53 protein-coding genes are annotated in these 57671 nt (G+C 75.9%); 16 read left to right on the top strand and 37 right to left on the bottom strand.

Features of this window, described 5'->3' with window-relative positions; translation table 11 throughout:
- The coding region (locus CHB98_RS17570) for a citrate/2-methylcitrate synthase (RefSeq protein ID WP_281251875.1) at positions 1–188 on the top strand (188 nt) is incomplete at its 5' end.
- Positions 189–296: 108 nt separating this feature from the next.
- Here the strand turns inward: CHB98_RS17570 and CHB98_RS17575 are convergent.
- The 3 genes from CHB98_RS17575 to CHB98_RS17585 form a co-directional block, all read right to left on the bottom strand.
- Positions 297–1085 (bottom strand): SDR family oxidoreductase, encoded by a 789-nt coding sequence (locus tag CHB98_RS17575; protein WP_089306903.1) that lies wholly within the window; start codon positions 1083–1085, stop codon positions 297–299.
- A gap of 29 nt (positions 1086–1114) precedes the next feature.
- Positions 1115–1969 carry a fumarylacetoacetate hydrolase family protein gene (locus CHB98_RS17580; protein WP_089306904.1) on the bottom strand — a complete coding sequence of 285 codons (855 nt, stop codon included), beginning with the start codon at positions 1967–1969 and terminating at the stop codon, positions 1115–1117.
- 61 nt (positions 1970–2030) lie between these two features.
- The gene (locus tag CHB98_RS17585) at positions 2031–2918 is read right to left on the bottom strand and encodes a dihydrodipicolinate synthase family protein (RefSeq protein ID WP_089306905.1); all 888 of its coding nucleotides are present in this window, start codon (positions 2916–2918) and stop codon (positions 2031–2033) included.
- A 118-nt stretch (positions 2919–3036) separates the two neighbouring features.
- On the opposite strand from CHB98_RS17585, the gene lhgO reads away from it, so the two are divergent.
- From lhgO to CHB98_RS17600, 3 genes are all read left to right on the top strand, one after another.
- Positions 3037–4248 (top strand): L-2-hydroxyglutarate oxidase, encoded by a 1212-nt coding sequence (gene lhgO, locus CHB98_RS17590; protein WP_089306906.1) that lies wholly within the window; start codon positions 3037–3039, stop codon positions 4246–4248.
- Complete coding sequence (locus CHB98_RS17595) at positions 4245–5471, top strand: MFS transporter (RefSeq protein ID WP_089306907.1); 1227 nt, start codon at positions 4245–4247, stop codon at positions 5469–5471. The genes lhgO and CHB98_RS17595 overlap by 4 nt, the downstream gene beginning before the upstream one ends.
- 275 nt (positions 5472–5746) lie before the next feature.
- Positions 5747–6997 carry a hypothetical protein gene (locus CHB98_RS17600; protein WP_089306908.1) on the top strand — a complete coding sequence of 417 codons (1251 nt, stop codon included), beginning with the start codon at positions 5747–5749 and terminating at the stop codon, positions 6995–6997.
- A 187-nt stretch (positions 6998–7184) separates the two neighbouring features.
- Here CHB98_RS17600 and CHB98_RS17605 read toward each other — a convergent pair whose 3' ends face one another.
- The 11 genes from CHB98_RS17605 to CHB98_RS17655 form a co-directional block, all read right to left on the bottom strand.
- Complete coding sequence (locus CHB98_RS17605; RefSeq protein WP_089306909.1) at positions 7185–7544, bottom strand: hypothetical protein; 360 nt, start codon at positions 7542–7544, stop codon at positions 7185–7187.
- Positions 7541–7801, bottom strand: a complete 261-nt coding sequence (locus CHB98_RS17610) for a hypothetical protein (RefSeq protein ID WP_089306910.1) — start codon at positions 7799–7801, stop codon at positions 7541–7543. The genes CHB98_RS17605 and CHB98_RS17610 overlap by 4 nt, the downstream gene beginning before the upstream one ends.
- Before the next feature lie 89 nt (positions 7802–7890).
- Positions 7891–8325, bottom strand: coding sequence for a hypothetical protein (locus CHB98_RS17615; RefSeq protein ID WP_089306911.1), 435 nt, complete (start codon positions 8323–8325; stop codon positions 7891–7893).
- Between the two features lie 68 nt (positions 8326–8393).
- Positions 8394–9275: a DUF1932 domain-containing protein gene (locus tag CHB98_RS17620; RefSeq protein ID WP_089306912.1), complete on the bottom strand. Its 882-nt coding sequence runs from the start codon at positions 9273–9275 to the stop codon at positions 8394–8396.
- Positions 9272–9943, bottom strand: a complete 672-nt coding sequence (locus CHB98_RS17625) for an RraA family protein (RefSeq protein ID WP_089306913.1) — start codon at positions 9941–9943, stop codon at positions 9272–9274. Before CHB98_RS17625 ends, CHB98_RS17620 begins: the two co-directional genes overlap by 4 nt.
- Before the next feature lie 10 nt (positions 9944–9953).
- Complete coding sequence (locus CHB98_RS17630; RefSeq protein ID WP_245821337.1) at positions 9954–11171, bottom strand: MFS transporter; 1218 nt, start codon at positions 11169–11171, stop codon at positions 9954–9956.
- Between the two features lie 57 nt (positions 11172–11228).
- Entirely contained in the window at positions 11229–13397 is a 2169-nt protein-coding gene (locus tag CHB98_RS17635) for an Ldh family oxidoreductase (protein WP_179224641.1), read from the bottom strand.
- A complete protein-coding gene (locus CHB98_RS17640) occupies positions 13394–14245 on the bottom strand; it encodes a DUF6282 family protein (RefSeq protein WP_089306916.1) in 852 nt (283 codons plus the stop codon). Before CHB98_RS17640 ends, CHB98_RS17635 begins: the two co-directional genes overlap by 4 nt.
- On the bottom strand, positions 14242–16464 hold the full coding sequence (locus CHB98_RS17645; RefSeq protein WP_089306917.1) for a TRAP transporter permease: 2223 nt from the start codon (positions 16462–16464) through the stop codon (positions 14242–14244). Before CHB98_RS17645 ends, CHB98_RS17640 begins: the two co-directional genes overlap by 4 nt.
- On the bottom strand, positions 16461–17099 hold the full coding sequence (locus CHB98_RS17650; protein WP_089306918.1) for a hypothetical protein: 639 nt from the start codon (positions 17097–17099) through the stop codon (positions 16461–16463). The genes CHB98_RS17645 and CHB98_RS17650 overlap by 4 nt, the downstream gene beginning before the upstream one ends.
- Positions 17100–17128: 29 nt before the next feature.
- A complete protein-coding gene (locus CHB98_RS17655) occupies positions 17129–18136 on the bottom strand; it encodes a TAXI family TRAP transporter solute-binding subunit (protein WP_089306919.1) in 1008 nt (335 codons plus the stop codon).
- A 178-nt stretch (positions 18137–18314) separates the two neighbouring features.
- Between CHB98_RS17655 and CHB98_RS22810 the strand changes: the two genes are divergently transcribed.
- Both CHB98_RS22810 and CHB98_RS17665 read left to right on the top strand, forming a co-directional pair.
- The gene (locus CHB98_RS22810; RefSeq protein ID WP_089306920.1) at positions 18315–19061 is read left to right on the top strand and encodes a GntR family transcriptional regulator; all 747 of its coding nucleotides are present in this window, start codon (positions 18315–18317) and stop codon (positions 19059–19061) included.
- A complete protein-coding gene (locus CHB98_RS17665; RefSeq protein ID WP_089306921.1) occupies positions 19062–19820 on the top strand; it encodes an SDR family NAD(P)-dependent oxidoreductase in 759 nt (252 codons plus the stop codon).
- Between the two features lie 15 nt (positions 19821–19835).
- Here the strand turns inward: CHB98_RS17665 and CHB98_RS17670 are convergent, their stop codons facing one another.
- Positions 19836–21023: a CaiB/BaiF CoA transferase family protein gene (locus CHB98_RS17670; protein WP_089306922.1), complete on the bottom strand. Its 1188-nt coding sequence runs from the start codon at positions 21021–21023 to the stop codon at positions 19836–19838.
- Positions 21024–21163: 140 nt separating this feature from the next.
- On the opposite strand from CHB98_RS17670, the gene CHB98_RS17675 reads away from it, so the two are divergent.
- Positions 21164–21520, top strand: coding sequence for a hypothetical protein (locus CHB98_RS17675; RefSeq protein ID WP_089306923.1), 357 nt, complete (start codon positions 21164–21166; stop codon positions 21518–21520).
- A 173-nt stretch (positions 21521–21693) separates the two neighbouring features.
- Complete coding sequence (locus CHB98_RS17680; RefSeq protein WP_089306924.1) at positions 21694–23574, top strand: S9 family peptidase; 1881 nt, start codon at positions 21694–21696, stop codon at positions 23572–23574.
- Positions 23575–23577: 3 nt separating this feature from the next.
- Here CHB98_RS17680 and CHB98_RS17685 read toward each other — a convergent pair whose 3' ends face one another.
- Positions 23578–24621: a DUF3048 domain-containing protein gene (locus CHB98_RS17685; RefSeq protein WP_089306925.1), complete on the bottom strand. Its 1044-nt coding sequence runs from the start codon at positions 24619–24621 to the stop codon at positions 23578–23580.
- 153 nt (positions 24622–24774) lie between these two features.
- Here CHB98_RS17685 and CHB98_RS17690 point away from each other — a divergent pair, with 153 nt between their 5' ends.
- Positions 24775–25197: a DUF1810 domain-containing protein gene (locus tag CHB98_RS17690; protein ID WP_089306926.1), complete on the top strand. Its 423-nt coding sequence runs from the start codon at positions 24775–24777 to the stop codon at positions 25195–25197.
- Positions 25198–25234: 37 nt separating this feature from the next.
- On the top strand, positions 25235–26272 hold the full coding sequence (locus CHB98_RS17695; RefSeq protein ID WP_089306927.1) for a glutathione S-transferase family protein: 1038 nt from the start codon (positions 25235–25237) through the stop codon (positions 26270–26272).
- A 22-nt stretch (positions 26273–26294) separates the two neighbouring features.
- Here the strand turns inward: CHB98_RS17695 and CHB98_RS22110 are convergent, their stop codons facing one another.
- Entirely contained in the window at positions 26295–26972 is a 678-nt protein-coding gene (locus CHB98_RS22110; RefSeq protein ID WP_245821338.1) for an excalibur calcium-binding domain-containing protein, read from the bottom strand.
- A gap of 192 nt (positions 26973–27164) precedes the next feature.
- Here CHB98_RS22110 and CHB98_RS17705 point away from each other — a divergent pair, with 192 nt between their 5' ends.
- Positions 27165–27914, top strand: a complete 750-nt coding sequence (locus tag CHB98_RS17705; RefSeq protein ID WP_089307035.1) for a DUF6308 family protein — start codon at positions 27165–27167, stop codon at positions 27912–27914.
- A gap of 106 nt (positions 27915–28020) precedes the next feature.
- Positions 28021–29250, top strand: coding sequence for a M20 family metallo-hydrolase (locus CHB98_RS17710; protein WP_179224643.1), 1230 nt, complete (start codon positions 28021–28023; stop codon positions 29248–29250).
- Positions 29251–29270: 20 nt separating this feature from the next.
- Here the strand turns inward: CHB98_RS17710 and CHB98_RS17715 are convergent, their stop codons facing one another.
- The 8 genes from CHB98_RS17715 to CHB98_RS17750 all read right to left on the bottom strand — a co-directional run bounded on the left by CHB98_RS17715 (position 29271) and on the right by CHB98_RS17750 (position 38321).
- Entirely contained in the window at positions 29271–30503 is a 1233-nt protein-coding gene (locus tag CHB98_RS17715; RefSeq protein ID WP_089306929.1) for a metal-dependent hydrolase family protein, read from the bottom strand.
- Positions 30500–31507 (bottom strand): pyridoxal-phosphate dependent enzyme, encoded by a 1008-nt coding sequence (locus CHB98_RS17720; protein WP_218822415.1) that lies wholly within the window; start codon positions 31505–31507, stop codon positions 30500–30502. The genes CHB98_RS17715 and CHB98_RS17720 overlap by 4 nt, the downstream gene beginning before the upstream one ends.
- The gene (locus CHB98_RS17725; protein WP_089306930.1) at positions 31504–32349 is read right to left on the bottom strand and encodes an ABC transporter permease; all 846 of its coding nucleotides are present in this window, start codon (positions 32347–32349) and stop codon (positions 31504–31506) included. The genes CHB98_RS17720 and CHB98_RS17725 overlap by 4 nt, the downstream gene beginning before the upstream one ends.
- A gap of 16 nt (positions 32350–32365) precedes the next feature.
- A complete protein-coding gene (locus CHB98_RS17730) occupies positions 32366–33292 on the bottom strand; it encodes an ABC transporter permease (RefSeq protein WP_218822416.1) in 927 nt (308 codons plus the stop codon).
- Positions 33293–33364: 72 nt separating this feature from the next.
- Complete coding sequence (locus CHB98_RS17735; RefSeq protein WP_089306931.1) at positions 33365–34963, bottom strand: ABC transporter substrate-binding protein; 1599 nt, start codon at positions 34961–34963, stop codon at positions 33365–33367.
- A 97-nt stretch (positions 34964–35060) separates the two neighbouring features.
- The gene (locus CHB98_RS17740; RefSeq protein WP_089306932.1) at positions 35061–36113 is read right to left on the bottom strand and encodes an ABC transporter ATP-binding protein; all 1053 of its coding nucleotides are present in this window, start codon (positions 36111–36113) and stop codon (positions 35061–35063) included.
- On the bottom strand, positions 36110–37153 hold the full coding sequence (locus CHB98_RS17745) for an ABC transporter ATP-binding protein (protein WP_245821339.1): 1044 nt from the start codon (positions 37151–37153) through the stop codon (positions 36110–36112). Before CHB98_RS17745 ends, CHB98_RS17740 begins: the two co-directional genes overlap by 4 nt.
- Before the next feature lie 148 nt (positions 37154–37301).
- A complete protein-coding gene (locus tag CHB98_RS17750; RefSeq protein ID WP_089306934.1) occupies positions 37302–38321 on the bottom strand; it encodes an Lrp/AsnC family transcriptional regulator in 1020 nt (339 codons plus the stop codon).
- Positions 38322–38411: 90 nt separating this feature from the next.
- Here CHB98_RS17750 and CHB98_RS17755 point away from each other — a divergent pair, with 90 nt between their 5' ends.
- A complete protein-coding gene (locus CHB98_RS17755; RefSeq protein WP_245821340.1) occupies positions 38412–39629 on the top strand; it encodes a M20 metallopeptidase family protein in 1218 nt (405 codons plus the stop codon).
- A 62-nt stretch (positions 39630–39691) separates the two neighbouring features.
- On the opposite strand, the gene CHB98_RS17760 is transcribed toward CHB98_RS17755, so the two are convergent.
- The 3 genes from CHB98_RS17760 to CHB98_RS17770 form a co-directional block, all read right to left on the bottom strand.
- Positions 39692–40432, bottom strand: a complete 741-nt coding sequence (locus CHB98_RS17760) for an alanyl-tRNA editing protein (RefSeq protein WP_218822417.1) — start codon at positions 40430–40432, stop codon at positions 39692–39694.
- 61 nt (positions 40433–40493) lie between these two features.
- Positions 40494–40976: a hypothetical protein gene (locus CHB98_RS17765; protein ID WP_089306937.1), complete on the bottom strand. Its 483-nt coding sequence runs from the start codon at positions 40974–40976 to the stop codon at positions 40494–40496.
- A gap of 126 nt (positions 40977–41102) precedes the next feature.
- Positions 41103–42440 (bottom strand): hypothetical protein, encoded by a 1338-nt coding sequence (locus CHB98_RS17770; protein WP_089306938.1) that lies wholly within the window; start codon positions 42438–42440, stop codon positions 41103–41105.
- A 209-nt stretch (positions 42441–42649) separates the two neighbouring features.
- Between CHB98_RS17770 and CHB98_RS17775 the strand changes: the two genes are divergently transcribed.
- Complete coding sequence (locus CHB98_RS17775; RefSeq protein ID WP_089306939.1) at positions 42650–43270, top strand: antibiotic biosynthesis monooxygenase; 621 nt, start codon at positions 42650–42652, stop codon at positions 43268–43270.
- Positions 43271–43315: 45 nt separating this feature from the next.
- Here the strand turns inward: CHB98_RS17775 and CHB98_RS17780 are convergent, their stop codons facing one another.
- From CHB98_RS17780 to CHB98_RS17805, 7 genes are all read right to left on the bottom strand, one after another.
- A complete protein-coding gene (locus tag CHB98_RS17780) occupies positions 43316–44389 on the bottom strand; it encodes an acyl-CoA dehydrogenase family protein (RefSeq protein ID WP_089306940.1) in 1074 nt (357 codons plus the stop codon).
- Positions 44389–45555, bottom strand: coding sequence for an acyl-CoA dehydrogenase family protein (locus CHB98_RS17785; protein WP_089306941.1), 1167 nt, complete (start codon positions 45553–45555; stop codon positions 44389–44391). The genes CHB98_RS17780 and CHB98_RS17785 overlap by 1 nt, the downstream gene beginning before the upstream one ends.
- A gap of 67 nt (positions 45556–45622) precedes the next feature.
- The gene (locus CHB98_RS17790) at positions 45623–45988 is read right to left on the bottom strand and encodes a hypothetical protein (protein WP_245821343.1); all 366 of its coding nucleotides are present in this window, start codon (positions 45986–45988) and stop codon (positions 45623–45625) included.
- Positions 45989–46057: 69 nt separating this feature from the next.
- Positions 46058–48331: a SpoIIE family protein phosphatase gene (locus CHB98_RS17795; RefSeq protein ID WP_089306942.1), complete on the bottom strand. Its 2274-nt coding sequence runs from the start codon at positions 48329–48331 to the stop codon at positions 46058–46060.
- Positions 48332–48336: 5 nt separating this feature from the next.
- The gene (locus CHB98_RS17800; protein WP_089306943.1) at positions 48337–49131 is read right to left on the bottom strand and encodes an alpha/beta fold hydrolase; all 795 of its coding nucleotides are present in this window, start codon (positions 49129–49131) and stop codon (positions 48337–48339) included.
- 70 nt (positions 49132–49201) lie between these two features.
- Entirely contained in the window at positions 49202–49369 is a 168-nt protein-coding gene (locus CHB98_RS21825) for a hypothetical protein (RefSeq protein ID WP_179224645.1), read from the bottom strand.
- A 315-nt stretch (positions 49370–49684) separates the two neighbouring features.
- Positions 49685–50053, bottom strand: a complete 369-nt coding sequence (locus CHB98_RS17805; protein ID WP_143425124.1) for a hypothetical protein — start codon at positions 50051–50053, stop codon at positions 49685–49687.
- A gap of 285 nt (positions 50054–50338) precedes the next feature.
- On the opposite strand from CHB98_RS17805, the gene CHB98_RS17810 reads away from it, so the two are divergent.
- Together CHB98_RS17810 and CHB98_RS17815 are read left to right on the top strand one after the other, a co-directional pair.
- Positions 50339–52651, top strand: coding sequence for a HelD family protein (locus CHB98_RS17810; RefSeq protein WP_089306945.1), 2313 nt, complete (start codon positions 50339–50341; stop codon positions 52649–52651).
- Between the two features lie 68 nt (positions 52652–52719).
- Positions 52720–54705, top strand: coding sequence for an APC family permease (locus CHB98_RS17815; protein WP_089306946.1), 1986 nt, complete (start codon positions 52720–52722; stop codon positions 54703–54705).
- A 15-nt stretch (positions 54706–54720) separates the two neighbouring features.
- On the opposite strand, the gene CHB98_RS17820 is transcribed toward CHB98_RS17815, so the two are convergent.
- Together CHB98_RS17820 and CHB98_RS17825 are read right to left on the bottom strand one after the other, a co-directional pair.
- Positions 54721–55959 carry a cytochrome P450 gene (locus CHB98_RS17820; RefSeq protein ID WP_089306947.1) on the bottom strand — a complete coding sequence of 413 codons (1239 nt, stop codon included), beginning with the start codon at positions 55957–55959 and terminating at the stop codon, positions 54721–54723.
- A 39-nt stretch (positions 55960–55998) separates the two neighbouring features.
- Positions 55999–57621, bottom strand: a complete 1623-nt coding sequence (locus CHB98_RS17825; RefSeq protein WP_089306948.1) for an SIR2 family NAD-dependent protein deacylase — start codon at positions 57619–57621, stop codon at positions 55999–56001.
- Positions 57622–57671 lie beyond the last annotated feature (50 nt).

Genomic DNA, 57671 nt, shown 5'->3' on the forward strand with positions numbered 1-57671 from the left:
GGCTGATCTACCGGGCGATGGGCTTCCCCACCCGCATGTTCACCGTGCTGTTCGCCCTGGGCCGGCTGCCCGGCTGGATCGCCCAGTGGCGGGAGATGATCGCCGACCCGGCCACCAAGATCGGCCGCCCCCGGCAGGTCTACACCGGCGCCACCGAACGGGCCTACACCCCCCTCGACCAGCGCTGACCGGCGGTCCCGCCGCCCCCGCCGCGAGCTGTCGACGGCGGGGGCGGCGGCGGCCCCCTGCAGGGTCCCGCCGCGAGCTGGCGAGTGGTGGGGGGCAGGGGGTCCTCTTCAGATGGCGCGGACCATGCCGCCGTCCACGAGCAGGTTCTGGCCGGTGACGTAGGTGTTGGCACCGGAGGCGAGGAACGCGACGACCCGGGCGAACTCCTCCGCGGTGCCGTAGCGGCCCAGCGGGATCGCCTTCTCCGTCTGCGCCCGCACCTCCTCGATGGTGATGCCCGCCTTCTCGGCGCGGGAGGCGTCCAGGCCGGCGACGCGGTCGGTGGCGATCCGGCCCGGGCCCACGGTGTTGAGCAGCACCCCCTCGGGCGCGAACTCGATGGCCAGGGACTTCGCCAGCCCCAGCAGGGCCACCCGGTAGGTGTTGGACAGCAGCAGGTTCTCGATCGGCTGCTTGATCGACGACGACGCGATCGTGACGATCCGGCCCCAGCCCTGCTCGCGCATGTGCGGCAGCACGCCCCGAAACAGCCGCACGGTGCTCATCAGGTTGAGGTCGTGCGCGGCGTACCACTTCGCGTCGTCGAGCGCGTCGAACCCGCCCGGCGGCGGCCCGCCGGCGTTGTTGACCAGGACGTCGACGCCGCCCAGCCGCCGTTGCGTCTCGGCCAGCAGCCGGTCGAGGTCGGCGGCGTCGGCGACGTCGGCCGGGCAGTGCTCGACCTGCGCGCCGGTGGCCTCGCCGATCTCCTCGGCGGTGCGGGCCAGCTGGTCGGCGCCACGGCTGGAGATCATCACCCGCGCCCCCTCGGCGGCCAGCCGGGTGGCGGTGGCGCGGCCCAGGCCCTTGGAGGCGGCGGTGACCAGGGCGACCCGGCCGGTGAGTTCGAGGTCCATCGCAGGTGTGCTCCGTGGGGTCGGGGCCGTCAGGCCACGGGGTTGGTGAGCTCGCGGAAGCCGGTGATCTGCACGCCGGCGGTGTCGCCGGAGCGGATGTGCACCGCGCCGGGCGTGCCGGTGGAGATGACGTCGCCGGGCAGCAGGGTCATGACCCGCGAGTGGAAGGCGACCAGCCACCACGGCCGGAAGGTCATGTTCGACACCACGTTGCGCCGGTGCACCTGCCCGTTGTGGATGGTGGCCACCTCGAGGGCGTCGACGTCGGCCACCTCGTCGGCGGTGACCAGCTCGGGGCCGAAGCTGAAGAAGGTGTCGAAGCTCTTGGACCGGGTGAGGTAGCGCGGGTTCTCCTCCAGGATGTCCTCGGCGGTCATGTCCACGATCGTGGTGAAGCCGGCGACCACCGAGGGGGCGTCGGCCTCGTCGACGTCCTTGCACTCGCGGCCGATGACCACGCCGAGCTCGCCCTCGGCGGTGGTGCGCTGCGACTGCGGCGGGATCCGGATGGCGTCGCCCGGTCCGATGATCGTGGTGTCCGGCTTGAGGAAGCTGGCCGGCTCGGTGGACGGCGCCTTCTCGGACAGGTCGGCGGCGTGCTCCACGTAGTTCAGCCCGATGCCCCAGATCTTGCGCGGGCGCCGGTACAGCGGGGCGTACGCCAGCTGTTCCTGCGGCACGACGAGCCCGTCGAGCGCGGCAGCGTCCCGGCCGGCCACCCAGTCGCGCAGCTCGCCGACCCGGCCGGTCTCCAGCAGCTCCTGCACGGTCACCGGCCAGTCGGTGCCCGCGTGCTCGTTCAGCGCGGGCAGCGGCACCGCGCCGCCGGGGCGCACCAGCGCACCGGGCTCGGCGCCGTCCAGGCGCAGGGTGGTCAGTCGCACGGGGGGTCCTCTCGCGGGCAGGCCGGGGACGCGCGTCGGTGCGCGCCCGGGGTGGGGTGGGCTACAGGCCGACGGCGGTGATGAGGTCGTCGAGCTCGGCCAGGGTCAGCTCGTCGACCGGCGGGGCCGGGAAGCGGGCGTGCGGCGAGGCGATGGCGCCGCGGCGGGCGAAGACCTGCTTGCGGATGGTCACCCCGCCGACGCCGAGCTGGGCCTCGTACCGGATGAGCGGCAGGTAGCGGAAGAAGAACTCCTGCGCGCCCGCGCGGTCGCCGGCGGCGAACCGCTCGTAGGTGCCGACGAGCACCTGCGGGAAGCCGAAGCCGGTCATGATGCCGTCGGCGCCGCGCTGCAGCTCCTCGTACAGGTACAGCCCGCCGAGGCCGCCGAAGACACCGACCGGCTCCTCCACCCGCTGCTTCACCGCGGTGATCTTCGGCAGGGTCGGGGTCTCCTCGAGCTTGAGGTAGCGGCAGCCCTCGATCTCGTCGAGCAGCCGCACGAGGAACGGCGCGGGCATGACCACCCCGGTGTTGACCGGCTCGTCCTGCACCACGACCGGCACCGACAGCGCCTCGGCGACCTGCCGGAAGTGCTCGAAGACCAGGTCCAGGTTCCGGGTGTTCTCCGGCGGGGCGAGCATGACCGCCGCGGCGCCGGCGTCCTCGGCGCGTCGGGCGTAGTCCAGCGCCATCACGGTGGCCCGCGCCGAGACGCCGGCCACGACCGGCACCCGCCCGGCGGTGGCCTGCAGGTAGCGGCGCAGCACCCGCTCGCGCTCCTCGTCGAGCAGCTTGGCGGCCTCACCCATGATTCCCAGGATGGTGAGGCCGTGCGCCCCGGCGCCGAGGTAGTCCTCGACCAGGGTGTCGATGCTGCCCTCGTCGACCGCGCCGTCGTCGGTGAACGGCGTCAGTGTGATCGGCAGCACACCCGTCAGGGCGCTCACCGGGAACTACCCTGCGGACGGGGACGACGGCCTCGGGCCGGCCATGCGACGGAGATCACGACGGTCACCGTAGCCGCTCGTCACGATCGGCTCCCAGGCCTGTCGAGAACGGAGAGCCATGTCGGTGCAGCGTTACGCCGTGGTCGGGGGCGGGATCATCGGGACGGCGGTGGCCCGCCGGCTGCTCGCCCGGCGGCCCGACGCCGTGGTGACGGTCCTGGAGAAGGAGGACCGGCTCGCCACCCACCAGACCGGCCGCAACTCCGGGGTGGTGCACGCCGGCCTGTACTACGAGCCCGGCTCGCTCAAGGCCCGGCTGTGCCGCCGCGGGGTGGGGCTGCTCAAGGAGTTCTGCGCCGAGCGGGGCCTGCCCTACGACGAGGTGGGCAAGGTGCTGGTCGCGCTCGACGGGGCCGAGGAGCAGCGGCTGGGCGCGATCGCCGAGCGGGCCCGCGCCAACGGCGTCCCCGGCATCCGGGTCATCGACCGCGCGGAGCTGCGCGAGCTGGAGCCGCACGTCGCCGGCATCGCCGCGCTGCACTCGCCGAGCACCGCGATCTGCGACTACGTGTCGGTCACCGACCGGCTCGCCGACGACGCCCGCGCGGCCGGGGCGACGATCCGCACCGGCTTCGCGGTGGCCGGGCTGCGGCACACCGGCGGGCAGGTCGTCGTGAGCAGCACGGCCGGCGAGGAGGTCGTCGTCGACCGGGTGGTGCTGTGCGCCGGGCTGCAGGTCGACCGGCTGGCGCGGCTGGCCGGGGACGACGACGCCCCGCGGATCGTGCCCTTCCGCGGGGAGTACTACGCGCTCACCCCGGACAAGCGGTCCCTGGTCAACGGCCTGGTCTACCCGGTGCCCGACCCGCGGTACCCGTTCCTCGGGGTGCACCTGACCCCGCGGTTCGACGGCGAGGTGCTGGTCGGCCCCAACGCCGTCCTGGCGCTGGCCCGCGAGGGCTACACGTGGCGGGACGTCTCCCCCGCCGAGCTGGCCGCCATCGTCCGCTTCCCCGGGTTCCGGCGGTTCGCCCGGCAGCACTGGCGCACCGGCCTGGCGGAGATGCGCGGGTCGCTGTCGAAGAAGGCGTACACGGCCGCGGCGCGGCGGTACGTGCCGGAGCTGACCGCCGACGACATGGTCCCGGCGGTGGCGGGGATCCGCGCGCAGGCGCTGGAGTCCGACGGCAGCCTGGTCGACGACTTCCGGATCACCCGGCGCGGCGCGGTGGTGGCCGTGCGCAACGCGCCCTCGCCCGCGGCGACGTCGTCGCTGGCGATCGCCGAGCACCTGGTCGAGGTGCTGCTCGACGACGACGACGCGGCATGAGCGCGCGCCGGGAGCGGTCTGCGGGCACCGCCCGCGCGGCGACCGCCGCGGTCACGGTGACCACCGCGGGCGTGCTCCCGGCGTACCTGGTCGGCGTCCTGTGGGTGCAGGTGAGCGCCGACCTGGAGGTGGGCCCGTCGCTGCTCGGTCTGCTGGTCGCGGCGTTCTTCGGCACCTCGGCGGTGGCGGCCCTGTCCGCCGGCACCCTGGTGCGGCGGCTGGGCACGGTGGTCGTCGTGCGGCTGGCCGGCCTGACCGCGGCGGCGGCGATGCTGCTGGTCGCGGTGGCCGCCCGCGACACCGCCGTCCTGGTGGCCGCGCTCGTGCTGGCCGGGTGGGGCAACGGCATCGGCCAGCCGGCCAGCAACGACCTCATCGCCTGCTCGGTCTCCTCCGGGCGGCAGGGGCTGGCCTACGGCCTCAAGCAGGCGGCCATCCCGCTGTCCACCCTGCTGGCCGGCGTGGCCGTGCCGCTGGTGGCCATCCCGCTGGGCTGGCGGACGGCGTTCGGGCTGGGCGCCGGCCTGGCGGTGCTCATCGTGCTGTCGGTGCCCAGCGCGCGGCGGCTGGGGACGGCGGGGTCGTCGTCGGCGCCGTCGGAGGCGGCCGGGCCGTTCCGCCGGGCGCCGCTGTACGTGCTCGCGGTGGGGCTGATGCTGGGCGCGGGCACCGGCAACGCCCTGGGCGCCTTCTTCGTCAGCACCGCCGTCGCCGGCGGCATCGCCCCCGCGACCGCCGGCGTGCTGGCCGCGGTGGCCAGCGGCGCCGGCGCCCTGGCCCGGGTGCTCGTCGGCTGGCTCGCCGACCGGGTGCGCACCCGGTGGCTGCTGGTCGTCGCCGCGCAGATGTCGCTGGGCGGGCTGTCCTACGCGCTGCTGGGCACCGGGGTCGAGGCGCTCATCGTCGTCGGCGCGGTGGTCGGCTACTGCACCGGGTGGGCGTGGGCCGGGCTGTCGACCTACGCCATCACCCGGATGCACCACGGCATGGCGGCCCGTGCCACGTCGATCACCCAGGGCGGGATGGGCCTGGGCGCCGCGCTGGGGCCGCTGGCCTTCGGCGCGGTGGTGTCGGCCGGCTCCTACGCGGTCGCCTGGACCGCCACGGCAGCACTGGCCGTGCTCGGCGGACTGGTCATCGTGCTGGGCCGGCGCCTGCTGCTGCGCGAGCGGCCCGCGCTGGTGGCCGCGCACCGCCAGCGCCGCGCCGCCGCCCGCGCCTGACCCACTGCGGCCGTCGGACGGTCGGCGGCTACTGGGCGCGCCGGGCGCAGATCACGCGCGTCACTCCCACGTGCCTTCGAAGGCGGCCGCAGGGACACGACCAACGCGCAGTCCGTGCCCGCGCTAGGCCGATGCCACATCCCGCCAGATTGGTAGACCTCGCCCCATCAACCTCCAGCCTGGACAGGTCGTGACGGATCCACTACAGCCAAGGGCGCAGCTGCCCTAGGGTCGGGGCCTCGTCGCCCCGACGCACGTTAATGGGGGACGGCACCGTGAAGGCTGCCCTTGACTACGGCCTCGTGGCCATGTTCGGCGTTCTTGTGGGCGCCAGTGAACTCGTGTCCCGTTACCGCGACGCACCGTGGAGCGCCATCAAGAATCCGGCCTCGGCTGCTTACGTATCGGTCAATGCCATCGCGGCAGCCGCGACGCTGGCACTTCTTCGGATATTTGACGTGACCTTCGACATCCCAGATGCCACGGGGCAGCGCGCCGTACAGGTGCTCGTGTCAGGTTTTGGCGCAATCGCGGTGCTCCGCACGTCGCTGTTCATCGTTCAGGTTGGAGGGCGCGACGTCGGGGTCGGTCCGGCTACGCTCCTTCATGTATTACTCTTCGCCACCGACCGCGATGTCGACCGTCGGCGTGCGAAACAGCGGGCGAAGGCGGTCAGTGATGCATTGAGAGGTCTTTCCTATACGGACGTCGGGGAGGCATTGCCTAATTACTACCTGACTCTGATGCAGAACGTTCCGGACAGCGAACAAGCGGAGCTACGGCAGAGACTCAAGGAAATCGCCGACTCGACGATGGAGGATGCGCTCAAGGTCAACGCTGTGGGCTTGACGCTCATGACCGTCGTCGGCCAGAGGGTACTCGAGGCGGCAGCGGACACTGCTCGAACCCGGTTGCTCGAGAGGGGGGTGCTCGGGGAGGTCTATCCACGACTGCGCGAAGCGATCGACCGAGTCACGCGGCCGGACGATCGCGTCCTTGACGTCCTCGGCCTCACCCTCTACACCGCCTGGCCCAACGTCCGAGCTTGGCTCGACGATCATACGTGTCTACTGGACGGCTGGACCATCCGAATGCGCATGGTCGATCCCGACATACTGGCTGGCCCTTTACGCCACTGGTTTGACCCTCACTGGCTCGACGAGGTCCGGGGCGTCCTTGAAGACGTCCGACGCTACGTCGTCGAGAATGAGGAGTCACTGGAGCGGCGAGGGGTCAAGCTGACCATCACGACCTATGCCCTAGTCCCAGTCGTGCACGGATTCAGGACTGGCGGCGGCACTTATTTCATCTCCTTCGGCCGCTGGGACGACAAGACCGGTGAGCTTGGCAGGCCCTACCAAAGCTACGAATACCTGCCGCCGGACGACCACAGTCCCCGCACTTGTCAGTACAAGGCGATTTTCGACAATTGGCTGCGGCGTGCGGATCAGGTTCCACCCACATCTTCCGGCTCGCTCATGGCGCGGGACAACCAGTCGGTCGCGACCGAGGCGACAGCGCACTGAGGCCGATCGCCAGAGCGGGGCCATACCCAGGGATCCCCGCAATGGAGCGTGAGGATCGAGCATCCGAGGCGGCCGAGCGGCGGCCCCATTGTGTCCCTACGTGGGCCGCTCTGGGACACCGGCCGGCTTGCCGTGGGTGCGGCAGAGACACCCGCGACCGCGTAGACAGCTGTGGTCGGCAGCCGCTTCAGCGCCGTTGGCGTCGGTGGGCCGTGCCGATGAGGGCGGCGCTCGCGCTGAGTGCCAAGATCGCCGACAGTCCGGAGGATCTGCACGCCGTTCCCTGCTGCAGAGGTCCACGCGGGACCACGAACAGCGTCCACAGGGCGATGGAGGCGGCGCTCGCCGCACGAGGTGCGGTGGAGGCCGTCGTGGTAATCAGCACGACCGCCGCCACGATGGACAGCGGCAGGGTGAGTAGGCCTAGGGTCCCGGCACGGATGTTCGCGCTGTGCTCTGGCGGGGTCGCCAGGATCGCGATGACGACCAACCGGAGGGCATCGGCCACGACCGTGAGCGCCACACCGGCCTTCTGACCCGACATCATGGCCCCGTCATCCGGCGGACGGGTGTCGGCGGCGGCACGTCGTCATGACCATCTGTGGCCGACCGCAGCACCCGTGAGGTCGCACGGACGGGAGCCCTCGCCGATTCACGTGCACGCGACGCGGCGAACGACCTGTCCCTCAGTGGGTCGCTCAGGAGCAGGCCCACCGGCAGCCGCGGCAGGTCCACCGGCCGGGCCATCGCCCAGTCCACCAGCACGCCCTCGGCGAGCGAGACCCGGCCGGTGGCCAGCGCCACGCCCCGGAACCCACGGCCGGGGTACGACAGTCCCGGGCGTCTGACCGGCGGATCCGTGACGAGCGGCGAGCTGGGTCCTGCCGGTGCCGTCAGCGGGCCGGCCAGGCGGCCAGGGGCGGCAGGTCCTCCCCGTGGCTGCCCCCGGCGTGCGCGACGGCGGCCAGGACCAGGGCCAGGTGGTCGCGGTCCAGCCCGGCGGCGAGGTCACCGAGGTCGACCGGCTGCCCGTCGGCGAGCGAGGCCGCCGCCCGGAGCACCCGCAGCTGGCTGCCGCTGCCGCCGATGGTGCCGGCGCGCAGGGCGGCGTCGACGTCCGGCCAGGCGACCTGCGCCCACATCCCCTCGCCGTCGACGTCCCCGAGCAGGGACACGAGGCCGGCCTGCTGGAGTTGGGCGGGCCAGTGCCCGGCGTTGACCAGCAGCAGGACGGCGGCCTCGGCGGCGTAGTCACCGACGGCGGCGCGCAGCAGGGCGGTCTCGACGTCGACCAGGTCCAGGTCGGTCGCCCTCGGCTCGGGGATCACCGTCGCCCCCTCCTCGAGTCGTGTGGCGGGTCACCGCCCACCCTGCCGGAGGGGTCCGACGGTTCGGCTCAGCCGGGCAGCCCGCGCAGCACCTCCAGCGCCTCGGCCAGCGTGGCCGGCACCTCGCCGGGCGCCCGGCCGCTGAGCTCCAGCCCCCGGGCGGTGCGCTCCTGGCGGGCCACCAGGGCCGCGGCCATGAGCGGCGGCACGCCGGTGGCCGCGACGGTGTCGCGCACCATCCGCGCCTCGACCTGCCGGCGGCCGGCGTGCGCGACGTGCGTGGTGACCAGCATCGTGGCGAAGTCGCGGGTGGGCCAGCGGTCCAGCGTCTCCTCCACCATCGCCAGCAGCGGCTCGACCACGTCCATCTCGTGCGCGGCCAGCAGCGCCTCGGTCCACAGCGCCTCCATCCCCTTGACCACCACGCTCCGCAGCATCTTCAGCGCCGCCGCGGCGCCCACCCGGTCGCCGACGACCGCGGCGTTGAGCCCGGCCGCGGCCAGCAGCCCGGCGGCCTCCGCGGCGTCCGGCCCGGCCAGCGAGACGGGGATGCGGCTGCCGTCGAGCCGGATGCCCCCGCCGGTCATCACCCCGTCGACGACGCGGGCGCGGGGCAGCGCGGCGACCACGGCCTCCTTGACCTGCGGCGCGGTCGAGTTGAGGTCGACGTAGAGCACGCCGTCACCGGCCGCCGGGGCGAACGCCTCGGCCGCGGCCAGCGCGGTGGCCGGGGTGACCAGGGAGAGGACGACGTCCCGCCCGGCCAGGCCGGCGAGGTCACCGACCGGCTGCGCGCCCGCCGCGCGCACCGCCTCGGCGACGCCGGGGCCGCGCGACGGGTCTCGCAGCAGCCGGTCGTGCACCGCCAGGTCGGCGCCGGAGGCGGCCAGCGCGCCGCCGATGACCCGGCCGGCCTCGCCGAAGCCGACCAGCCCCCACCGGGTGGTCACGGCGCCACCCGCACCTCGGTGAGCGCCGCGGTCACCCACGAGCGGTCCAGCGTGCCGGCCGCGATGTCGGCGAACACCGCCTCCTCGGCCCGCAGCAGCCCCTCGCCGTCCGCGAGCACCTCCGCGGCGCGCTCGTGCGGGACCACCACCACGCCGTCCGCGTCGCCGACGACGACGTCACCGGCGCGCACCACCGTGCCGCCGGCCTGCACCGCCCCGCCGACCTCCCCCGGGCCGTCCTTGTACGGGCCGACGTGGGTCACGCCGCGCGCGAAGACCGGCAGGGCGCCCGCGGCCAGCCCCTCGACGTCGCGCACCGCGCCGTCCACGACCAGGGCGGCCAGCCCGCGGGCGGCGGCGTAGCGGGCCATGATCTCCCCCAGCACCGCCCGGTCCAGCGCACCGCCGCCGTCGACGACGAGCACGTCGCCGGGCCGGGCGAGGTCCAGGGCGCGGTGGACGACGAGGTTGTCGCCGGGGCGGGTGCGCACGGTCAGCGCCGGGCCGGCGACCCGCGGCCAGCGCCCGCCCGGCACGGGCAGCACGCCGGTGACGCCGCCGGTGCGGGCCAGGGCGTCGGACAGGATGCTCGTCGGCAGCGCGCGGGCCCGGGCCAGCAGGCCGTCGTCGGGGCGGGGGCCGGGCGGGTGCACTCGGCAGGTGCTCATGCGGGACTCCTCAGGTCGGGTCGAGGACACGGGCGCGCCGGCCCACCGGCAGGCCCCGGGAGCGGCGCACCATCCGGCGGCTGACCCGGACGGTGACCGCGCCGGCCAGGCTCAGCGCCGCGGCGGTGAGCCAGGCGGCGGAGTAGGAGGCGGCCTCGGCGACGACGCCGAACAGCAGCGGCCCGGACGCCGCACCCAGCGACAGCCCGGTCTGCACGGAGCCGGTGACCGACGCCGCCGCGCCCCGGTTGTCGCGGATGACGGCGAAGTGGAACAGGCCGGTCCACGCCCAGCCGGCGCCGTAGGCGAGCACGCCGCCGGCGACGAAGGCCGGCACCGCCCCGACGGCCATGAGCGCGTAGCCCAGCGTGCCGAGGGTCAGCAGGTTGGCGATGAACAGGTAGGCGCTGCGGGCCGGGTGCCGGTCGACGAACATCCCGTACCCGACCCGGCTGGCCAGGCCGAGCACCGAGCAGCCGGCGAACAGCAGCCCGGCCGCCCCGGCGCCGACACCGGCGGCCACCGCGGAGTCGACGAGGAAGACCCCGGTCGGGGTGGCCGCGGCCGAGCCGAGGAAGCCGCCGAGGGTGAGCACCACCAGCCCGCCGCGGGGCAGCCCCCGGTCCGGCGCGCGGGCCCCGGCGGCCTCGCGCGCCGCGGCGGCCCGCTGACCGGCCTCCCGGCCGGCGAGGGAGGCCAGCAGCAGGAGCAGCGCCAGGGCGACCGCGCCGGCCACCGCCCACCGCCAGCCGGCCACCAGCGCGATGCCGGGGACGGCGAGGCCGCCGAGCAGGGTCGCCGCGGGGATCGAGGACTGCTTGATGCCGAACGCGACGCCCAGCCGCGCGTCGGTGACCAGCTCGGAGACGACCGCGTTGGCCGACGGCTGGGCGACCGCGTTGCCCAGCCCGCCGACCGCCAGCCCGGCCATCAGCGCGGCCGGCGACCCGGCCAGGCCGATCACGGTGAGCGACGTGGTGGCCAGGGCGGCGGCCAGCGCGGCCCCGCGGCGCGAGCCGAGCCGCTGCACCAGCCGGCCGGCGGGGCGGGCGAGGGCGCCGGAGACGGCGAACAGGGTCGCCGCCGCGAGGCCGAACAGGCCCAGCCCGACGTCGAGGTCGGCGCGGATCTGCACGGCGAGCGCGCCGACGAGGAAGGCCGGCAGCACCCCGAGCGCGGAGACCGACACCGCCCGGACGACGGCGCGCGCGGCCCCGCCCCCGTCCACGCCCGTCACTGCCCTTCGCGGGCGGGAGGCGGTGACGGGGGGCGCAGGAGGGCGGGATCAGGCACGCGCGGGCACCCCGAGCGGCCGGCCGACGTGCCCGGCCAGCTCCTGCAGCGCCCGGTGCGTGCCGGCGTCGAGGGGGACGCCGTGGACGCGGCGCAGCGCGCGCTCGGCGGCGGCCCGCTGTCCCGGCGTCCGGACCGGCCGCTCCGGGTCGACCGGGGCCAGCGCGCGCAGCCCGGCGAGCAGGCGCGCGGCCCCCGCGCTCAGCTCGGCGGGGTCGCCGAGGCGGCCCGGGTCCAGGACGACGACCAGGTGGCTGACGCCGGGGTGCCCGCTCCCGGCCCGGAAGGTCAGGTTCCCCACGCCGGGGCCGGTGGGGCCGCGGCCGAGCACGGCGGTGAGCACCTCGACCAGCAGGGCCAGCCCGTAGCCCTTGTGCACCGACCGCTCGCGGTCGCTGCCCAGCGGCAGCAGCGCGCCGCGGCCGGGGAAGACGGCGGCCGGGTCGGTCGTCGGGCGCCCGTCGGCGTCCACGCCCCAGCCGAGCGGGACCGGGCGGCCGGCCCGCAGCGCGATCTCGAACTTGCCGGCGGCGACCGCGGAGGTGGCCATGTCGAACACCATGGGCTTCTCCCCCGCCACCGGCACGCCGAGGGCGAGCGGGTTGGTGCCCAGGTACGGGCGGGCGCCGCCGGCGGGGGCGACGACCGGGCCGGTGTTGGTGGCGGCCAGCCCGACCAGCCCCTGCGCGGCCGCCTCGAACACGTAGGCGCCGCTGGCGCCGTGGTGGCTGCTGTCGCGCACGTTGACCCACCCGACCCCGTGCTCCCGGGCCCGGTGCACCGCCTCGGCCAGCGCGAGGGTGGTGACCGGGTGGCCGAGCAGCCCGTGCCCGTCGACCAGCGCGACCGCGCCCTCGCCGCTCACCGTGGGCTCGCCGTCGGTGGCGATCGCCCCGGCCCGCACCCCGCGCACGTAGGCGGGCAGCCGGGCGACGCCGTGGGAGTCGATGCCGGACAGGTCGGCGTAGCCGAGGACCCGCGCCACGTCGCCGGCGTGCTGGCGGCGCACCCCGACGGCGGTCAGGACGGCGGTGGTCCACCCGGCCAGCACGTCGGCCGGCACCCGCACCGGCGGCTCCTCGACGGCCACCGGTACGGCGGGCCCCCCGGCGTCGTCGAAGGCGGCCAGCACCGCGTCGGCGACCGCGCCGGTGGGCGCCGGCGGGGTGCCCTCCGGCGCCAGGTCGTAGGTCCACGGGCCGCCCTGCAGCACCCGGTCGACCGCCGCCCGCACCCGGTCGCCGAGCGCGCGGGTGGCCGGGAAGTGCCGCAGCAGCGCGGCCAGGGCCAGGAAACCGCCGAGCGGGTCGACCTGGCCGCGCAGCGCCCGGCGCGGCGCCGACCCGTGCGCCGGCTCGAACAGCCCGACGCAGCGGCCGCGGACCGGCTCGCCGGGGTGCACCGAGGCCGAGCCGCACAGCGCCGGCGACCCCGCCCGCCCGGCGGCCAGGTCGGAGAGGATGTCGCCGAGCAGCCCCTCGGTGACCAGCACGTCGGGCACCGCGGCGCCGGAGCCGAGCTCGTAGGCGGCGCGGTCGACGTAGCGGTGCTCGACGTCGACGCCGCGCTCGCGGGCCACCTCGCCGGCGACCTGCCGCCACAGCCGGCCGGTGACGTACAGGTTGGCCTTGTCGACCGAGACCAGCCGCCCCGCCACACCGGACCGGGCGGAGCGCTGGGCGAGCACGTCGCAGGCGGTGTGCACCACCTCGGCGATCCGCCGGCGGGTCAGCCGGAGCACGTCGGCCGCCTCGTCCTCGCCGAGCCACCGGTCGTCGGCGCCGCCGTAGGAGCCGCCGATGAGGTTGCGCACCACGGTCAGCTCGGTGCCGTCGCGGAACGGGACGTCGCGCACGGAGATCCGCAGGTCGTAGCGCTCGCGCAGCCGGTGCAGCGCGACCTCCGGGCGCGGGCACACCCCGTCCGGCACGCGCGGGTCCTCCCCCACCGCGCCGAGCAGGACGGCGTCGGCGGCGTCGCAGGCGGCCAGCGTCTCCGCGGGCAGCACGTCGCCGGTGGCCGCCGCGGCGCGGGCGCCGACCGGCCAGGGCCCGGTGACCTCGACCGCGCCGTCGGCGGCCAGCCGCCGCAGCAGCCGGGCCGGCCCGTCGAGCACCTCCTCGCCGATGCCGTCCCCCGGCAGCAGGGCGACCCGGATCACCGCAGCACCAGCTCGCGGCCGACGGTGGTCAGCGCCCGCTCGGTGCCGGCCTCGCCCAGGCAGGCCTCCAGCTCGGCCAGCCAGCCGGGCAGGGCCTGCGCCATGGTCGGGTGGTCGGCGTGGCCGAGGTCGCCGCCGAAGGCGAGCTGGTCGTGCGGGTAGACCTCGCCCAGCGTGGTCGAGCGCGGCCCGTCGGGGGTGAGGATGTCGGGCAGGATGCCGAGCTCCAGCACCACGCCGAGCCGGGCGAACTCCGGGGCGGCGGCGTCGTCCCAGTGCAGGAACGGCATCCGCGGGTGGTTGAGCAGCATCCGGCGCACCCCGGCGGCGTGCGCGGCGCGGAACAGCACCAGCGCCTCCGCGCAGGTGAGGTGGCCGGAGGCGAGCACCAGGTCGTGGGCGGCGACCACGTCGAGGACCTCCTGCCAGGCGGGCAGCAGGGCGCCGTCGTCGGCGAGCACGTCGACCTGCCGGAAGGACAGCGAGCGGTGCACCGCCAGCTCGGGGCGGGCCGCCGACGCGACGTGCGCGGGCGCGGAGACCGTCGGCATCCACACCACGCGCCCGCCGAGCCGGGCGGCCACCTCCACCGCGTCGGGGTTGGCGCCGCCGACCGGGGAGTTGAGCACGATGCCGCCGAGCACCTGCACGCCGCCGGTCTCCGCCCGCCCGGCGGCCAGGGCGGCGCGCTCGGCGGTGGACCCCTCGTGCGCCTTGAGGACGGCGAGGTCGATGCCGACCCGGGCGTGCGCGCCGACCACCTCGTGGTCGGCGCCGTGCCGGGGCACCAGGCTGGGTGACCCGTGCACGTGCAGGTCGGCGACGCCGGAGACCAGGAGCGGACTCACCGCTCCGTCCGCGGCCGCTCGGCCGCCGTGGCGCCGGCCACGGGGGGCGCCGTGGAGGCGGGCACCGGCCGGGTGGTCGTGGCGTCGTCGGCCTCCGCCGGCGTGCCGGTGCCCGTGCCGCCGGCGGTGTCGCCGCGGCGGCGGGTGAGCAGGTGCACGACCAGCCCGGCGACGGCGAACCCGGCGCCGACGGCGATGAGCGTCGGCGTCATGACCAGCAGCGCGATCGCCGCGACGAGGAACAGCAGCCGCTCGGGGACGCGGGCCGGGCCGAACAGCCAGGCACCGGTGACCACCGCCAGGGAGGCGACGGCGACGACGGACGTGACGAAGGCGATCAGCACCGTCTCGGTCCCGCCCTCGAACAGCAGGCCCACGCCCCGCGGGGACAGCACGAAGATGAACGGCACGAGGAACGCCGGCAGCGTGTACTTCCAGGTCAGCCACATGGTCTTGACCGGTTTGCCGCCGGTGATGGCCGCCGCGGCGAACGGCGAGAGCGCCGTCGGCGGGGAGACCTCGCTGAGCACCGCGTAGTAGAAGATGAACATCGCCGCGGCGAACGGCTCCACGCCCACCTGCTGCAGCGCCGGGGAGATGACGACGAACGAGATGATGAAGCTCGCCGTCACCGGCACGGCCAGGCCGAGCAGGATGACCACCACCGCGGAGAAGACGGCGGTGAGGACGACGTTGCCGTTGGCGAAGTCGACGATGATCCCGGCCAGCCGCAGCGCCAGCCCGGTCAGGGTCATGACGCCGACGATGATGCCGGCGACGGCCATGACCGGGATGACCGACAGCGCGCCGGTCGCGCCCGCGGCGAGCGCGTCCCAGAACCGCCGCGGCGTGATCCACGACCGCCGCTCCAGGAAGCTGAGCAGGAACGCCAGCACGGTGGCGTAGACCACCGAGCGGAAGGGCGTGTAGCCCAGCGCCAGGAAGACCACGATCGCGGCCAGCGAGGAGAAGTGGTAGCCGAAGCGCAGCAGCAGCTTGCCCGCCGACTGGGTCTGCATCTCCACGGTGTGCGTGCCGTGCCGGCGGGCGTCCATCTCGATGGCCAGGACGATGCCGAGGTAGTACAGGATCGTCGGGATCGTCGCCCAGACGAGCACCTCGAGGTAGGAGACCTGCAGCAGCTCGGCGATGATGAACGCCGCCGCGCCCAGGGTCGGCGGGGACATGATCGCGCCGATGCCGGCGGCCGCCAGCACGCCGCCGCCGGCCTCCTTGGGGTAGCCGGCCTTCTTCAGCAGCGGCCAGGAGATGCCACCGAGGGTGACGGTGGTGGCCACGCCCGAGCCGGACACCGTGCCCAGCAGGAAGCCCGACAGCGTCACGGTGCGGCCCGGCCCGGCCGGGGACTGCCCGAAGGCGGCGAAGGACAGGTCGATGAAGAAGCGGGTGGCGCCCGAGGCGGCCAGGACGGCGCCGTAGATGGTGAACAGGATGATGTAGGTGGCGGCGACCTCCAGCGGCGTGCCGAAGATGCCCTGGGTGCCCATGACGTTGTGCCCGACCAGCCGCGGCCAGCCGAAGTTCGCGGTGGTGAACGGCGAGGGCATGAACGAGCCCCAGTACGCCGAGGCGATGAACAGCAGGACCACGATCGGGACGAGCACGCCGACGGTGCGCCGCGCCGCCTCCAGGACCAGCAGGATGAGCAGCGTGCCGATCAGCAGGTCGGTATCGGTGGGCAGGATCGCCCGCCGGAAGAAGCCCTGCCAGTCCGAGACCATGTAGACGGCGGGCACGAGCGAGGTGAGGGCCAGCAACCAGTCGAGGACGTTGGGGTGGTCCCGCTTGCCGGCCTCCTTGGCCTTGGCCGAGCGCGGCCAGCCGCGGTAGGTCAGGAAGGTCAGGAACAGGCCGAGGGAGAGGAACGTCGGCAGGTACACCTGCCGGGGCATCGGGTTGAACACCCAGTAGAGGGCGAACAGCGACAGCCCGACGCCGACCACCGAGGTCACCCAGCTCGGCCAGCCGGTGAGGTGGCGGGCCGGCTTCTCGGCCTCGAACTCCGCGATCAGCGCCTCCTGGTCGATCCGGTCGGGGTCGTCGACCGGGTCGGCGTCGGGCCGCTTGTCGAGGGTGGCGACGTCGAGGACCCCGCCCTGCCGGTGCGCGGCGGCGTGGGCGGTCCGGTGCGCACTGCTGTGGGCCCGCTCGTCCTCGGCGGTGCGGGTGCGCGGGCGGCCGGGCAGCTTGATCTTCATCGCTCGATCTCCAGTAGCACGGTGGCGTCCTCGCCGGTCACGAGCCGCCAGATCGGGACGGGCTCGGCGCCCGGGGTGTACAGGGTGCGCTCACCCAGGTCGGTCGCGGCGATGTTCAGTCGCTCGAAGACGGCCGGCCGGGCCGGGTCGGGCTCGGCCACGTGGTCCAGGCGGTCCCCGGGCGGCGCCGGGCGGGGCGCCCCGGGGACGGCGTAGTACTCCTCGAGGACGGCCACCTGCTCGGCGGCCAGCTGCTCGAGCGCGAAGCGGCCGTCGGGCAGCACACGGTACCGCTCCTCGGCGAGGGTCGTGTAGACGCTGTTGCGGTAGCCGACGGCGAACCCGTCCCCGGTCAGCGGGACGCTGGCGACGACCTCGCCGTCCGGCGTCCGGACGACGACCGCCGGCCCGCCGTCGGTGGCCGTGGCCGTGGCCGTGGTCACGGCCACCCCGGCGCCCACGAGCACGGCCACCACCAGCAGGGCCTCCACCAGCACGACGGCCGCCCCCGGCAGCACGGTGGCGGGCCACCGGGTGCCGCGGCGGGGGGCCGGACGTCGGCGGGTGGGCGGGGCGTCGGCCGACGTGCCGCCGGGGCCCGCGGTGCGGACCCCGGACCCCGACGGCACGACCACGACCGGTTCCTCCTCGGGTGCCGGGTGGGTCAGCTCACCGAGTCGAAGTAGGCCTGCGCGCCGGGGCAGGTCTCGATGAAGCCGACCTCGCCGGCGGTGGCCGGGTCGAGCTCTGCGGCCGCCGGGTGGACGGTGAGCAGCTGCTCCTGGTTCTCGAAGATCGTCCGCGTGATGTCCTCCTGCAGCTGCTCGTCCATGTCGTTGCGGACGACGAGGATGTTGGGCGAGACGACCTGCGGGGAGGCCTCGGGCTGGCCCTCGTAGGTGTCGGCCGGGATCTCGTCGGCGAAGTAGTAGTCGCCGTACTGCTCGGCCATCGCGTCGGCGTACTCCCCGGTCGGGATGAGCACCAGGTCGGCGTTGTTGGCCAGCTCCACGATCGCGCCGGTGGGCAGGCCGCCGGACCAGAAGCCGGCGTCGACGGTGCCGTCCTGGATCGCCGCGACGGTCTCCGCGACCCCGAGCTGGGCGCGCTCGATGTCGGCCTGCGGGTCCAGCCCGGCCGCCTGCATGATGCGGTCGGCGGTGACCTCCGAGGCCGACCCGACCGCGCCGGGCGACACCCGCCGGCCGCGGAGGTCCTCGATCGTGGTGATGCCGGTGGCGGCGGTCGTGAAGACGTGGGTGAAGTTGTTGTAGATGTTGCCGAGGGAGCAGACGGGCAGCGGCTCGGTGAAGGTGTTCTCCCCGTTGACCGCGTCGGCCACGACGTCGCCGAGGGCGAAGGCCATCTGCGCCTGGCCGGAGGCCAGCAGCTGCATGTTGTCCACCGAGGCGTTGGTCTCCTGGACGGTGACCGTCGTCCCCTCCAGCTCCGAGCTCAGCAGGTTGGCGATGCCGCCGCCGTAGGGGTAGTAGACGCCGCCGGTGCCGCCGGTGGCGAACGTGAGCGGCCCGCCGGGCGCGGCGGCCTCGCCACCGCCGGCCCCGCCGCCGCCGGAGTCACCCCCGCCGCAGGCGGTGAGCAGGAGGGCTGCGGCCAGGCCGGTGCCGAGCAGGCGCCGGACCGGGCGGGGGGAGTTCGGGCTGGAGGTCATCGTCGGCCTTCCTGGTGCGTGCGGTCGGGCGCCCCGGGCCGGGGTCCTCCTGGAGGCGCGGGGCCCGGGACCCGGACGGTCGCCAGCGAGTGAAGCAGGTCACAAGATCCCTTGTCTACTGTTTACGATCCGTGTGACCATTCCGTTGCGCGCCGACCCGGGAGGTGGAGATCCGAAGGTGGCCCGGCCTGAGCACATCACCGCCGTCCCGCTGCGCGAGCACGTCTACGGGCGGCTGCAGGAGCTGTTGATCGCCCGCGCCCTGGCCCCCGGTGACCACCTCGTCGAGGAGCGGCTGGCCGCCGAGCTGGGGGTCAGCCGCGGCCCCGTGCGCGAGGCGCTGCAGCGGCTGCACCGCGACGGCTGGATCACGCTGCGGCCGCGCCACGGGGCCTTCGTCAACCAGCCGACCCGCCGCCAGGTCGAGGAGTTCTTCGAGACCCGGGAGCTGGTGGAGCGCTCCGCGGCGGAGCTGGCCGCGCAGCGGTGCACGCCGGAGGACGCCGCGGCGCTGCTGGCCATCTGCGACGAGGCCGACGCCGACTGGGTGCGCGGCGTGCCCACCCAGCAGATGGCCGGGCACACCGCGCGCTTCCACCGCACCGTGCTGCTGTGCGCGCGCAACCACCTGCTGCTGGAGTTCGGCGAGCAGCTCTCCCAGCGCAGCCGCTGGTTCTTCGCCCCGCTGGTCGGGGCCATCGCCCCGCGGGCGTGGGCCGAGCACCGCGAGGTCGCCGAGCTGATCGCGGCCGGCCGGACCCGGGAGGCCGCGGAGGCGATGCGCGTGCACGTCGAGGAGTCCCGCGACTCCTACCTGGACACCCAACTGGTCGCCGACACCCCGTCGGAGCCGGTGGCCCTCCGCCGCACCCGCGCGCCGTCGGGCTCGCGGGCCGCCCCCCTCCCCCGAGCACAGGAGACCTGAGTGGACGCTGGACGGATCGTGCTGGTGACCGGCGCCTCGAGCGGCATCGGCCGGGCCTGCGCCGAGGCGTTCCTCGCCGAGGGCGCCCGGGTGGTCGCCGCCGCGCGGCGCACCGAGCGGCTGGCGGACCTGCAGGCCGCGCACGGGGACGCCGTGCTGCCGCTGACCCTGGACGTCCGGGACCGCGCCCAGGTCACGGCCGCGCTGGGCTCGCTGCCCGCGGAGTGGACGCCCATCGACGTGCTGGTCAACAACGCCGGGCTGGCCGCCGGCCGCGGGCCGGTGCACACCGACGACCCCGACGACTGGGACCGGATGCTGGACACCAACGTCCGCGGCCTGCTCAACGTCTCGTCCTGCGTGCTGCCCGGCATGGTGGAGCGCGGGGCCGGGCACGTGGTCAACATCGGCTCCAACGCCGGCCGCGAGGTCTACCCCGGCGGCACGGTGTACTGCGCGACCAAGGCCGCCGTCGAGCGGATCACCCGGGGCATGCGGATGGACGTCCTCGGCAGCGGCGTCCGGGTCAGCCAGGTCGACCCCGGGATGGTGGAGACCGAGTTCTCCCTCGTCCGCTTCGGCGGCGACGAGGCCCCGGCGAAGGCCGTGTACGAGGGGCTCACGCCCCTGTCGGCGGCGGACGTCGCCGAGGTGGTCACCTGGATCGCCAACCGCCCGCCGCACGTCGTGATCGCCGACGTCCTGGTGTACCCGCTGGACCAGGCCGGCTCCGGGAAGGTGGCCCGCCGCGGCTCCTGAGCCGCGCGGGCGCCCTCAGCGCGCCGGGCCGTCGCCCCCGTCCAGGCCCAGCCGGCGCAGCGTCTCCGCGGTGTGCTGGCCCAGCGCCGGTGCGGCCGGCACCCGCGGGGTGCCGCTGCGGCTGAACGTCCAGGGCAGGCGGGCGTGCACCAGCGGGCCCTCCGTCGGGTGCTCGACGGCCTCGAAGAACCCGACCGCGGCCAGGTGCTCGTCGGCGAAGAGGTCCTCGACGGTGTTCACCGGCATGGCCGGGACGTGCCGGGCGCGCAGCTCGGCCAGCCAGTACGCGGTGGGCCGGCGGGCCAGCTCGTCGTCGACCAGCCGGTAGAGCTCGTCGATCCGGCGGGTGCGCCCGCCGATGGAGGCCAGCTCCGGGTCCGCGGCGAGGTCGTCGCGGCCCACCAGCGCGAAGAACTCCCGCCAGTGCGCGTCGGTGTAGAGCAGCACCGCGACCACGCCGTCGGCGGTGCGGTGCGGGCGGCGGTAGGGCGACGCCGTCCGGGCGTACCCGGTGCCGCCCGTGCGCCCGGCGTACACCCGGCCGCCCTGCTGCTCCATGAGCAGGAAGCCGGCCATCGACTCGAACATCGGCACCTCGACGGCCTGCCCGCGGCCGGACACCGACCGCTCGTGCAGGGCGGCGAGGACGGCGGCCAGCGCCATGACGCCGACGGTCTTGTCCACCACCTGGGTGCGCACGTACTGCGGCTCGCCGCTGCCGCCCTGCACCGCGGCCAGCCCGGACACGCCCTGGACCACGTCGTCGTAGGCCGGCTCGTCGCGGTAGGGGCCGGCCGAGCCGTAGCCGACGGCGGCACAGTGCACGATCCGCGGGTTGCGGGCCAGCACGGTGTCCGCGTCCACGCCGAGGCGGGCGGCCGCCCGCGGGCGCATGTTGTGCAACAGCACGTCGGCCTCGTCGACCAGCAGGTCCAGCGCCGCCCGCCCGGCCGGGGTGGTCAGGTCGAGGACGACGGACTCCTTGCCCCGGTTGAAGGTGAGGAACGCCGGGCCCAGGCCGGAGCCGCGCTCGTCACCGACGCCGCGGATGATGTCGCCCGCGGGCGGCTCGACCTTGACCACCCGCGCGCCCATCTGGGCCATCAGCACCGCGCAGTACGGGCCGAGGAACGTCGAGGTGAGCTCGACGACGGTCAGCCCGGCGAGCGGTCCGGGCAACGGCGGCGCGGGCTCTGCCGTCATGGTTCGCGGCCCTCCAGGGTCGGCGGCGGTGCGGGCAGCGTGCCAGAGCCGGTTGCGGGCGCCGCCCGGCGGCTCACCGCCGGCCGACGTCGGCGAGCGTGTGCGGGGGCGGGCCGGTGTCGGCGAGGCCCTGGGCGACGGTGCCGACCGGCCCGGGGTCGCCGAGCCGGCGGACCGACGGGTCGACCGAGACGGTCGGCGGCCGCTCGTCCGGGGCGGCCAGCGGGATGCGCGGCTCCTCCCCCGCCTGGGCGCGGGCGTGCAGCGCAGCGCCGGCCCTCCCCCGGCGGCAGCCCGAACAGCAGCTCGGCGGCGCGGTCCCAGGTGACCAGCCGGTCGTCGGGGTCGGTGCCGCGGACCCCGCACCGGAGGGGCGGCCGGTCGGCGTGCAGGTCGTCCGGCGCCACGCGGCCGAGGAGACCCTGCTCGGTGCCGCCGCGCTGCTGGAGGAGGCGTCGCCGTGGGCGGACCGCCGCCCGGCCGTGCTGGCCCGCTGACCCGGCGGACCCGCCGGGGCGCCGGTCCCCGGTGCCGGCGATCGGGCGGCGGGACGGGCCGTACGGTGACCGGGTACGGCGACGAGCGGACCGGCGGCCGGCGGGCACGGTCCGCTCGGGCCCGGACCGGCGCCGCCGGTGAGGCGGCAGGAGAAGGTGGAGGACGCGGCACGGTGACCACCCACGCGCCCGCGGCCCCGGCACAGGTCGACGCGGCGGCCGCGCTGGCCGACGCGCTCGTCGACGCCTGGGGCAGCTGGGGCCCCAACATGACCCCCGACGCCCGGCAGGTCGCCTTCGTCAGCGACCGCTCCGGCGTCCCGCAGGTGTACATCCAGGAGGTCGTGCTCGACGGGGCCCAGCCCGAGGCGCGGCCCCTGCGGCTGTCCGACGACCCGGTCACGGCGGTGCGGTGGGCCGCGGACAGCGGCTGGCTGACCGTCGAGGTGGCCACCGGCGGCGGCGTCCGGACGGCGGTGTGGGTGGTGCGCCCGGACGGCTCCGGCGCGCGCCGGGTGGCCGGGGACGCCGAGACCCACGCGGAGCTGGGGCCCTGGACCCGCAGCGGGCACCGCTTCGTGGTCACCTTCCCCGGCGCCGCCGAGGGCGGACCGACCCGCTGCTACCTGGCCGACCCGGCCACCGGCCGGCTGGACCCGCTGGCCGAGGGCGAGCTCATCCACGTGCTGGACGTGTCGCTGGAGGAGCGCTTCATCGTCGTGCGCGACGGCGGCCGCGGGCAGCAGTTCGTCGTCGTGGTAGACCGGCTCACCGACGAGGCGCTCAGCGTGCTGCCGCCCGGGGCGACCGGCTCGACCGACGTCGCGCTGATCCGCCCGGCGCCGGAGGACCACTCCGGCCCGGTGTACGTCTACCTCGCCTCCGACGTGGGGCTGCCCCGCCGGCAGCTCATCGGCGTCCCGTTCGGGCCCAACGGCTGGCGCGGCGAGCCGCGGACGCTGGCCGCCCGCGACGACGCCGAGCTGGAGTTCGTCGACGCCGACGACGCCGGCCGGCTGCTGCTGCTGGTGTGGAACGTGGCCGGCCGCAGCGAGCTGGAGCTGATGGACACCGCCACCGGCGGGCGCACCCCCATCACCGGGCTGCCCGGCCTGGTCGCCGCCGACCCGGTGCTCAGCCGCGACGGCTCCAGCGTGGTGCTCGGCGTCCAGGGCCCCACCCGCCCGCGCGAGCTGTGGCAGGTGGACACCACCACGCACGCCTGGACCCGGGTCACGCACTCGCCGCCGCTGCCGCGGCAGCGCCTCGTCGTCCCGCGGCTGGAGACCTTCCCCGCCCGGGACGGCCTGGCGCTGACCGGCTGGCTGTACCGGGCGCCGGGACACCTCAAGGAGCCCGGGCCGGTGGCGCTGTACCTGCACGGGGGCCCCGAGGCGCAGGAGCGGCCGGCGTTCTCCCCGCAGCACCAGGCCCTGGCCGCGGCCGGCATCACGGTGTTCGCGCCCAACATCCGCGGCTCCTCGGGCTTCGGCCGGGAGTTCGTGCACGCCGACGACCTCACCGGGCGGTACGCCGCGTTCGCCGACGTGCTCGCCGCCGCCGACCACCTGGTCGCCACCGGGGTCGCCGACCCCGCGCGGATCGCGGTGACCGGCCGCTCCTACGGCGGGTACCTGACCCTGGCCTCGCTGGCGTTCTCGCCAGGGGTGTTCGCGGCCGGCGTCGACGTGTGCGGCATGTCGGACCTGGTGACCTTCTACCGGGACAGCGAGCCGTGGATCGCCGCGGCGGCGGTGACCAAGTACGGCCACCCGGAGCGGGACCGGGCGCTGCTGGAGGACATCTCCCCGCTGGCCTCGGCCAACCTCATCGACGTCCCGCTGCTCGTGGTGCACGGCGAGCACGACACCAACGTGCCGATCGGCGAGGCGCGCCAGGTCGTGGCCGCGCTGCGGGCGCTGGACCGGCCGGTGGAGTACCTGGAGCTGCCCGGCGAGGGCCACGACTACCGCCGGGCGGACACCCGCAAGCTGCTCACCCGCACGATGCTGCAGTTCCTCTGCGCCACGCTGAGCGGCTCCCGGACGCCGTAGCCCTCAGCCGGTGGTCACGGCGCCGGTGCCGTTGGGCACCAGCTCGACCCAGGTGCTGCCCTCCGCCAGGCGGACCGGCTGCCCGTCGGCGCCGGTGAGCACCACCGGCTCGCCGACGGACGCCTTGCGCCAGGTCGCGGGGACCGCCTTGCCGCCGGTGGCCACCAGGGCCTCTCCCCCGCCGACCATCACCGTCTCCGGGACGGGGTTGCCGGCGCTGTCGACGAAGCGGGTGTCCACGACGTCCACCCGCAGGACGACGACGTTGGCGGCGCGCAGCACGGCGCCGTCGGCCCCGACCGCGGGCGTGCTGCCCTCGGCGCGCAGCCAGGCGCCGTCCGGCGCGCTCCACGTCCAGCGGGGCGTGGCGACCCGGGACAGCCGCAGGTCCAGCAGCCCGGCCGGCGTGCCGGCGGCGACGGCGGTGGGCTGCTCCCCGGGGGCGGCCACGGCGAACTGCGCGGGCGGCGCCGCGGCGTGGGCGGGGTCGGCCTGGGCGACGAGGGCGGCGGGGTCGACGTAGGTGTTGTGCGGGGCGACCCGCTCGGGGATCCGGTAGAAGCCGTCGATGCCGGGCTTGAGCACCTGCAGGCCGGCGGCGCCGGTGGCCTCGACGAAGGGCTTCTGCCCGCCGGAGAAGGCGAACAGGCCGCGCAGCGGCCCGGCGATCGCCGGGTCCATCGGGCGGACCGAGCGCACCGGCCCGACGGCGGGCGGCAGCGTGGAGTGGTAGACGGCGACGTAGCGGCTGATGCCGCCCTCGACGACCTCCTCCCACACCACGTCGGCGGCGCCCAGGCCGGTCTGCGGCCGGGCGGCGGCGGAGTTCTCGACCTTCACCGCGAGCGCCGGCCGGGCGACGTCCGCACCGGCGCTGTCCACGCCGGTCAGCGGCCAGCGGACCGGCGGGGGCGGCGGGGGGCTCGCCGGGGCGGCCTCGGCGGCCGACGCGGGCTCCGGCGCGGCGGGCGACCCGCAGGCCGTCGTGACGCTCAGGGCCAGGCCGGCGAGCAGGGCGGCGGCGAGGCACCGGCGGACGGTCGTCATGGGGTGCTCATCGGCAGCCCGGGGCCCCCGAGGGACCGCGCGGTTCGCCGCGGCCCGGCCGGGACATGCAGGGGTCGTGAGCGAGCTCGCGAGCTCACGCACGGGTGGAGCAGCGCCGCGAACGCGGCCGACGAGCGCCAGCGAGGAGGACTCGTGAGCGACCCCTTCGACCTCGAGCGGTTCGTCCGGGCCCAGGACGGCGGCACCTACGACGCGGCGCTGCGCGAACTGCGGGACGGCGCCAAGCGCGGGCACTGGATGTGGTTCGTGTTCCCGCAGGTCGCCGGGCTCGGCCGCAGCCCGACCGCGCAGCGGTACGCGGTCTCCGGGCTGGAGGAGGCGCACACCTACCTGGCGCACCCGGTGCTCGGGGCCCGGCTGCTGGAGTGCGCGCAGGCGCTGCTGACCCTGCCCGGCCGCGACCCGGTGGCGGTGCTCGGCCCGGTCGACGCGGTGAAGCTGCGCTCGTCGATGACGCTGTTCGAGGCGGCGGCGCCGGACGAGCGGGTGTTCGGCGAGGTGCTGGAGCGGTACTTCGACGGGGAACGGGACGAGGCGACCACCACGCGGCTCTGACGAGCGGTCCGGCGCCCGGTCGACCACGCTGGGGCCCGTGGCAGACGAGAACAGCGGCTCCGGGTACGTCACCTCGGGGGACTTCCGGCGGGACACGAACTACATCCCCGACCGGGTCACCGCCGACGGCTCGGGCGGGTGGCCGGTGGAGGCCGGACGGTACCGGCTGGTGGTGGCGCGGGCCTGCCCGTGGGCGAACCGGGCGGTCATCGTGCGGCGGCTGCTCGGCCTGGAGGACGCGATCTCCCTGGGCCTGTGCGGGCCCACCCACGACGAGCGGTCGTGGACCTTCGACCTCGACCCCGGCGGCCGCGACCCGGTGCTGGGCCACGAGCGGCTGCAGGAGGCCTTCCTGGCCCGCTTCCCCGACTACGACCGCGGCATCACCGTGCCGGCGCTGGTCGACGTCCCCACCCGGCAGGTCGTCACCAACGACTTCATGCAGATGACGCTGGACCTCTCGACCGAGTGGACGCGGTTCCACCGCGACGGCGCCCCGGACCTCTACCCGGAGCGGCTGCGGGAGGAGATGGACGAGGTGATGCAGCGGGTCTACACCGAGGTCAACAACGGGGTGTACCGCTGCGGCTTCGCCGGCGACCAGGCCGCCTACGACGCGGCCCACGAGCGGCTGTGGACCGCCCTGGACTGGCTGAGCGACCGGCTGGCCGGGCAGCGCTACCTGATGGGCGACACGATCACCGAGGCCGACGTGCGGCTGTTCACGACGCTGGCCCGCTTCGACCCCGTCTACCACGGCCACTTCAAGTGCAACCGGCAGAAGCTGTCCGAGCTGCCGGTGCTGTGGGCCTACGCGCGCGACCTGTTCCAGACCCCGGGGTTCGGCGACACGACGGACTTCCCGCAGATCAAGGAGCACTACTACGTGGTGCACGCCGACATCAACCCGACCCAGGTGATCCCGCTGGGCCCGGACACGGCGAACTGGCTGACCCCGCACGGGCGCGAGGAGCTCGGCGGCTCGCCGTTCGGCGACGGGACGCCGCCCGGGCCGCCGCCGGAGGGCGAGCGGGTGCCCGCCGACCACGGCCCCGGCGGCCTCGGCCACCGCTGAGCGGAGGGTCTCCCACCCCGGGTCACTCGCAGCCGACCCCGTCACCATCCCGGTCCAGGTGCCGGCCGTAACCGGGGTCGCCCGCGCGGACGGGAGCGGCGCCGGCGGTCCGCGCGGCGGTGCAGTTGTCGAAGTAGGTGCTCACCGGCGCCCGCGGCGCAGGCTCGGCCGCCGGCGCCCTCCCTGCCCCGGACGCCACCGACCCGGACGTCGCGGAGCCGGACGACGAGGGGGAGCCGCCGGATCCGGCGCCGGCGCTCGACCCCGAGCTGCCGGGTGCGGCCTCAGCGGCCCGCAGCGCGCTCTCGCGGGCGACGAGCCCCTGCTCGCGCTGGTCGAGCGCGGTGCTGCGCTGGGCGATGGCCGCGGTCTGCTCGGCGAGCCGGGCCTCCGCCGCCGCGCCCGCCTGCCTGATCTGCTCCTCGGCGGCGGCCACCTCGTCGGTCAGCGCCCCGGCCTGGTCCTGGGCGACCTGCAGGTCGTCCTGCAGCGTGAGGTACTGCGGCGTGGTGGTCGGGTCCGGCTGCTCACCCACACCCCCGACGCCGAGGCCGATCAGGAAGGCCAGCAGCGGGACCGCCCACCGCAGCCACCTCCGCCGCTCGCCGGCCGGCTCGTCCGCGTCCGGGGACGGGAGCGGCCACTGCATCGTCCGGGTCGTCTGCTGGGGCGGGCCCTGGGAGCCCTGGCCGGTCGGCATCATCGCGTCCCCCGATCGTCGGATGTCCCGCGGGACGGTACGTGCGCGCCGGGATCCCGGTGGGTCGCCTGGACAGCGGCGTGACCCCCGGTGCCCGTGGGCCCGATGAGGAGCCCACCGGATCGACTCTCGCGCGTGAAGGGCACCTGGGCCGGCGCGTGGGCGGCGGCGGCGGTCGGTCAGGCTGGCCGGGTGAGCAGCGTCGCGGGTCCCGATCTGGTCCTGCCCAGCGCCGGGCCCGACCCCCTGCCGCTGGCGACCGCGCTCGCGGCCGTGCTGGGCTACGCCCGCGGACGCCGGCCGCTGTACTTCCGGTCACCGGGCCACCCGCGGGGGCGCTGGGTGCAGGTGCCGGCGTTCGGCTACGAGCGCTTCGACCGCCGGCCCCGGGCGCACGGCCCGCTCGGTGACGACGACGTGCTGACCGCGGAGGGGCTGCACGGCCGGCTGGACCCCGCCGGGTGGGCGGCGGTCCGGGCCGCCCTGGACGACGCCGGCGACCTCGCCGACGCCGCCACCGCGCGGGCCGGCGGGCGCCCGCTGTGGGACCTCCCCGACGGCGAGTTCTCGCTGCTCGGCGAGCCGGGGACGGTCGGCGCCGCGCTCCGCGGGCTGCGGGGGGTCGGCGGGGGGCCGGTGCCGGCCTACGTCTCGGCGGCGCTGCACCACCGGCGCCCGGAGCTGTTCCCGCTGGCCGGCCCCACCACCCGCCGCCAGCTGCTGCCGCACGTCGAGGAGGGCGACAGCGGGGTCGAGGCGGTGGTGCACCGGGAGCTGCGGGCCAACGCCGACGGCTTCGGCGCCCTGGAGGCGGCGGTGGCCGACGCCCTGCGTCCGGCGGGTGGGCTCGTCCCCACCCGGCTGCGGCTGCACGACGTGCTGGTGTGGGCCGGCGGCAGCCTGCGGCTGGCCCACGCGGTGTCGCTGGGCGCCGGCCGCTGACCGGTCCGGGAGTGGTCCCCCGCGGGGCGATCCGGCAGGCTGGGCCGGTCGCTGGTGGCAGGGGCGGCCGGCGTCCGCCGGGCCGCCCGGGACGGGGGTCGGAGCCGTGACGGACGCGGTGCACGTCGACGAGCAGCTGCTCGGCCGGTACGTCGCCGAGCTCGGCGCCATCGGGGAGACCCCCGACGGCATGTACCGGTTCATGTACGACGCGGCCTGGCAGCGGGCCCGGGACACCCTGCTGCGCTGGATCGCCGACGCCGGCCTGGAGCCCCGGGTCGACGCGGTCGGCAACGTCTTCGGGCGGCTGCCCGGCTCGGGGGACGGCGGGGTGGTCCTCACCGGCTCGCACGTCGACACCGTCCCCTCCGGCGGGAGGTACGACGGCGCACTGGGCGTGGTCGGCGGGCTGGCCGCCCTGGCGGCACTGCGCGCGCACGGCACCCCCGCGACCACGCTGGAGGTCGTCGCGCTGTGCGAGGAGGAGAGCAGCCGCTTCCCGGCCAACTTCTTCGGCACCCGGGCGATGCTCGGGCTGGTCGGCCCGGACGAGCCGGACCGGCTGCGGGACCGGGACGGCACCACGATGGCCGAGGCCATGCGCGGGGCCGGCCTGGACCCCGCCGCGGTGGGCGCCGCCGAGCGGCACGACCTGCGCGCCTTCCTCGAGCTGCACATCGAGCAGGGCCGGGTGCTCGCCGACGAGGGCACCGACATCGGCCTGGTGGAGGTCATCCCCGGCATCGCCTGGGAGACCGTCACCGTGCGCGGCCGGCAGGACCACGCCGGCGCGACCCCGATGGACCTGCGCGCCGACGCGCTGCAGGCGGCCGCGCAGATGGCCCGCGAGCTCACCTCGGTGGTGGAGCGGGAGGGCCGGCCGGCGGTGGCCACCACCGGCCGCTGGACGGTGGAGCCGGGGCAGCCCAGCGTCGTCCCGGGCCTGGTGCGGTTCTCCCTGGACCTGCGCCACCCCGACCTCGCCGTCCGGGACCGGCTGCTCGACGAGGTGCACCGCACCTGCGCGGACGTCGCACGGCGGCACGGCGTGGAGGTGGACGTCGTCCGGGACAAGGACGAGGAGCCGGCCGTGATGGACGCCGGCCTGCTCGACGTGCTGCGCGGCTCCGCCGAGGCCTGCGGCGCCAGCTGGCGGCGGATGCCCAGTGGCGCCGGGCACGACAGCCAGCTGATGGCCACGCGGGTGCCGACGGCGATGCTCTTCGTGCCCAGCGTGGAGGGGCGGTCGCACACCCCGGCCGAGTACACGACACCGGAGGACTGCGTCCGCGGCGCCTCGGTGCTGGCCACCGCCCTGCACCGGCTCGCCTGGTGAGGAGGGCCGGGGGTCCTCCCTCAGGCGGTCGGGACGGCGGCCCCCGTGCCGGGCAGCTCGTTCCGGTGCACGACGCCGTCCTTGACCACCAGGGCCACCCGGCCGGTGGCGGCGACGTCCTCCACCGGGTCGCCGTCGACCAGCACCAGGTCGGCGAGCTTGCCGACCTCCAGCGTGCCGATCTCGTGGGCCAGCCCCAGGTTCTCCGCGGCCGCCCCGGTGGCCGCGACCAGGGCCTGCATCGGCGAGAGCCCGTGCCGCACCATGAGCGCCAGCTCGGCGGCCAGGTCGTCGTGCGGGTTGAACGGGGTCCCGGCGTCGGTGCCCGCGGCGATCCGCATGCCCGAGGAGACCGCGTCGGCGAAGCTCTTGCGCTGCTGGGCGGCCTCCGCCTCGGCCTTGTCCACCGCCCAGCCCGGGATGCCCCCGGCCCGGCCGTTCCGGACGATCCCGTCGACGGCGAGCATGGTCGGGACGAGGAAGGTGCCCTGGGCGACGGCGAGCTCCAGCAGCTCGTCGTCGAGGTAGAAGCCGTGCTCGACGGAGTCGATCCCGGCCAGCAGGGCGTTGTGGATGCCGGCCCGCCCGATGGCGTGCGTGGTCACCCGGCGGCCGGAGTTGTGCGCCTCCTGCGCGACGGCGGCCAGCTCCTCGGGCAGCAGCGCGGTCTGGGTGGGCGTGACGCCGGGGGTGAGCACCCCGCCGGTGGCCATCACCTTGATCACCGCCGCGCCGGCCTTGATCTCGGCCCGGGTGGCCTTGCGCACCTCGTCGGGGCCGTCGGCCTCCCGGCCGATGAAGTGCCCGTGCCCGCCGGTCATGGTGATCACCCGGCCGGCGGCCTGCACCCGCGGGCCGGGCACCATCCCCCGGTCGATCGCCTTGGCCAGCTCGACCACGACGTCGTCGGCCGCGCCGCAGTCGCGCACCGTGGTCACCCCCGACCGCAGGGCGGACACGGCGCTCTGCGCGGCCCGCAGGGTGGCCTTGGGCACGGTGTCGCCCGCGACCTGGGCCATCAGGTCCGGCGCGCCGTCGGCGGTGAGGTGCACGTGGCAGTTGATGAGGCCGGGCAGCAGGGTGCGGCCACCGCCGTCCACCACGTGCTCCGGCGCGGTGGCCGGCGCGGCGTCCTGCGGCCCGATCCAGGCGATCCGGCGGCCCTCCACCACCACGGCCCGGCCGGGGACGGGTGCGGCGCCGGTGCCGTCGACGACGGTGACGTTGCGGAGCAGGAAGCTGGTGGGGGTCATGGGACCTCTCGCTCGTGGGTGGGCTCGGGGGTGGGCAGGCGCCCGAACAGCGCCAGGTCGACGTTCCCGCCACTGGCGACGGAGACGACGCGGGTGCCCGGGGGCAGCTCGAGGACGCCGGTCATGAGGGCGGCCAGGGGCGCGGCGGCCGACGGCTCCAGGAGGAGCTTGGTCCGCGTGACGGCGAGGGCCAGCGCCCGCAGGATGTCCTCGTCGGCGACCCGGACGACCCGCTCGACGTGGGCCTGCACGTGGTCGACGGTCACCTGCCCGGTCATCGGCGCGGCCAGCCCGTCGGCCACGCTGCGCGCTCCGGGCAGCCGGACCGGCGCGCCGGCCTGCAGGCTGCGGGACATCGCGTCGGCGGTCTCCGGCTCCACGCCGATCACCCGGGTGCCCGGTGCGAGCGCGGCCAGGGCGGTGGCGACCCCGGAGACCAGCCCGCCGCCGCCGACCGGGACGAGGACGACCTCGGCGTCGGGCACGTCCTCGGCGATCTCCAGCCCGACGGTGCCCGTGCCGGCGACCACCTCGGGGTCGTCGAAGGGGTGCACCGGGACGCGGCCGGTGCGGGCCACGGTGGCCAGGTAGGTCTCCAGCAGGTCGCCGTCGGTGAGGACCACCTCGGCCCCGTACGCCCGGCAGGCGGCGATCTTGGCCGGCACCGCGGTGGCCGGCATGACCACCGTGCCCGGCACGCCGACGCAGGCCGCCGCGCAGGCCACGGCCGCGCCGGCGTTGCCGGCGGACAGGGTGATCACGCCCCGGGCCCGCTCGGCGGGGGGCAGGGTGAGCACCGCGTTGAGCGCGCCGCGCAGCTTGAAGCTGCCGGTCCGCTGGAACAGCTCGGCCTTGAGGTCCAGCCGCACGCCCCAGGCCGCGCCCAGGCCGCCCTGGCGCAGGACCGGCGTGCGGTGCACCCGGCCGGCGAGCCGGGCGGCCGCGGCCCGGACGTCGTCGAGGGTGACCAGGCGCCGGGCGGCCGTGCCGACGGCGGCGGTCACCCGGCCGGCCGGTCGACGCTGCGCATCCGGGGGTCCAGCGCGTCCCGCAGGCCGTCGCCGAGCAGGTTGAACGCCAGGATGGCCAGGAAGATCGCGACCCCCGGGAACGTGGTGAGGTGCGGGGCGCTGAAGATGAACTGCCGGCCCTCCCCCAGCATGGTGCCCCACTCCGCGGTGGGTGACTGGACGCCCAGCCCGAGGAAGCCCAGCCCGGCCGCGAGCAGGATGCTCACCCCGATGCTCAGCGTGCCGTGCACCAGCACGGGGGTCAGCGCGTTGCGGAACACGTGCCGGGTGATGATCCGCAGGTCGCCCGCGCCGAGCATCCGCGCCGCCTCGACGTAGGGCTCCTCCCGGATGCTCAGCACCGAGGAGCGCACCAGCCGGATGATCACCGGGATGACGCTGATCCCGACCGCGATGATCACGTTCTGCAGGCTCACGCCGAGGACGGCGACCAGGGTGAGGGCCAGCAGGATGCTGGTGAAGGCGAACATCATGTCCGCCAGCCGCGAGATGGCCAGGTCGGCCCACCCGCCGTAGTACCCGGCGAGGATGCCCAGCGGCACGCCGACGGCCAGCCCGATGGACACCGCGAGCACCCCGATGAGCAGCGAGATCCGGCCGCCGTACATCAGCCGGGTGGCGATGTCCCGGCCCAGCTGGTCGGTGCCCAGCCAGTGCTCGGCCGACGGGCCCTGGATGGCCGAGCCCAGGTCCTGGGCGTTCGGGTCGTAGGGGGACAGCACCGGCGCGAACACGGCCAGCGCGACGAAGACGAGGACGATGCCGAGGCCGATCAGCCCCGGGGGGTGGCCGCGGAAGCGACGCCAGGCGGTCACGGGACGGCCCTCTCGGTCAGTAGCGGATGCGGGGGTCGACCACGACGTAGAGCACGTCGACGACCACGTTGAGCAGGATGAACGCGGCGGCGTAGACCAGGACGATGCCCTGGACGACGGCGAAGTCGCGGGCCCCGATCGAGTCGACCAGCAGCCGCCCGATGCCCGGCCAGCCGAACACGGTCTCGGTGAGCACCGCGCCGCCGAGCAGCGCGCCGAACTGCAGGCTGATGACGGTGAGGACCGGGATGAACGCGTTGCGCAGCCCGTGCTTGACGATCACCGTCGGCGGGGCCGCGCCCTTCGCCTGCGCCGTCCGGATGTAGTCCTGTCCCAGCACCTCGAGCATGCTGGCGCGGGTCATCCGGGAGATCAGCGCGGTGGAGAACGCGGCCAGCGTCACCGCGGGCAGCACGATGCTCAGCGGCTCGCCGCTGCCCGCGGCCGGCAGCCAGCCGAGGGTGACGGCGAACAGCAGGATGAGCAGCAGGCCCAGCCAGTAGACCGGCATGGACACCCCCATCATCGCCACGCTGGAGATCGCGTGGTCGACGAGGGAGTTGCGGCGCACCGCGGCGAGGACGCCCGCCGTCACCCCCACCACCGAGCCGATGACCGTGGCGACGACCGCCAGGATCAGCGTCGCCGGCAGCCGGACGGCGATCTCGGAGGCGACCGGCCGGGAGGTCCGGGCCGACTGGCCCAGGTCGCCGGTGAGCACTCCGGTGATGAACGACCAGTACTGCGACAGCAGCGACTCGTCCAGGCCGAGCTGCTCGCGCAGCCGGCTGACCTGCTCCTCGCTGGCGTTGAGCCCGGCGAGGACCCGTGCCGGGTCACCGGGCAGCACGCGCAGCATGAGGAAGATGAGCACCGACACCCCGAGGAGGGTGATCAGCGACAGCAGCAGCGTGCGCACGATGTGCGCGGTGGTGCCCGTCACCGGGGACCCCTCATCCCTGGCCTCCCTCGTCCGGCCGGCGGGCCCGCCGCCCGCCGGCCCGGCGGTCGCTGGTCAGTTCGCCGGCCGCGCGTAGACGGCGGAGAACTTCTCGGTCGGCGTGGCGCTGATGCCGGTGACGTCGGTGGACCACACGATCGGGAAGGACTGGGTCCACAGGAAGATCCACGGGGCGTCGTCCCAGATGATCTGCGAGGCGTCGCAGTACAGCTGCTCCCGCCGGGCCTCGTCGGTCTCCACGTCGGCCTGCGCGAGCAGCTCCTCGACCTGCGGGTTGGTGTAGAACGACGTCGCCAGGCCCGCCGGCGGGTGGGTCGCCTGCCGGAACATCTGCATCTGGAAGTCCGCGTCCAGGAACGGCGGTGCCCAGCCCAGCAGGTGCATGTCGACCGTGTTCTCCGACGGTGCGGCGTTCACCCGTGCCAGGAACGAGGGGAAGTCGCTGGTCGAGACGCTGACGTCCAGGCCGACCTCGCGCAGGTAGCCGGCGATGGCCTCGGCGGCCTGCTGGTCCTGCACGTAGCGGCCGCTGGGGGTGAGCAGCTCCAGGCTGGCCCCCTCCGCGCCGGCCTCGGCCAGCAGCTGCCGCGCCCGCTCGGGGTCGTGGTCGTAGGAGCCGGTCTCGCAGTAGCCGAACAGGCTGGGCGCCATCGGGGCGTCGAGGACCTCGGCGGCGCCGAACAGCACGTTGTCGACGATGGCCTGCTTGTCGACCGCGTAGTTGAGCGCCTGCCGCGCCCGGGGGTCCGACAGCAGCGGGTCGTTGGTGTCCAGGGCGATGAAGATCGTCCGGTCGCTCTCGGCGAGCAGCACCTCGACGTCCTCGTTGGCCTGCAGCGCCTCGAGGTCCGACACCGGCGGCAGGATCATCATGTCCACCTGCCCGGACAGCAGCAGGCTCTCCCGGGTGGCCGCCTCCGGGACGACCCGGAAGACCACGGTGTCGTAGTGCGGCTCCTCGCCCCAGTAGTCGGCGAACTTCTCCACCGTGACGCTCTCGCCGGCGGTGTAGGAGCCGAAGGTGTACGGCCCGGTGCCCACCGGCCGCTGGTACTCCAGGTTGGTGTTGCCCTCGGCGGTGACCGAGGCCGGGGAGATCATGCCCGCCGTCGTCACCGACAGCGCGCTGAGGAAGCCCGGCGACGGCCGGCTGAGCGCGATCTCCACGGTGGTGTCGTCGACCGGGGTCACCGACTCGATGACCTCGAACGGCGAGCCGAGCGGGACGGTGAGGGCGGGGTCGACGATCCGCTCCAGGTTGAACCGCACGGCCTCGGCGTCGAACGGCGTCCCGTCGTGGAACACCACGCCGTCGCGCAGCACCAGGGTGACCGTGCGCCCGTCCTCGGAGACCTCGAAGCTCTCGGCGAGGTTGCCGACCAGCTCGTCGTTCTCGTCGAACACGACCAGCGTCTCCACGACGTAGTCGACGATGTTCTGCACCGTGGTGGTCGTCTGCCCGGCCGGGTCGAAGGTGTCCGGGTCGATGCCCACGGCGATGGAGAAGGTGCCCCCGCCGCCGCCCTCGCCACCGCCGGTGGCCGGCGCCTCGGGGTCGCTGACGGTGCAGGCGCCGAGGAGCAGGGCCAGCGCGGACGCGGCGGCCAGGGACCGGGCCCGGGACGGGCGACGGCGTGCTCGGATCGTGGTCATGGTCTCCCGCTTCGACGAGGTGGCACGGAACTGGACCCGGCCGGGGGCGCGGACGCGGCCGGCGGTGACGGTGGCGCTGGCGGTGGCGGGTGCGCGGTCACGGGACCACCGGCCGCACCTCGGCGAAGTGGCAGGCGCTGGGGTGGCCGTGGCCGAAGCGGTCGACCAGCGCCGGCTCCTCCTCCGCGCAGATCGGCTCGGCGCGGGGGCAGCGGGTGCGGAAGTTGCAGCCCGAGGGCGGGGCGGCCGGGCTGGGCACGTCGCCGGTGAGCACGATCCGCTGCCGGGCGCCCCGCTTGGCCGGGTCGGGGATGGGCACCGCCGACAGCAGCGCCTGCGTGTAGGGGTGGGTGGGGGTGCCGTAGATGTCCGCGCGGTCGCCGATCTCCACGATCTTGCCCAGGTACATGACCGCGACCCGGGTGGAGATGTGCCGGACGACGGACAGGTCGTGGGCGATGAACACGAACGCCAGCCCCAGCCGCGCCTGCAGCTCCTGGAGCAGGTTGACCACCTGCGCCTGGATGGACACGTCCAGCGCGGAGACCGGCTCGTCGAGGACCAGCACCTGCGGGTCCAGGGCCAGGGCCCGGGCGATCCCGATCCGCTGCCGCTGCCCGCCGGAGAACTCGTGCGGGTAGCGGTCGGCCTGCTCGGTGCTCAGCCCCACGCCGGCCAGCAGCTCGTCGACCCGGGAGCGCAGCTCGGCCCCGGCGGCCAGGCCGTGGATGCGCAGCGGCTCGCCCACGATGGCGCGCACCGTCATGCGGGGGTTGAGCGAGGTGTAGGGGTCCTGGAAGACGAACTGCATCTCCCGGCGGACGGCCTTCATCTGCCGGCGGCTCAGCCCGGTGATGTCCGTGCCCTTGAACAGCACCCGCCCCGCGGTGGGCTCCAGCAGCTTGACGATGGTCCGCCCGGCGGTGGTCTTGCCGCAGCCGGACTCCCCCACCAGGCCCAGCGTCTCGCCGGCGGCCACCTGGAGGCTCACGCCGTCCACCGCGTAGACCGTGCCGACCTGCCGCCGGGTCACCCCGCCGCGGATCGGGAAGTGCGTCTTGAGGTCCTCGACCCGCAGGATCTCCTCGCCGCGGCCGACCCGCTCGTGCAGGTCCCGCGGCGGCGCGTCGGGCACCGTCGGGGTGCTCACCGGCCGGCGCTCCCCGGGTCGGCGCCCATCGCCCGGGACACCTCGGCCATCGCGGCGGGGACCTCCTCGGCGAAGTGGCAGGCCGACTGCTGCCCGCCGCCGACGTCGTAGAGCGGGGGCACCTGGGTGCGGCAGACCTCGCGTCCCCGCGACACCCGGCAGCGCGGGTGGAACGAGCAGCCCGTCGGCAGGTCGATGAGGCTCGGCGGCGAGCCGGGGATGGGGTCCAGCCGCTCCAGCTCGACGTCCAGCCGGGGCAGGCTGGTCATCAGCCCGAGGGTGTAGGGGTGCCGGGGCGCGGCGAAGACGGTCCGCACGTCGGCGACCTCGACCACCTTGCCGCCGTACATGACGACCACCCGGTCGGCGTGCTCGGCGATCACGCCCAGGTCGTGGGTGATCAGCACCGTCGCCGCGTTGGTCCGGTCCCGGGCGGCCCGCAGCACCTCCAGGACCTGCGCCTGGATGGTCACGTCCAGCGCGGTGGTCGGCTCGTCGGCGATGAGCACCGTCGGGTCGTTGGCGATGGCCATCGCGATCATGGCCCGCTGGCGCATGCCGCCGGAGAACTCGTGCGGGTACTGGTCGTAGCGGCCCTCGGGGTTCGGGACGCCGACCAGGGCGAGCAGCTCGACGGTGCGGGCGCGGGCGCGCTCGCGGCCCAGGCCGCGGTCGTGCAGCAGCAGCGCCTCGGCGATCTGCCGGCCCACGCTGAGCACCGGGTTCAGGCTGGTCATCGGGTCCTGGAAGACCATGCCGATCCGGCTGCCGCGCAGCTGCCGCAGCTCCCGCGCCGGCATGGTGCGCAGGTCCCGGTCCTCGAACAGGATCTCGCCGGCCACCACCCGCCCGGGCGGGCTCGGGACCAGTCCGAGGATCGACATCGCGGTGACGCTCTTGCCCGACCCGGACTCGCCGACGACCCCCAGCGTCTCGCCGGGGTACAGGTCCCAGCTGACGTCGTTGACGGCCTTCACGACCCCGGCCGGGGTGACGAATTCCGTCGTCAACCCCCGGATGGAGAGAACGGGACTGCTCACCAACAGCGCCTCCTCGACCGATCCGTGGCTGAAAGCTAGGGCACGACGGGGTCCTGTGGGTGACATCGGGATAACAGCGGCGGGTCCTGGCTGTGGGTGACCGGTGTCACACGGCTGGGTGACGGGGCACAGGGTGCCGGGGCGCCGCTCACCGCCCGGGCGACACCGGCTCGCGCCAGACGTCCATCCGCACGGTCCCCGTCGCCCGCCCGGCGGCGTCCAGCAGCCGCCCCATCCGCTTCACCGAGCGGAGCACGACCAGCCGGTCGACCACGTCGACCTCGGGCACCTGGTGCACCAGGTCCTGCTCGAAGCGGTGCACCTCCTCCAGGGAGGGCAGCCAGGCGATCACCAGCATGCTGGGCGTGCCGGCGAGGGTGGCCGACAGGCGCACCTGCTGCAGCCGGCCCAGCCGGGCGGCCGCGTCGTCCAGCCGGCTCGCCGGCGCGTCGGCGGACAGGACGACCATCACCGGGAGCCCGGCCAGCGGGGCCGCCACGTCGGTGCGCAGCAGGACCGCCCCTGAGCTGATCAGCCGGTCGACCCGGCGGCGCGCCGTGGGCTGGCTGATGCCGGTCAGCTGGGCCAGCGTGGCGAACGAGGCCCGGCCGTCCTCCCCCAGCGCCGACATGAGGTCCCGGTCCACCTCGTCCAGCACCGCGGGCCGGATGGCCGGCATGGCGTTCCCGTTGCCGGTCGAGGGCAGCACGCCCAGCCGCCAGGTGCTGCCCTCGGCGTACAGCCGGGTGGCGATCCGGGCGCGGGTGCCGGTCACGCCGGGCACCCGGTCCAGCCGCTCGAGCAGGTACCGCCCCAGGGTGGGCAGGTCGACCGCCGCCACGGTCAGCAGCAGGTCCCGGCCGCCGGCGGTGATGTCGACCGACAGCGCGTGCGCGTCACCGGCCAGCTCGTGCGCCACCCGGGTCTTCTCGCTCGGCGTGCAGGTCACGTCGACGTAGGCGAGCACCTGCGCGTGGTACGACCCGGGCCCGGGGGTGCCGGTGATCCACGCCGCGCCGGTCGACCGCAGCCGCTCCCAGCGACGGGACGCGGTGACCGCGTTGGTGCCGACCACGTCGGCCACCGACGTCCACGGCGCCCGGGGATCGCGTTGCAGCGCCTCGACCAGGGCCAGGTCGTCCTCGTCCAGCACAACCGATCCCGACACCGGGCGAGCCTCCCATGACCGATGCCTGCAAATCCGAGCCGTCGCGGCGGCGCACTCCTACCGTGCGGGCATGGACTCGGAGGATGCCGCGTGACCCGGTCGGAGACGCTGCGCGAGGACGCCCGCGCCCTGCAGGGCGAGCTGGTGGAGCTGCGACACCGGCTGCACCGCCGTCCCGAGGTGGGCCTGCACCTGCCGCGCACCCAGGAGACGGTGCTGGCCGCGCTGGACGGCCTGGACCTGGAGGTGTCCACCGGCACCTCGACGACGTCGGTGACCGCGGTGCTGCGCGGCGGGCGGCCGGGACCCGCCGTCCTGCTCCGGGGCGACATGGACGCGCTGCCCGTGCAGGAGGAGACGGGGCTGGACTACAGCAGCGAGGTCGACGGCGTGATGCACGCCTGCGGCCACGACCTGCACACGGCGATGCTGGTGGGCGCCGCGCGGCTGCTGCACGCGCACCGCGACACCCTGGCCGGCGACGTCGTCCTCATGTTCCAGCCCGGTGAGGAGGGGTGGGACGGCGCCGGGCACATGCTCGCCGAGGGCGTCCTCGACGCCGCCGGGCAGCGGGTGTCGTCGGCCTACGGCATGCACGTCATGTCGGCGGTGCACCCGCACGGGGAGTTCACCACCCGGCCGGGCACGCTCATGGCGGCCAGCGACGAGCTCCGGGTGACCGTGCGTGGCGAGGGCGGCCACGGGTCGGCGCCGCACCTGGCGCGCGACCCGATCACGGTGGCCGCGCAGCTGGTCGGCGACCTGCAGACGATGGTGACCCGCACCTTCGACGTCTTCGACCCGGTGGTGGTGACCGTCGGGCTGTTCCGGGGCGGGACGAAGCGCAACATCATCCCGGACGAGGCGAGCTTCCAGGCGACGGTCCGCACCTTCTCCGCCGCGGCCCGCGAGCGGGTCCGGGAGGCGTCGGTGCGGCTGTGCGAGTCGGTGGCCGCCGGCTACGGCCTGACCGCCGACGTGGAGTTCATCGAGGAGTACCCGGTGACCGTCAACGCCCCCGACCACGCCGCCTTCGCCGCCGGGGTGGCGGCGGAGGTCTTCGGTGAGCAGCGGTACGCCCCGCGGGTGTCCCCGCTCACCGGCTCCGAGGACTTCTCCCGCGTGCTCGAGGAGGTCCCCGGCTGCTACGTCTTCCTCGGCGCCGCCGTCGGCGGGGACCACCGGACCGCGCCGAACAACCACAGCCCGCGCGCCCGGTTCAGCGACGACGTCCTGTCCGACGGCGTGCTGCTGCACGCCGAGCTCGCCGCCCGCGCGCTGGACCGGGACGCCGCCGCGGCCGGCTGACACCGGCAGCCGCGGGTGCGAGGTGAGCCGGCCCGCGTCCCCCGGCAGGGGGCAGTTGCGCCTCAGACCACGCGGATCCGCAGCCGGCGGAAGCCCCTGCCCTTGTTCTCCATCTTGACCACCTCGACCCGGCCGACCATCGCGGTCGAGGCGACGTGCGTGCCGCCGTCGGCCTGGGTGTCCAGGCCGACGATGTCGACGATGCGGACCACCTCGATGTCCGGCGGCAGCAGGTCGGTCGCGGTGCGGATCAGGTCGGGGATGGCGTAGGCCTGCTCGCGCGGCAGCGTCCGGACCTCGATCCGCCGGTCGGCGGCGAGCTCGGCGTTGACCGCCTCGGCGACCCGGTCCTTGAAGTCCGGCGGGACCTCCGGCAGGTCGAAGTCCATCCGGGCGACGAGCGGCTCCATGTTCCCGCCGGTGACCTTCGCGCCGAAGTCGCGCAGCACGACGCCGGTGAGCACGTGCAGGCCGGAGTGGGTGCGCATCAGCGCGGTGCGCCGCTCGTCGTCCAGGGCGCCGCGGACGGCGGTGCCCGGCGGCGGCAGCGGGTCGCCCTCGACCGGGACGAGGTAGAGCTCGTCGCCCTTGCGGGTGCCGGCGATCCGGGTGCGGACGCCGCCCCACAGCAGCACGCCCTCGTCCGGCGGCTGCCCGCCCCCGCCGGGGTAGAAGGCGCTGCGGTCCAGCACGATGCCCTGCTCGGCGTCGGACGCGACGACGGTGGCGTCCCACTCCCGCACGGTGGCGTCGGCGAGGTCCAGGCGGTGGGTGTGCCCGTGTCGGTCGCTCAGGCTGCTCACCCCCCGCATGCTGCCCGCCCGGGGTGGACGACGGCCACCGCCGTCCACCCCGGGACCGGGGTCAGGCCGCCTGGCTCAGGTTCCGCAGGCTGCCGGCCATGGTGAGGGCCAGCCGGCGGGTGACCCGGAGGCCCTGGTCGGCCAGGCCGTAGGTCGCCTCGATGACGTCCTCCGGGCGCACGAGGACGGCCGGGACGACGCTGCGGACGATCGTCGTGATGCCCTGCACGACGCCGGTGACGGCGTCCTCGCTGCTGCGCGTGGCCCGCTCCAGGTGCCGGCGGGCCTCCTCCTGCTCCTGCTCGCGCAGCTCGGCCGCCAGGTCGGCCCGGGTGGAGGTGACCAGCCGGCCGGTGCGCTCGTCGGCGTCGCCGCCGTCCTGCGCCCGGGCCGCCAGGTCGCCGGCGACCAGCTGCCGGGCGCGCTGCGCCACGTCCTGCTGGGTGCGGGCGAGCTCGCCGAACTCCCGGTCGGACCCGCCCTGGTGCTCCTCGGCCTCGGGGGTGTGGGTGGTCTGCTCGGTCGTGGTGTCCGTGTCGGTCATGGGTCCTCCTGCGCTCGTGCGGTCGGGAACCCGAGCGTCGGCGCGGCAGGTGAACGACACCCGCGCCGACGGCGCAACGCCGGGCGAGGGCGCGAGGAACTCCGGGGCGCGCGGGTGACCCGGCTCTCAGCGGGTTGCGCCGGCTGCCGCGACCAGCGCGACGGTCTGGTCGACGACGGCCTCCCGGTCGGCCTCGAACTCCGGGCTGGTCAGGACGGCGGGGTCCGCCGGGTACTCCAGCGCCGAGATGTGCAGGTGACCGCCGGGGACGTCCCAGGCCTGCAGGCCGATCCGCAGCCGGTTGGAGCGGTACATGCTCTCGTTGGGCAGGTAGCTGCCGCCCGGGCCGGACGCCGCGGTGGAGCCCTCCGACGGGTCGTCCTGGCAGCGCACCGCCGAGGGGGTCGGGAAGGTGCCGGCCGGCCACTCGCAGATGCCGTCGTTGAGCACCACCGGCCACGGCCCGGTCCCGGCGTCGATCATCGCCTGGTGGGGCAGGGTCGTCTCGATCCACTGCGGCGAGTCGAACGGCTGCGGCCAGTGCGACGGCCGGGAGACCGGCCCGAACAGCGTGTTCCGGTTGTTGTCCGGGGAGCCGCCGCGGGCGTTGGCGGCCCACTGCTCGACGTCCATCCGCCCGCGGGAGGTCTGGCTGATCGTCATGATCAGGTCGGCGCGGTCCTCCCCCGGGACGAGGACCTGGCCGAAGGCGTCCTCGACCACACCCTGGTCGAAGTCGGTCCAGTTGACCGGGAACACGACCGACTGCACGACGACCGGGCCGTCCGCGGTCTCCAGCCGCCGTCCGTCGAGCTGCAGCGCCGTGGCGCCCGAGGGGTTGGAGTTCCGCAGGCTCGCGTCGAGGCTGTACGTGTCGAAGCCGCTGATCATCACGCGGCGGGCGTCCCCGGCGTCCTCCGGCCAGGCCACCGTGGTGATCCCCCGCGAGGAGCGGTCCAGGACGTGCACCAGCGCGTTGCGCTGGATCCCGGTGAGCTCGAAGGGCGCCTCGTACTGGCGCACCGCCCGCGTCATGTGCAGCCGGGCCCAGTACAGCGGCCGGTCGTCGTACCGGTCGATCGTGCCGAGCTGCACCTCGCCCTGCGCGCGGGCCACGGCCAGCTCCCACAGCGCCTCCCCGTGGCGGGCGGCGAGCTCCTCGACCTCGACGAGGGTGCGGGCGGCGCAGAGGTCGTCGGTGAAGGCCGTCACCGCCTCCTCGAAGCCGGCGGCGCGCAGGAACTGGGCGGCGGCGGACTCCCCGCCCTCGACCAGCGGCAGGCCGATGCGCTGCTCCTCGACGGTGAGCACGCCGGGCCCGCCGGTGCACGGGGCCGGCGGGACGCCGGTGGCCTCCGTCGCGCCCCCGGAGGGGACGGTCCACAGGGCGAGCGTGGAGCAGGCGACGGCGGTGCACAGGCCGACGCGTGCGGCCCGCCTGGACAGGGACCGGTGCTGGGACATGCGGACCTCCGCGGTGTCGGGGGGGCCGCGTGCGAGCGCACCGGACCCGCTGCCCCACCCTCGCACCGCAGCCCGGGGCCCGCAGGCCCGCGGCCGGGCGCACCGGGGCGTTGCCCGCCGGCGGGGGCGGGAGGACCCTGGGCGCCGCGGCGATGCCGCCGGGGCACCGCCGGCTGGGGACTCCAGCGTCTCGGGAGAGGAGCGGTGCCGTGTACGCACGCTCGACGACCATCAGCGGCGACCCGCAGGCCCTCGACAGGGGGATCGCGTACGTCCGCGACGAGGTGATGCCCGCCGTCCAGGACATGGCCGGCTGCCTCGGCCTGTCCATGCTCGCCGACCGCGGGTCCGGCCGGTGCATCGTGACCACGTCCTGGCGCGACCGCGAGGCGATGCAGGCCAGCGCCGAGGGGGTCCGGTCGATGCGCGACCGGGCGGCGGAGGTGTTCGAGGGTGGCTTCGAGGTGCGCGAGTGGGAGATCGCCGCCATGCACCGCCGGCACGAGGCCCACCACGGCGCCTGCACCCGGGTGACCTGGCTGCGCGGCGAGCCCGACGGCATGGAGCGCAGCATCGAGGGGTTCCGGACCACCCTGGCGCCCCGGCTCGACGACCTGCCCGGCTTCTGCAGCGTGAGCCTCATGACGCACACCGCGGAGGGGATGGCGGTCGCCGCGGTCACCTACGACAGCCGGGAGGACATGGTCGAGACCCGGGGGCAGGCGCAGGCGCTGCGCGACGAGCTGGCCCCCGCCCTGGGCCTGGCGGTCACCGAGGTCGCCGAGTTCGACCTGGTCCTGGCCCACCTGCGGGTGCCCGAGACCGTGTGAGCCGACGCCGCGCGCTGCCTCCCGCGCGGGGGCGGCGCGCGGCCGCTAGACCACCCGGGTGAGCGCCGGCCAGAGCTCGTCGCCGCCCCGGGACAGCAGCCCCGCGCCGAGCACCCGCGACCAGGTCAGCTCCGAGCCGGCCTCGTCGCGCCAGGACCACAGCCGCCGCGTGAGGTGGTGCAGCCGGTACTCCTGGGTGAACCCGATCGCGCCGTGCACCTGGTGCGCCAGCCGGGCCACCACCTCCACGGCCGCCCCCGCGCGCACCTTGGCCGCCGCCGCGGCCAGCACGACGTCCTCGTCGCGCTCCAGCACGTGGACGGCGGCGTCGACCAGCGCGGTCACCGCGGTCACCTCGCCGGCCATCTGCGCCAGCTGCATCTGCACCGACTGGAACTTGCCCAGCGGCCGGCCGAACTGCTGCCGCTCGCCGGCGTACTGCACCGTCCAGGCCAGGACCCGCTCCAGGGCCGCGCCCAGCTGCACCGCGCGTGCCAGGGCGTAGCGGGCGCGCACCACCGCGGCCTGCTCGGCGGTCAGCAGCGCCCCGGACGCCGGCGCTCCGGCCAGCACCAGGGAGCCGCGCGGCTCCCCGGCCAGGTTGCGCGCGTCGCTGGTCGCCAGCCCCTGGGCGTCGACCAGGGCGAGCACCGCGCCGTCGATGCCCTCGGGCGCGGCGGCCAGGACGGCGACGTGGCGGGCCACCCCGGCCCAGGCGACATCGGTCGCGGTGCCGGTGAGCGTCCAGCGCCCCGGCCCGTCGCCGTCGTCGGACGGCGCGGCGGTGACCGCCCCGGCGACCGCCAGGGTCAGCGGCTCGGCCGGGTCGGGCAGGTCCAGCCCGGCGGCCAGCAGCGCCGGCCCCGCGACCAGCAGCTGCTCGGCCACCGGCACCGCCCCGGCGCCGGAGGCCAGCGTGCGGACGACGGCGATGGCGTCGGCCAGCTCGCCGCCGGACCCGCCGGCCTCCTCGGGCAGCCCCACGCCGGTGAGCCCCGCCTCGGCGAGGTCGGCCCACAGGCCGGCGTCCCAGGCGGTGTCCGCGGTCAGCGCGAACGGCTCGTGCCCGGCGAGGACGTCCTGGACGGTCTCGACCACCAGGTCCTGGTCGGAGGCCATCAGCGCAGCCCGAGCCCGCGGGCCACGATCCCGCGCAGGATCTCGTTGGTCCCGCCGCGCAGCGTGTAGCCCGGCGAGTGCAGCTGCGCCTCGGCCAGCGCCCGGCCCAGCGGGTCCGGCGAGTCCAGCGACACCGGCACCTCGACCACCTTGCGGACCTCCTCGGCCACGTCGGCCTCGAACGTCGTCCCCACGTCCTTGACCAGCGCGGCCGGGATGTCGGGCAGCTCGCCGCGGTCCAGCGCCGCGGCGATCCGCAGCGAGAGCTGGCGCAGCGCCAGCAGCCGCGCCGAGAGCCGGCCCAGGGTGGCCAGCTGCGCGGCGTCGCCGGAGTCGGCGGCGCGGCGGGCGAACTCGGCGAGCAGAGGGTAGGTGGACAGGAACCGCTCGGGGCCGGACCGTTCGAAGGCCAGCTCCGCGGTCACCTGGTGCCAGCCGGCGCCCTCCTCGCCCAGCAGCATGTCACCGGGGACGACGGCGTCGTCGAACACCACCTCGTTGAAGTGGTGGCCGCCGTCGAGGATGCGGATCGGGTTGATCGTGATGCCCGGCAGCGACAGGTCGACGAGCAGCTGGGTCAGCCCCTGGTGCTTGCCGCGCGGGCCCTCGCCGGGTGGGCCGGTGCGCACCAGCACGATCCCGTAGTGCGAGTGGTGCGCGTTCGACGTCCACACCTTGGCGCCGTTGACCACGAAGTCGCCGTCGCCGTTGCGGACCGCCCGGGTGCGGATGGAGGCGAGGTCGGAGCCGGAGTCGGGCTCGCTCATGCCGATGACGAAGTAGCACTCCCCTGCGGCGATCCGCGGCAGGATCTCCTTGCGCTGGGCCTCGGTGCCGTAGCGCAGCAGGTTGGGGCCGGACTGCCGGTCGGCGATCCAGTGCGCGGCCACCGGGGCGCCGGCGGCGAGCAGCTCCTCGGTGACGGCGTAGCGCTCCATCGCCGTCCGCTCGTGGCCGCCGTACTCCTTGGGCCAGGTCATGCCCAGCCAGCCGCGCTCGCCCAGCTTGCGGGAGAACGCCGGGTCCACACCGGACAGCCAGGTGTCCACGTGCGTGGTGAACGTGCCCGCGGCCAGCTCGGCGGCGAGGAAGTCGCGCACCTGCGCGCGGACCTCCTCGGCGGCCTCGGACGGCGGCGCGGGCGCCAGGGTCAGCGAGCTGCTCATGCGGTGCGACTCCCCACTCCGGTGTGGCTGTGCTCCTCTGGTTGTACAGGCAGATCGCGACCGGCGGTCACGCCGGGGGCGGCGGGCCGGGCGGGCGCGGGCCGCCGTCGTCCCGGCCGTCGTCCCGGCCGTCCCCGTCGGGGCCGCGGGTGAGCTGGCGCAGCTCGGCGACGACGTCCCCGGCCACGGTCGCCAGGGAGGTCACCGCGCCGGACACCAGCCGGCGCACGCCGGGGGCGTCCAGGGCGAGCAGCGCGCCGAGCGCGGCGTCGGCCCCGGGCAGCGCCCACGGCGGCGGGCCGGCCACCGGCTGCCCCTCGGCCAGCTCCGGGGACCACCGCATGGCGTCGCCGGACATCGTCATGTCACCGGTGGCCCCGTCGATCGACTGCGTGACCGGGTTGGGGGCCCCGGGGTTGGCTGGACGCTCCATGGCCGCCTCCCGCGCCGCTCGTGCGGTACCGATGGTCGCGCGCCGGTGCACCGGGCGCCAGGGCCGGTGCTACGCGCAGCGGGTGATGGCCAGCAGCGCCACGTCGTCGGCGCGCAGCCCACTGGCCAGCTCGGCCACCACCCGGTCGCACAGCTCGTCGGGCCCGGTGCTGCCGACCCGCGCCGCGACGTCGAGCAGGGCGGCCAGGCCGAGGTCGATGTCGGCCTCCCGGCTCTCCACCAGCCCGTCGGTGTAGAGCAGCAGCGTCGCGCCCGGTGCCAGCACCCCGGTCCACTCCTGCGCCGGGTGGTCGGCCGGCGGAGCGCCGAGCATCCGGCTGGGCCGCACGTCGAGCAGCCGCGCCGTCCCGCCGTCGACCAGCAGCGGCGGCGGGTGCCCCGCGGAGGCGACCTGCAGCCGGCCGGTGGCCGGGTCGAGCACCGCGAACAGCGCGGTGGCCATCCGCTGCAGGCCCAGCAGCGACCAGGCCGACTGCAGCCGCTCGATGACCTCGCTGGGCGCCGGCCGGTCGCCCAGCAGCGCCCGGTAGACGCTGCGCAGCTGCCCCATGACCGCGGCGGCGGTGATGTCGTGCCCGACGACGTCGCCCACGGCCAGCGCCACCTGCCCGCCGGGCAGCGGGACGACGTCGTAGAAGTCGCCGCCGACGTCGGCGCCGCGGCTGGCGGGCAGGTACCGGACGGCGGCCGCCAGCCCGGGCACCGGCGGCGGGGCCGGGGGCAGCAGGTTGGCCTGCAGGGTGTGCGACGTCCGGGTCTCCAGCTCCAGGCGCTGGGCCTTGTCCACCACCTGCGACACCTGCAGCGCCAGCTGCTCGGCGACCTCGACGTCGGCCGGGGTGAGCGGCCCGCGCCGCCGGTCGCTGCACAGCGTGATGACGCCGAGGCTGCGCCCGCCGGCCATCAGGGGCACGCAGACCATGGTGACCAGGTCCAGCGCGCGGGCGATCTCCAGGTGCCGCGGGTCGGTGGTGACCTCCGCCAGCCACCGGTCGGTGACCTCCCGGATCCACACCGTCCGGCCCAGCTCCATCGCCCGCACGCTGGGGTGCGGCGCCCCGCGGTGCGGCAGGTGCTGCAGCTCCAGCTCGGTGACCAGCTCGCGGCGCGCCGGGTCGCCGTGCCGGGCCGCGGGGCGGGTGAGCCCGCGCTCGGTGGCCAGGTCGATGACGCACAGGTCGGCCAGCCGCGGGACGGCCAGCTCGGCCAGCCGCTCGGCGGTCTCGACGACGTCGCCGGCCGCGGCCATGAGCCGCGCGGCGTCCAGCAGGAACGCCGAGCGCTCGGCCGAGCGGGCGGTCTCCTCGTACAGCCGCACCCGCTCCAGCGCCTGCCCCGCCTGGCGGCCCACCGTGGCCAGCAGCTCGGCATCGGCCTGCGCCAGCGTCCCCCGGTCGCCGGGCGGCGCCAGGTCGATCAGCCCGCTGTCCCCGGTCACCCCGAGCAGCAGCACCAGCGCGCCCAGGTGCCGGGAGTCGGCGTCCACCGGGACCACGACCAGCGCCTCCTGGCCGGCGTCGGCCATGGCGGCGGCCAGCCCGGGCCACACCGCGCGCAGCCCCGCGCCCAGCGGCACCGTGTGCACCCCGCCGTCGCGCACCAGCTCGGCCCCGCCGAGCGCGGCGGCCTCCATCGCGGTCAGCAGGTCGGCGGGGATGCCGTCGGAGGCGGCCAGCCGCAGCGGCGGCAGCGACAGCTCGGACCGCGTCGTCCCCCGCCGCTCCCGGCCCAGCCACAGCCCTGCGCCGCTGGCCCCCACGGCCTCCCGGCTGCGGCGCACGATCACCTGGGCGACGTCCCGCGCCGACGCACCCGCGGACACCTCCGAGACCACCTGCTGCAGCGTGCGCGCCCGGCGCTCGGACTCCGCGGCCGCCCGCTGCGCGGCCAGCAGCGCGCGCTCGTACCGGCGCCGGGCCGTGGCCTCGAAGACCGTCGCGCGCACCAGCAGCGGCGCCCCGCGGTCGTCGCGCACCTCGACGGCGTTGACCAGGCACGGCAGCAGCGACCCGTCGGCGCGGACGACGTCCAGGGCGACCTCGCGCACCATGCCCTGCATGCGCAGCAGGGGGGCCAGGTGGGTCTCGTAGAACACCCGGCTGCCCACGCCGAGCAGGTCCTGGAAGCGCTGCCCGACCAGCTCGCCCACCGGGCGGGCGGTCCACTCGCAGAACGTGCGGTTGGCCTTGACGACCTGGCCGTCGGGCAACGCGGAGAAGTACCCGCAGGGCGCGTTCTCGTACAGGTCGGCCGGGTCGTCCTCCAGCAGCCGCCGCAACCCCGCCGGGCCCTCCCGGGGGTCGGGTCGCCGCGCCGCGTCCACCCCGGCTACCCGAGGAAGGCGCGGATCGCGGCGGTGGTCTCCGCCGGGGCCGACAGGTGCGGGCAGTGCCCGGTGGCGCGCAGCTGGGTGAGCACGCTGCCGCGCACCTGCTCGTGCACGTAGCGGCCCACCGCCTCGGGGGCGATCGCGTCGGCGCTGCACTGCAGGACCAGGGTGGGCACCCGGACGCCGGGCAGGTCGGCGCGGTTGTCGGAGAGGAAGGTGACGCGGGCGAAGTGCCGGGCGATGTCCGGGTCGGTGCGGCAGAAGCTGTCGGCCAGTTCGGCGGTCAGCTCGGGACGGTCGGGGTTGCCCATGACCACCGGGGCCATCGCGGCCGACCAGCCCAGGTGGTTGGCGTCCAGGGACTCCAGCAGCGCCGCGACGTCCTCCCGCGAGAAGCCGCCGGTGTACCCCTCGTCGTCCACGTAGCGGGGGTTGGGCCCGACCATGACCAGCGCGCCGAACAGCCCCGGGGCTCGGGCCGCGGCCAGGACGCCGATCATCGCGCTCACCGAGTGCCCGACGAGGACGACGTCGTCGAGGTCCAGCGCCCGGCAGATCTCGATGACGTCGGCGGCGTACCCGTCCAGCGAGCCGTACTTGCCGGGGTCGTAGGCCGACAGGTCCGACCCGCCGGCGCCGACGTGGTCGAACCGGACGACGCGGTGGTCGCGCTCGAACTCGGGGGCGACGAGGCGCCACATCTCCTGGGCGCACCCGAACCCGTGGGCGAAGACCATCGGCCGCCCGTCGTCGGCCCCGCTCACGCGGACCCGGTTCCGGGCGATCACGCTCACCGCCGCACGGTATCCGTCCGGGGTCCCTCCTGTCCCGGCCCGCGCCGCGCTCCGCCGCGGCGGCGGCGGCTCAGTAGCGGGACGTGCCGCAGTCGCTGCAGCGCTTGCGCGGCGGGTGGGTCACCCGCCGGCAGTTGGGGCAGGTCCAGGCGCCCAGGTCGGGGCGCGGGCGCAGGCGGGCACCGGGGCTGTGCCGCAGCCGGGGGTCGGTCTGCCGGTCAGTGGCGGTCGGGCTCATGGGGCACCTCCAGGGATCGCTCCCCGACGGTAGGCAGCCCACGTGTCGCCCAGATGACCACCGGGTTGCCACCGGCGCCGCGTGCCGGCCCACCCGTCCCACGCGCCCGCCGCGCGCCGATGGGCCCGGCGACGGGCGAGGGCGTGGCCGTCAGTGGGGCGGGGGGTCGGTGACGGCGGTCGGCCCGGTGGGGGTGGTGACGGTCAGCGTGCCGTCGGGGCCCAGGGTGTGGGTCCAGCCGGGGGCCTGGTGCTTGCCGCGGTGGTCGGTGGTGCAGAAGCAGGCGAGGTCGGCCGCGGCGGTGGGCCCGTCGGGTCAGCGGCGGAGGTGGTCCAGCTCGCCGGCGGCGGGGATGCGGCGGCGGCAGCCGGGGAACCGGCAGCGCCGGTCGCGGGCGCGCACCCACCGGTCCAGCGCCGGGCCGGGCCGGTAGCCGCCGGCCGGGCGGGGGGGGGCCCAGGCCGGGGCGGCCGCTGTGCCCGGCGCGGCGCAGCCCGGGCAGGTCGGTGGGTGCGCGCAGCGCCCCGGTGACCGCGTCGGTGACCGCGATCCGGGGCCGGTCGGCCAGCCCGCCCCGCCGGTGGCGGCGAGCAGCGCGGCCAGCTCCCCGCGCTGGGCGTCGGCGGCCGCGGCCAGCGCGGCGAGCGCGTCGTCGGCGGCGGTCACCCGCCCGGCCTGGCTCACGGCCCAGGTGGTCCCAGCGGCCTGCACCACACCCGACGGACCCGCGGTTCACCCCACCGCGGGCGCCACCACACCCGGGGCGGCGAGGACGGCGTCGGTCACGTGTCGATCGCATGTTCGGAGAGTTCACCACGCAAGGGCAGACGCCCAGGTCGGACGTTCATCGGCTGCCAGGGGCGGGCACGAGGCCCCGGCCCGGGAGCGCCTCGCGGCACCGGGGGGAATGCGGGGGCACCATGGGCGTTCGTCTGTGTCCGCAGACGGGTCCCGACAGAGAGACGCGCAGTGCCGACGACGCAGCACGAGGTCGTTCCCCACCCCGACCTGGAGACCGAGCAGCAGTACGTCAAGGACCTGTACGGCCGCCTGGACGCCGCCCGCGACCTGGCCGAGCACCGGCTGCGGCAGGCCATCGCCTGGCCCGCGGTCGACCCGCAGGCGCTGCAGGAGCGCGACGCCACCGTCCGCTTCCAGACCGAGCGGGTCACCGCCCTGGACGCCGCCGAGGCCGGCCTGTGCGTCGGCCGGATCGACCGCACCGGTGGCGGCCCGCTCTACATCGGCCGCATCGGGCTGGCCGCCGACGACGCCGGCGGCGACCCCGCGCTGGTCGACTGGCGGGCCCCGGCGGCGCGGCCGTTCTACACCGCGACCCCGGTGCACCCACTGGGCGTCGAGCGCCGCCGGCACATCCGCACCCGTGGGCGCGCCGTCGTCCGGCTGGACGACGAGCTGCTCACCGGCGGGCTGGCCACCTCCGGCCTGACCGGCGAGGCGTCGCTCATGGCGGCGCTGGACACCGCCCGCACGGGCCGGATGACCGACATCGTCCGCACCATCCAGGCCGAGCAGGACGCCGTCATCCGCGCCGACGACCGCGGCGTCCTCGTGGTCCAGGGCGGCCCGGGCACCGGCAAGACCGCCGTCGCGCTGCACCGCGCGGCCTACCTCCTCTACACCCACCGCGAGCGGCTGGCCCGCCGCGGCCTGCTCGTCGTCGGCCCCACGCCGACGTTCCTGCGCTACATCGCCGACGTGCTGCCCTCCCTCGGCGAGACCGGCGTGCTGCTCGCCGGGCTCGGCCAGCTGCGCCCCGGCCTGGACGCCCGCGGCACCGAGCCGCCCGCGAGCGCGGCGGTCAAGGGCCGGCTGGAGATGGTCGAGGTGCTCGAGCGCGCGGTCGCCGACCGGCAGGTGGTGCCCGGCGACCCGGTCGAGGTGACCGTCGACGGCTTCGCGCTGCGGCTGCGGCCGGTCGACGTCCGGCGCGCGCAGGCCGCGGCCCGCCGGGCCGAGCGGCTGCACAACCTGGCCCGGCCAGTGTTCGCCCGCCGCGTCGTCGACCTGCTCACCCGGCGCTACGCCGAGCGGATCGGCGCCGGCATCGACGGCGGGGCCGACCTGCTCGACCGCGAGGACACCGCCGCCCTGCGCCGCGAGGTCGCCGAGGAGCCCGCCGTCCGGTTGCTGGTCGACGACCTGTGGCCGGTGCTCACCCCCGAGCGGCTGCTGACCGACCTGTTCGCCGACCCCGCCCGCGTCGCGGCCGCCACCCCGGGGTGGGACGACGCGACCCGCGCGCTGCTGCACCGGCGCAAGGGGTCGCCGTGGACGCCGGCCGACGTCCCGCTGCTCGAGGAGGCCGAGGAGCTGCTCGGCTTCGACGACGGCGCGCAGCGGGCCCGCGAGGAGCGGGACCGCCGGCGGCGGCTGGCCGAGGCGCAGGAGACCCTCGACGTGCTGCACGGCTCGCGGTCGGTCGACCTGGACGACGACGCCCTGACCGCCCGGCACCTGGACGAGGAGGTGCTCAGCGCCGGCGACCTGATCAGCGCCGAGGAGCTGGCCGACCGGCAGCGGTCGGTCGACACCCGCAGCACCGCCGAGCGGGCGGCCGCCGACCGCACCTGGACCTTCGGGCACGTCGTGGTCGACGAGGCCCAGGAGCTCTCCCCGATGGCCTGGCGGCTGCTGGTGCGCCGCTGCCCGACCCGGTCGATGACCGCCGTCGGCGACCTCGCCCAGACCGGCTCGCCGGCCGGCGCCTCCGACTGGGCGGAGACCCTGCGCCCGCACGTCGGGGACGCCTGGCGGCTGGCCGAGCTCACCGTCAACTACCGGACGCCGGCCGAGGTGATGGCCGTCGCCGCCGACGTCCTCGCCGCCGGCGGCACCGGGGCCACCGCGCCGCGCTCGGTCCGGCCGGCCCCGGCCGCGCCGTGGGCGGAGGTGACCGGGGAGGAGCAGCTCGCCGCCCGCGCCGTGGAGGTCGTCGCCGGCTGGGCGGCCGAGGAGGGCACCACCGCCGTCGTCGCCCCGGCCGGTCGGGTCGCCGGCCTGGCCGCCGCGCTCGCCGCCCGGGTGGACGGGGTCTCCTCCGGCCCGGACGCCGACTCCTCCCGCGGGCCGGTGGTGCTCACCCCGGGCGAGGCCAAGGGCCTGGAGTTCGACCGGGTGCTCGTCGTCGACCCCCGGCGCGTGCTCGACGAGGGTGTGCGCGGGCACAACGACCTGTACGTCGCGCTCACCCGGCCCACCCAGCGACTCGGCGTCCTCTCCCCCGGGGAACTGCCCGCGGAGCTGGCCCGGTTGTCCTGACCATTGCGCTGCGGCGCCCTTCCGGGGGTAGCAGCCGCCGGACACCCCTCCCAGAACGGACGACGTCCATGGTCCTGCCCGAACAGCAGCTCGCCGTCCCGGCCTGCGTCGACACCCCGCGCCGGGCGGGGGCACCGGCCGGCGCGGTGACCCGGTGGCTGCTGCGCCACCGGGTGCAGCCGGAGGGTCCGCACGCTGTCGAGCCCAGCCACCGCGGCCACCCGTGGTGGCAGGTCATGTGCCTGACCGGCGTCGACTACTTCTCCACGCTCGCCTACCTGCCCGGCATCGCCGCACTCGCCGCGGGCGCACTGTCCCCGCTGGCCACGCTGCTCATCGTGGCGCTCACCCTGCTCGGGGTGCTGCCCATGTACCGCCGGGTGGCCCGGGAGAGCCCGCACGGCCAGGGCTCGGTGGCGATGCTGGAGGACCTGCTGCCCTTCTGGCGCGGCAAGGTGTTCGTCCTCGTGCTGCTCGGCTTCGTCGCGACCTCGTGGATCATCACGATCACGCTGTCCGCGGCCGACGCCAGCGTGCACGTGGTGGAGAACCCGTTCTTCCCCGACGCGCTCGAGGGCCAGGCCGTCGCGCTCACCGTGGGCCTGCTGCTGCTCCTCGGCGGGGTGTTCCTGCTCGGCTTCACCGAGGCCGTCGCCATCGCCATCCCGCTGGTCGCGGCGTTCCTGACCCTCAACCTGGTCATCGTGGGGGTCGGGGTGGCCGACATGGCCGCCGACCCTGCCCTGCTGGACGGCTGGACCGACCGGCTGACCGAGGGCGGGAGCGGGCTGTCGGACCTGCTGCTGCCCGCGCTGGTGGCCTTCCCGCTGCTGGTCCTGGGGCTGTCCGGCTTCGAGACCGGGGTGAGCATGATGCCGCTGGTCGCCGCCGACGGGCGGACGCCGGAGGAGCGGCTGGAGGCGCGGGTCCGCAACACCCGCAGGCTGCTGACCGCCGCGGCACTGATCATGAGCCTCTACCTGGTCGCCACCACCTTCGTCACCACGGTGCTCATCCCGCCGGAGGCGTTCGCCGAGGGTGGCGAGGCCAACGGCCGGGCGCTGGCCTACCTCGCCCACGAGCAACTCGGCGAGGCGTTCGGCACCGCCTACGACGTCAGCACCATCCTGATCCTCTGGTTCGCCGGCGCCTCGGCCATGGCCGGCCTGATCAACATCGTGCCGCGCTACCTGCCGGGCTACGGGATGGCGCCGGAGTGGGGGCGGGCGGTCCGGCCGGTCGTGCTGGTCTACACCGCGGTGAGCATCCTGATCACCTTCGTCTTCCAGGCCGACGTCGACGCCCAGGCCGGCGCGTACGCCACCGGGATCCTGGCGATGATGGTCTCCGCGGCGTTCGCGGTCACCGTCTCGGCGCTGCGCCGCAGGCAGCGCGGGCGGGTCGTCGGCTCCACCGTGCTCACCCTGGTGCTGCTCTACGCGCTGGTGGAGAACGTGATCGAGAAGCCCGACGGGATCACCATCTCGGCCTTCTTCATCATCGGCATCATCACGCTCTCGCTGGTGTCCCGGGTCAGCCGCACCACCGAGCTGCGCGCCGAGCGGATCGAGTTCGACGAGGCGGCCCGCCGCTTCGTCACCGACTCGCTGCGCAACGACGGCCGGCTGCACCTGGTGGCCAACCGGCGGCAGACCGGGGACGTCGCGGAGTACGCCGCCAAGGAGGCCGAGCAGCGGGAGCTCAACCCGGTGCCCGGGACGGCCGACGTGCTGTTCCTGGAGGTGGACGTCGTGGACCCCTCCGGCTTCAGCGGCGTGCTGTGCGTGCGCGGGGAGCAGGTGGACGGCCACCGGGTGCTGCGGGTGGAGGCCCCGGCGGCGCCGAACGCCATCGCCGCCGTGCTGCTGGCCCTGCGCGACGCCACCGGCGTGCGCCCGCACGCGCACTTCGCCTGGACGGAGGGCAACCCGCTGGGTCACCTGCTGCGCTACCTGCTGTTGGGCCGCGGCGACACCCCGCCGGTGGTGCGCGAGATCCTCCGCGAGGTCGAGCCCGACCCGACCCGCCGCCCGGGCATCCACGTCGGCGGCTGAGCGGGCACCCGCCGGCTACCCGCCGGTGCCCGCCCCGCGCACCCGCAGCCGCACCCCGCTGGCCGGGCGGGCGGGGATACGCCGCAGCGAGATGGACAGGTCCTGCTCGGGGAGGTCGGCCCGCAGCCGGGCCAGCCGCACGGCCAGCGCGGACAGCACGGCGATCGTGACCTGCTCGCCCGGGCAGCGGTGACCGGTGCTCGGGTCCCCGCCGCCCTGGGGCACCAGCTCGAAGGGGCCGATCTCCCGGTCGAGGAACCGCTCGGGCCGGAACGCGTACGGGTCGCCCCACAGGTCGGGGTCGTGGTCCTGGCCGTAGAGGTCCAGCAGCACCATCGTGCCCGCCGGCACCCGCTCGCCGTCCCACTCGACCGCGCGGGGCGCGCGCCCGCCGATGAACGGTGCGAACGGGTAGAAGCGGCGGGTCTCGTGCGCCCAGGCCTCCGCGAAGGCGGCGTCGCCGGACGCCAGCCGCGGGCGGTGCTGCGGCCAGCGGGCCAGCGCGTGCCCGGAGAAGGCGACGAACCAGCAGACGGCGACGGTCGGGCGGAGCACGTTGAGCACCTCGACGGCGGCCGTGTGCGGGTCGAGCAGCTCGCCGCCGGCGTCCCGGTGCCGGGCGACGGTGTCCAGCACCGAGCCCGGCGGGGCGGCCACCGTGCCGTCGCGGACACCCTGCACCAGCCCGACCAGCTGCGCCTCGCGCCGGCCGCGCGCCCGGCGGGCGCGCCAGTGCCGCGGGCCGGCGGTCGCGAAGCCGTCCACCATGGCGGTCAGGTCCCGGGCCAGGGACGGCGCGTCGCCGTCGGCCACCGGGACGCCGGCCCACCCGCACACCGCCCGGGTGAGCACCTCGGCGGCCTCGTCGAACAGGACGACCTCGCCGCGCTGCACCCAGCCCGGCACCGCGGTGTCCCAGGCGGCGGTGACGCGGTCGACCAGCGCGGCGACCCGGTCGTCGTCCATCAGCAGGCCGACGAACAGCGCCTTGCGCGCCCGGTGCGCCGCCCCGTCCAGGGTGTGCACGGCGCCCTTGCCGAACAGCGTGCCCTGCACCGGCTCGGGGACGGCGTGCGCGCGGCGCACGTGGTCCTCGTCGTAGAGGAAGCGGGCGGCGGCGGGGCCCTCGATGCCGAGCACCGGCAGCCCGCCCAGCCGCGCGGCGACGGTGCGCCGGCCGCGCGCCCGGCGGGCGTCGGGCAGCCAGCCGTAGCCCTTGGCGATCAGCAGGAGGCTGTTCTCGAGTCGGCGCACGGGTCGCCCCTGCCCAGGCCCCCCGCCGCTCACACCGCGCTAACCGGCGCGCTGCTGCTGCAGGCGGTCGTCGCGGGGCGCGCTGGCCTCGTCCGGCGGCGGGGGCCCGCCGGCCGCCGTCCGGCGGGAGCCCAGCCGCCGCAGCAGCGCGGCGACCTCGCCGACCGCCGACGACGTCGCGCCCTCCGGCACCGCGCCCTCCACCTGCTGCAGCGCCGCGGCGAGCGCCCGCTCCTCCCCCGAGAGCATCCCCCGGTATGCCGGGTCGAGCAGGTAGCCGGTGGGCGGGGTGGACAGGCAGCAGAGGCAGTCCAGCAGCACCTCCAGCAGCCGGGCCGCCTCCGCCGGCGGGGTGTCCGCGGGCGCCATGGCCACGGTCTGCACGTCGCGCTCCCACAGCCGGGCGCGGGCCGGGTCGTCGGTCAGCGTGAGCACGGTGCCGCTGCGCCGGCGGGGCGCCGCCCCGGGGGCCTGGACGGCGCTGCGCACCTGGTGGGCGATGCGGATGAGGTCGTCGTCCTGCATGGAGGTGCCGACGAACAGCACGTGCCGGGTGAGCAGCAGGGAGTGCAGCACCCCGGCCAGCGCCGCGCGGCTGTCGCCGAACTGCAGGTACTCCTCGCGGGTCAGCACGATGCTCGCCGGGTGCGCGGCGTCCCCGTGCAGCTTGAGCAGCCACGGCCGGCCGGGCTCGGCCTCGTCGAAGGGCAGCACCGCGAGGTCCCGGCCGATGTCGGCGGCGGCGAGCTCGACCAGCGGGTCGTAGTTGGTGGTGACGAACTCCTGCACCGGCAGGTCGGCGATCAGCGCGTGCGCCAGCGCGTACTGGCCCGGCCCGAACCGCTCCTGGACGTAGCGCTCCAGCTCCTCCCGGCCGAGCTCGCGGGCCAGCAGCGCCGCGGCGTCCTGCGCCGGCAGCCGGGCCAGGCCGGCGCGCAGGCCGTCGTCCAGGCCGGTGCGCCCGGCCAGCTCGTCGAGCAGCTGCTCCCAGGTCGGCAGCCCGGCCGCGGCGCTCACCCCGGCGCCGACGAAGGCGGCCAGCTGGCCGCGCCGGGCGCGCTCGCCGAGGTCGGCGGCCAGCTCGGCCAGGTGCTCGGGCAGGTCCCAGCTGTCCGGCTCCGCGCGGCGCACCCGCTGGGCGGCGGCCAGGTCGCTGGGGCCGCGCAGCACCAGGGCGACGTCGAAGCCGTGCTCGGCGGCGCCCTCGCGGAGCACCGGCAGCAGCCGCTGCAGCAGCGTGCCGCGCTGCCCGGCGGCGCCGCCCCAGCCGGTGCCCAGCGCCGGCAGGGCGACCAGCCGGCGGGCCCGCCCGTGCACCGGGGCGGACACCTCGCGGCGGGCCACCGCGGTCAGCGCCAGCCGCGCCCCGTCGACCAGCCAGCGCAGCGCGTCCTCGCCGTCGCGCTGCTGCTCGTCGACGGTGTCGACCAGCCACAGCCCGCGCTCACCGGCCCGCCCGCCGGGCACCCGGAGCACCCGCTCGCCGTCGCGCCACGCCAGGCCGAGGCACACCCCGTCGGGGTCCTCGCTGGTCACCACGTCGTCGGGGAGGAGGTGGCGCCACTCGGAGGTGACCCGCAGCGACCGGTCGGTGGGCACCAGGACGTCGTCGCACACCAGCCGCCGGAGGTCGGCCCCGACGACGAAGACGTGTCCGGTCACGGGTGCAGGGGTGCCCACTGCGCGGGCGGCGAACCGGCCGCCGCGCGCGC

Origin of the sequence: Geodermatophilus pulveris (assembly GCF_900188375.1) — a bacterium.
GTDB lineage: Bacteria > Actinomycetota > Actinomycetes > Mycobacteriales > Geodermatophilaceae > Geodermatophilus > Geodermatophilus pulveris.

What these genes read in the sequence shown, in the direction of transcription:
- CHB98_RS17575 (WP_089306903.1), bottom strand. Translation starts at nt 1,085, where the DNA reads ATGGACCTCGAACTCACCGGCCGGGTCGCCCTGGTCACCGCCGCCTCC.
- lhgO (WP_089306906.1), top strand. Translation starts at nt 3,037, where the DNA reads ATGTCGGTGCAGCGTTACGCCGTGGTCGGGGGCGGGATCATCGGGACG.
- CHB98_RS17595 (WP_089306907.1), top strand. Translation starts at nt 4,245, where the DNA reads ATGAGCGCGCGCCGGGAGCGGTCTGCGGGCACCGCCCGCGCGGCGACC.
- CHB98_RS17605 (WP_089306909.1), bottom strand. Translation starts at nt 7,544, where the DNA reads ATGATGTCGGGTCAGAAGGCCGGTGTGGCGCTCACGGTCGTGGCCGAT.
- CHB98_RS17625 (WP_089306913.1), bottom strand. Translation starts at nt 9,943, where the DNA reads ATGAGCACCTGCCGAGTGCACCCGCCCGGCCCCCGCCCCGACGACGGC.
- CHB98_RS17645 (WP_089306917.1), bottom strand. Translation starts at nt 16,464, where the DNA reads ATGAAGATCAAGCTGCCCGGCCGCCCGCGCACCCGCACCGCCGAGGAC.
- CHB98_RS17655 (WP_089306919.1), bottom strand. Translation starts at nt 18,136, where the DNA reads ATGACCTCCAGCCCGAACTCCCCCCGCCCGGTCCGGCGCCTGCTCGGC.
- CHB98_RS17670 (WP_089306922.1), bottom strand. Translation starts at nt 21,023, where the DNA reads ATGACGGCAGAGCCCGCGCCGCCGTTGCCCGGACCGCTCGCCGGGCTG.
- CHB98_RS17685 (WP_089306925.1), bottom strand. Translation starts at nt 24,621, where the DNA reads ATGACGACCGTCCGCCGGTGCCTCGCCGCCGCCCTGCTCGCCGGCCTG.
- CHB98_RS22110 (WP_245821338.1), bottom strand. Translation starts at nt 26,972, where the DNA reads ATGCCGACCGGCCAGGGCTCCCAGGGCCCGCCCCAGCAGACGACCCGG.
- CHB98_RS17715 (WP_089306929.1), bottom strand. Translation starts at nt 30,503, where the DNA reads ATGACCCCCACCAGCTTCCTGCTCCGCAACGTCACCGTCGTCGACGGC.
- CHB98_RS17735 (WP_089306931.1), bottom strand. Translation starts at nt 34,963, where the DNA reads ATGACCACGATCCGAGCACGCCGTCGCCCGTCCCGGGCCCGGTCCCTG.
- CHB98_RS17765 (WP_089306937.1), bottom strand. Translation starts at nt 40,976, where the DNA reads ATGACCGACACGGACACCACGACCGAGCAGACCACCCACACCCCCGAG.
- CHB98_RS17770 (WP_089306938.1), bottom strand. Translation starts at nt 42,440, where the DNA reads ATGTCCCAGCACCGGTCCCTGTCCAGGCGGGCCGCACGCGTCGGCCTG.
- CHB98_RS17780 (WP_089306940.1), bottom strand. Translation starts at nt 44,389, where the DNA reads ATGGCCTCCGACCAGGACCTGGTGGTCGAGACCGTCCAGGACGTCCTC.
- CHB98_RS17785 (WP_089306941.1), bottom strand. Translation starts at nt 45,555, where the DNA reads ATGAGCAGCTCGCTGACCCTGGCGCCCGCGCCGCCGTCCGAGGCCGCC.
- CHB98_RS17790 (WP_245821343.1), bottom strand. Translation starts at nt 45,988, where the DNA reads ATGGAGCGTCCAGCCAACCCCGGGGCCCCCAACCCGGTCACGCAGTCG.
- CHB98_RS21825 (WP_179224645.1), bottom strand. Translation starts at nt 49,369, where the DNA reads ATGAGCCCGACCGCCACTGACCGGCAGACCGACCCCCGGCTGCGGCAC.
- CHB98_RS17815 (WP_089306946.1), top strand. Translation starts at nt 52,720, where the DNA reads ATGGTCCTGCCCGAACAGCAGCTCGCCGTCCCGGCCTGCGTCGACACC.